Source organism: Micromonospora sp. NPDC049171 (assembly GCF_040648275.1).
GTDB lineage: Bacteria > Actinomycetota > Actinomycetes > Mycobacteriales > Micromonosporaceae > Micromonospora.
The window spans coordinates 1-57,671 of the sequence record NZ_JBEZDJ010000038.1 but is presented as its reverse complement, the minus strand read 5'-3'; the positions used below and the strand labels follow the sequence as shown (position 1 = coordinate 57,671).

Annotated in this window: 43 protein-coding genes (1 of these 43 running past the window's edge); 17 read left to right on the top strand and 26 right to left on the bottom strand. The window is 69.4% G+C overall.

Annotated features, from left to right (window positions below; all coding sequences use genetic code 11):
- Positions 1-104 carry the 5' portion of an arginine--tRNA ligase gene (gene argS, locus AB0B14_RS33580; RefSeq protein ID WP_357526058.1) on the bottom strand. It extends 1,615 nt beyond the left edge of the window, so only the first 104 of its 1,719 coding nucleotides appear in the window; its start codon is at positions 102-104; the stop codon falls past the left edge of the window.
- A 381-nt stretch (positions 105-485) separates the two neighbouring features.
- On the opposite strand from argS, the gene AB0B14_RS33575 reads away from it, so the two are divergent.
- Together AB0B14_RS33575 and AB0B14_RS33570 are read left to right on the top strand one after the other, a co-directional pair.
- A complete protein-coding gene (locus tag AB0B14_RS33575; RefSeq protein WP_357526056.1) occupies positions 486-1,217 on the top strand; it encodes a hypothetical protein in 732 nt (243 codons plus the stop codon).
- A gap of 41 nt (positions 1,218-1,258) precedes the next feature.
- Complete coding sequence (locus AB0B14_RS33570; RefSeq protein ID WP_357526054.1) at positions 1,259-1,939, top strand: methyltransferase domain-containing protein; 681 nt, start codon at positions 1,259-1,261, stop codon at positions 1,937-1,939.
- Between the two features lie 45 nt (positions 1,940-1,984).
- Here AB0B14_RS33570 and AB0B14_RS33565 read toward each other — a convergent pair whose 3' ends face one another.
- Complete coding sequence (locus AB0B14_RS33565) at positions 1,985-2,476, bottom strand: MarR family transcriptional regulator (protein WP_357526052.1); 492 nt, start codon at positions 2,474-2,476, stop codon at positions 1,985-1,987.
- A gap of 109 nt (positions 2,477-2,585) precedes the next feature.
- Here AB0B14_RS33565 and AB0B14_RS33560 point away from each other — a divergent pair, with 109 nt between their 5' ends.
- The 7 genes from AB0B14_RS33560 to AB0B14_RS33530 all read left to right on the top strand — a co-directional run bounded on the left by AB0B14_RS33560 (position 2,586) and on the right by AB0B14_RS33530 (position 10,119).
- Positions 2,586-3,635 (top strand): LLM class flavin-dependent oxidoreductase, encoded by a 1,050-nt coding sequence (locus AB0B14_RS33560; protein ID WP_357526050.1) that lies wholly within the window; start codon positions 2,586-2,588, stop codon positions 3,633-3,635.
- Positions 3,628-4,656, top strand: coding sequence for an LLM class flavin-dependent oxidoreductase (locus AB0B14_RS33555; protein WP_357065242.1), 1,029 nt, complete (start codon positions 3,628-3,630; stop codon positions 4,654-4,656). Before AB0B14_RS33560 ends, AB0B14_RS33555 begins: the two co-directional genes overlap by 8 nt.
- A 27-nt stretch (positions 4,657-4,683) precedes the next feature.
- Entirely contained in the window at positions 4,684-5,379 is a 696-nt protein-coding gene (locus tag AB0B14_RS33550; RefSeq protein WP_357526049.1) for an NAD(P)-binding domain-containing protein, read from the top strand.
- Positions 5,380-5,569: 190 nt separating this feature from the next.
- Positions 5,570-6,019 (top strand): hypothetical protein, encoded by a 450-nt coding sequence (locus AB0B14_RS33545; protein WP_357526047.1) that lies wholly within the window; start codon positions 5,570-5,572, stop codon positions 6,017-6,019.
- Between the two features lie 166 nt (positions 6,020-6,185).
- The gene (locus tag AB0B14_RS33540; protein ID WP_357526045.1) at positions 6,186-8,492 is read left to right on the top strand and encodes a hypothetical protein; all 2,307 of its coding nucleotides are present in this window, start codon (positions 6,186-6,188) and stop codon (positions 8,490-8,492) included.
- A gap of 57 nt (positions 8,493-8,549) precedes the next feature.
- Positions 8,550-9,344, top strand: coding sequence for an inositol monophosphatase family protein (locus AB0B14_RS33535; RefSeq protein ID WP_357526043.1), 795 nt, complete (start codon positions 8,550-8,552; stop codon positions 9,342-9,344).
- 97 nt (positions 9,345-9,441) lie between these two features.
- Positions 9,442-10,119 carry an HAD-IA family hydrolase gene (locus AB0B14_RS33530; protein ID WP_357065233.1) on the top strand — a complete coding sequence of 226 codons (678 nt, stop codon included), beginning with the start codon at positions 9,442-9,444 and terminating at the stop codon, positions 10,117-10,119.
- A 305-nt stretch (positions 10,120-10,424) separates the two neighbouring features.
- On the opposite strand, the gene AB0B14_RS33525 is transcribed toward AB0B14_RS33530, so the two are convergent.
- The 11 genes from AB0B14_RS33525 to AB0B14_RS33475 form a co-directional block, all read right to left on the bottom strand.
- Complete coding sequence (locus AB0B14_RS33525; RefSeq protein ID WP_357526041.1) at positions 10,425-11,981, bottom strand: polysaccharide lyase family 1 protein; 1,557 nt, start codon at positions 11,979-11,981, stop codon at positions 10,425-10,427.
- A 341-nt stretch (positions 11,982-12,322) separates the two neighbouring features.
- Entirely contained in the window at positions 12,323-13,402 is a 1,080-nt protein-coding gene (locus tag AB0B14_RS33520; protein WP_357526039.1) for a hypothetical protein, read from the bottom strand.
- Positions 13,403-13,461: 59 nt separating this feature from the next.
- Complete coding sequence (locus AB0B14_RS33515) at positions 13,462-14,094, bottom strand: hypothetical protein (RefSeq protein WP_357065229.1); 633 nt, start codon at positions 14,092-14,094, stop codon at positions 13,462-13,464.
- Positions 14,095-14,122: 28 nt separating this feature from the next.
- The gene (locus AB0B14_RS33510) at positions 14,123-16,543 is read right to left on the bottom strand and encodes a family 43 glycosylhydrolase (protein WP_357526037.1); all 2,421 of its coding nucleotides are present in this window, start codon (positions 16,541-16,543) and stop codon (positions 14,123-14,125) included.
- A gap of 189 nt (positions 16,544-16,732) precedes the next feature.
- Positions 16,733-19,066, bottom strand: a complete 2,334-nt coding sequence (locus tag AB0B14_RS33505) for a glycoside hydrolase 43 family protein (protein ID WP_357526035.1) — start codon at positions 19,064-19,066, stop codon at positions 16,733-16,735.
- Positions 19,067-19,329: 263 nt separating this feature from the next.
- Entirely contained in the window at positions 19,330-21,726 is a 2,397-nt protein-coding gene (locus AB0B14_RS33500) for an RICIN domain-containing protein (RefSeq protein ID WP_357065223.1), read from the bottom strand.
- A 49-nt stretch (positions 21,727-21,775) separates the two neighbouring features.
- Positions 21,776-22,627, bottom strand: a complete 852-nt coding sequence (locus AB0B14_RS33495; protein ID WP_357526033.1) for a sugar phosphate isomerase/epimerase family protein — start codon at positions 22,625-22,627, stop codon at positions 21,776-21,778.
- Positions 22,628-22,634: 7 nt separating this feature from the next.
- Positions 22,635-23,807, bottom strand: a complete 1,173-nt coding sequence (locus AB0B14_RS33490) for a substrate-binding domain-containing protein (RefSeq protein ID WP_357065584.1) — start codon at positions 23,805-23,807, stop codon at positions 22,635-22,637.
- A gap of 25 nt (positions 23,808-23,832) precedes the next feature.
- A complete protein-coding gene (locus AB0B14_RS33485; protein ID WP_357065221.1) occupies positions 23,833-24,816 on the bottom strand; it encodes an ABC transporter permease in 984 nt (327 codons plus the stop codon).
- Between the two features lie 2 nt (positions 24,817-24,818).
- Complete coding sequence (locus tag AB0B14_RS33480) at positions 24,819-25,793, bottom strand: ABC transporter permease (protein ID WP_357065219.1); 975 nt, start codon at positions 25,791-25,793, stop codon at positions 24,819-24,821.
- 55 nt (positions 25,794-25,848) lie between these two features.
- A complete protein-coding gene (locus AB0B14_RS33475) occupies positions 25,849-27,360 on the bottom strand; it encodes a sugar ABC transporter ATP-binding protein (RefSeq protein WP_357526031.1) in 1,512 nt (503 codons plus the stop codon).
- Between the two features lie 523 nt (positions 27,361-27,883).
- Between AB0B14_RS33475 and AB0B14_RS33470 the strand changes: the two genes are divergently transcribed.
- On the top strand, positions 27,884-31,432 hold the full coding sequence (locus tag AB0B14_RS33470; RefSeq protein WP_357065216.1) for a ThuA domain-containing protein: 3,549 nt from the start codon (positions 27,884-27,886) through the stop codon (positions 31,430-31,432).
- Between the two features lie 89 nt (positions 31,433-31,521).
- Here the strand turns inward: AB0B14_RS33470 and AB0B14_RS33465 are convergent, their stop codons facing one another.
- The 7 genes from AB0B14_RS33465 to AB0B14_RS33435 form a co-directional block, all read right to left on the bottom strand.
- Complete coding sequence (locus tag AB0B14_RS33465) at positions 31,522-32,523, bottom strand: aldo/keto reductase (RefSeq protein ID WP_357065214.1); 1,002 nt, start codon at positions 32,521-32,523, stop codon at positions 31,522-31,524.
- Between the two features lie 82 nt (positions 32,524-32,605).
- Complete coding sequence (kduD, locus tag AB0B14_RS33460; RefSeq protein WP_357065212.1) at positions 32,606-33,367, bottom strand: 2-dehydro-3-deoxy-D-gluconate 5-dehydrogenase KduD; 762 nt, start codon at positions 33,365-33,367, stop codon at positions 32,606-32,608.
- Positions 33,364-34,389 (bottom strand): alcohol dehydrogenase catalytic domain-containing protein, encoded by a 1,026-nt coding sequence (locus AB0B14_RS33455; RefSeq protein ID WP_357065210.1) that lies wholly within the window; start codon positions 34,387-34,389, stop codon positions 33,364-33,366. Before AB0B14_RS33455 ends, kduD begins: the two co-directional genes overlap by 4 nt.
- 109 nt (positions 34,390-34,498) lie before the next feature.
- Positions 34,499-35,722 (bottom strand): mandelate racemase/muconate lactonizing enzyme family protein, encoded by a 1,224-nt coding sequence (locus tag AB0B14_RS33450; RefSeq protein ID WP_357065208.1) that lies wholly within the window; start codon positions 35,720-35,722, stop codon positions 34,499-34,501.
- 1 nt (position 35,723) lies between these two features.
- Complete coding sequence (locus tag AB0B14_RS33445; RefSeq protein ID WP_357526029.1) at positions 35,724-36,551, bottom strand: carbohydrate ABC transporter permease; 828 nt, start codon at positions 36,549-36,551, stop codon at positions 35,724-35,726.
- Complete coding sequence (locus tag AB0B14_RS33440) at positions 36,551-37,531, bottom strand: sugar ABC transporter permease (protein WP_357526027.1); 981 nt, start codon at positions 37,529-37,531, stop codon at positions 36,551-36,553. The genes AB0B14_RS33445 and AB0B14_RS33440 overlap by 1 nt, the downstream gene beginning before the upstream one ends.
- A 5-nt stretch (positions 37,532-37,536) precedes the next feature.
- Positions 37,537-38,688: an extracellular solute-binding protein gene (locus tag AB0B14_RS33435; RefSeq protein ID WP_357065202.1), complete on the bottom strand. Its 1,152-nt coding sequence runs from the start codon at positions 38,686-38,688 to the stop codon at positions 37,537-37,539.
- 257 nt (positions 38,689-38,945) lie between these two features.
- Between AB0B14_RS33435 and AB0B14_RS33430 the strand changes: the two genes are divergently transcribed.
- Positions 38,946-39,716, top strand: coding sequence for a FadR/GntR family transcriptional regulator (locus AB0B14_RS33430; protein ID WP_357526025.1), 771 nt, complete (start codon positions 38,946-38,948; stop codon positions 39,714-39,716).
- A gap of 73 nt (positions 39,717-39,789) precedes the next feature.
- Here AB0B14_RS33430 and AB0B14_RS33425 read toward each other — a convergent pair whose 3' ends face one another.
- From AB0B14_RS33425 to AB0B14_RS33415, 3 genes are all read right to left on the bottom strand, one after another.
- On the bottom strand, positions 39,790-41,175 hold the full coding sequence (locus tag AB0B14_RS33425) for an RICIN domain-containing protein (RefSeq protein ID WP_357065199.1): 1,386 nt from the start codon (positions 41,173-41,175) through the stop codon (positions 39,790-39,792).
- A 393-nt stretch (positions 41,176-41,568) separates the two neighbouring features.
- Entirely contained in the window at positions 41,569-43,038 is a 1,470-nt protein-coding gene (locus AB0B14_RS33420) for an endo-1,4-beta-xylanase (protein ID WP_357526023.1), read from the bottom strand.
- Positions 43,039-43,519: 481 nt separating this feature from the next.
- Entirely contained in the window at positions 43,520-44,518 is a 999-nt protein-coding gene (locus AB0B14_RS33415; protein WP_357526021.1) for a PaaX family transcriptional regulator C-terminal domain-containing protein, read from the bottom strand.
- Between the two features lie 267 nt (positions 44,519-44,785).
- On the opposite strand from AB0B14_RS33415, the gene AB0B14_RS33410 reads away from it, so the two are divergent.
- Positions 44,786-46,153, top strand: coding sequence for a PHB depolymerase family esterase (locus tag AB0B14_RS33410; RefSeq protein WP_357065194.1), 1,368 nt, complete (start codon positions 44,786-44,788; stop codon positions 46,151-46,153).
- Positions 46,154-46,222: 69 nt separating this feature from the next.
- Here AB0B14_RS33410 and AB0B14_RS33405 read toward each other — a convergent pair whose 3' ends face one another.
- Positions 46,223-47,827 carry an arabinofuranosidase catalytic domain-containing protein gene (locus AB0B14_RS33405; RefSeq protein WP_357065193.1) on the bottom strand — a complete coding sequence of 535 codons (1,605 nt, stop codon included), beginning with the start codon at positions 47,825-47,827 and terminating at the stop codon, positions 46,223-46,225.
- 187 nt (positions 47,828-48,014) lie between these two features.
- Positions 48,015-49,850, bottom strand: a complete 1,836-nt coding sequence (locus tag AB0B14_RS33400; protein ID WP_357065191.1) for an RICIN domain-containing protein — start codon at positions 49,848-49,850, stop codon at positions 48,015-48,017.
- 296 nt (positions 49,851-50,146) lie between these two features.
- Between AB0B14_RS33400 and AB0B14_RS33395 the strand changes: the two genes are divergently transcribed.
- Genes AB0B14_RS33395 through AB0B14_RS33380 form a run of 4 tightly spaced genes read left to right on the top strand, consistent with a single transcriptional unit; the run spans position 50,147 to position 54,941 of the window.
- Positions 50,147-51,385 carry an extracellular solute-binding protein gene (locus tag AB0B14_RS33395; RefSeq protein ID WP_357065189.1) on the top strand — a complete coding sequence of 413 codons (1,239 nt, stop codon included), beginning with the start codon at positions 50,147-50,149 and terminating at the stop codon, positions 51,383-51,385.
- Positions 51,386-51,403: 18 nt separating this feature from the next.
- Positions 51,404-52,375 carry a sugar ABC transporter permease gene (locus tag AB0B14_RS33390; protein WP_357065187.1) on the top strand — a complete coding sequence of 324 codons (972 nt, stop codon included), beginning with the start codon at positions 51,404-51,406 and terminating at the stop codon, positions 52,373-52,375.
- A complete protein-coding gene (locus AB0B14_RS33385; RefSeq protein WP_357065186.1) occupies positions 52,372-53,196 on the top strand; it encodes a carbohydrate ABC transporter permease in 825 nt (274 codons plus the stop codon). The genes AB0B14_RS33390 and AB0B14_RS33385 overlap by 4 nt, the downstream gene beginning before the upstream one ends.
- 32 nt (positions 53,197-53,228) lie before the next feature.
- Positions 53,229-54,941: a trehalase family glycosidase gene (locus AB0B14_RS33380; RefSeq protein WP_357526019.1), complete on the top strand. Its 1,713-nt coding sequence runs from the start codon at positions 53,229-53,231 to the stop codon at positions 54,939-54,941.
- Here AB0B14_RS33380 and AB0B14_RS33375 read toward each other — a convergent pair.
- Positions 54,928-55,965, bottom strand: coding sequence for a LacI family DNA-binding transcriptional regulator (locus AB0B14_RS33375; protein WP_357526017.1), 1,038 nt, complete (start codon positions 55,963-55,965; stop codon positions 54,928-54,930). The two genes, AB0B14_RS33380 and AB0B14_RS33375, sit on opposite strands and share 14 nt — an antisense overlap.
- Before the next feature lie 213 nt (positions 55,966-56,178).
- Here AB0B14_RS33375 and AB0B14_RS33370 point away from each other — a divergent pair, with 213 nt between their 5' ends.
- On the top strand, positions 56,179-57,651 hold the full coding sequence (locus AB0B14_RS33370; RefSeq protein WP_357526015.1) for an arabinofuranosidase catalytic domain-containing protein: 1,473 nt from the start codon (positions 56,179-56,181) through the stop codon (positions 57,649-57,651).
- The last annotated feature ends 20 nt before the right edge of the window (positions 57,652-57,671 follow it).

Genomic DNA, 57,671 nt, shown 5'->3' with positions numbered 1-57,671 from the left:
AAGTCCGCCCGCGGCGAGCGCCGCACGAGCGGGTCGACCGGGCCGCCGGCCACCGCCGCGAACGCCGGCGCCAGCCGGTCGGACAACAATCTTTCAAGATCCATGAGTACGCCGATCTCACTCGGACCCGCGCTGTCACGCGAGCCGTTGACGACAGGAGATGCGGGGCGGACCGAGGACGACAGGCGCACGACCGGCGGCTCGATCCGCCGGTCGCGGGAACAGGTCAGCGCGGGCGGGCGACGGATCGCCGGCGTCGCCGCGCACCGACCTGGACGTCAGAAGACGCTCCGGTGCACTTGGCGATCACGCTGGTCATGTGGGCAGCCTAGCCGGCCACGGATGTGTCGACATCCCGATTACCACCGCTCGGGTGAGCGTCCGACGGCCGCGAACCGTCGTTTGGGACGGTGCCCCATCGGGAACTGCCCCCACATCGACGAAAGGTGATCATGAGCCGACACACACCGCCATCGCCCGCCCGTATGCGACGCGTGCTTGCGCTGATCCCGCTACTGGGCACCATCACCGTTGCCGCCGCCTGCACCAGCACCGAGGACAAGCCCGGGTCGACCCCGTCCACCGCGGCGCCGACGTCCGCGTCGGCCGCAGTGGATCCGACCGGCCAGCCCTCGCCGAGCGCGAGCGGCCCGACGACCATCCCGACGTCGGCCTTCTTCGAGCTGCCCGCCGAGCTGCGAAAGTCTCCCCGTCGGACGCTGTCCGTCGAGGACGCCCTGCCGAAGTTGTGTGCCAACGAGTTCGGCACCGGAGGCCGGCAGGTGACGGCGAGCGCCGCGATGACCGTCATGTACCAGTCGGCGGGCGCCACCGCCGCCGATGTGGCGCAGGGGACGATCCACCAGACCATCTTCACCTTCGAGGGTGACGGCGCCACGGCGTACATGACACGTCTGCGTACCGCCCTGGACGCATGCCCCACCTACCAGCAGTTCGGAAACCGGGCCACCGTCAAGAGCAAGGCCGTGCCCGGTGTCGGCGACGAGGCGCTGCTGCTGACCCGCACGTGGCCCGAGACGAGCCTGAACGGCGAACACACCGGCCGCGAGGCGACCAGCCAGATCGCGGTGGCACGCGTCGACACCGTGGTGACCGTGTTCGACGACCAGGGTTGGGAGGGCACCAGCGGCAACCCCGCCGTCGTGGACCGGGCCCTGCGTGAGGGTGTCCGGACCATCGACGCCTGGCAGGGGTAGTCCCCGACCGGCGGTGGTTCCCCGGTGCGATGATGCGGCCCGTGACTTCCCCGGCCTCCGATCCGCTCGACCTGCGCGGCGTACGACGTGCCTACGACACCGTCGCCGAGGACTACGCCACTCTCCTGCCGGACACCCGCGCCGAGGCACCAGTCGACCTCGCCATGGTCGACGCGTTCGCCGAGGCGGTGACGTCCGGCGGTGACGCCCGGGTCCTCGACGCCGGGTGCGGCCCGGGCCGGATGAGCAGGTACCTCACCGACCGTGGGTGTCTGGTGCACGGCGTCGACCTGTCGCCGGGCATGATCGCCCGCGCCCGGCGTGACCACCGCGACCTGATGTTCACCGTGGGCTCACTGAGCGCCCTGCCCTACCCGGACGCCCGGTTCGCCGGCGTGCTGCTGTGGTACTCCACCATCCACACACCTCCCGCCGGGCAGGCGCGCGTCTTCGCGGAGGCGGCCCGGGTGCTGCGCCCGGGTGGCCACCTGCTCGTCGGATTCCAGGCCGGTGACGGCACACGCGACCTGTCCGCGGCCTACCGTCGCCGGTTCGGGCACGAGATCCGGTTGGCGCGACACCGCTACCCGCCGGATCGGGTCGCCGCCGAGATCGAGGCCGCCGGCCTGCGCGAGGAGTGCCGCCTGGTGCGACGCGCTCGGGGCACGGAGCGGGACGACCAGGCGTTCCTGCTGGCCACGGCTCGTCGCGTCAACGGTTGAAGGCGAGGTAGAGCCCGAGGCCGAAGTTGACCACCAGTTGGGTGATCAATCCTCGCGCAGGGCGTCGAGGCGCGCTCGGAGCGCCGCCGCGATCTCGCCCGCCGCGACGATCTGGTCCGGTGTGAGGGCGTCGACGAAGAGTTCACGAATGGCGCGCAGGTGGGGAAATGTGGCTTTGCCGAACGCCTCGGCGCCGGCCGTGGTGAGCAGCACCTCCGCCCCTCGGGGGACTGTCGCGCACTCCTGGCGGCGGATGAGGCCGCGCCGCTCCATCCGCCCCAGATGGTGGGAGAGGCGGCTGCGCTCCCAGCCGATGTGCGACGCGAGTGCGGACGAGCGCATTGCCTGCTCCGGTGCCTCGCTGAGAGCGAGCAGGACGGCGTAGTCCCCCGTCGACAGGGAGGAGTCGCCCTGGAGACGGGATTCCAGCCGGGAACCCAGCGCCGCCGTCGTCTCGATGAAGTCCCGCCAGATCCGTAGCTCCTCCGCTGTCGGTAGCTGGCGCCCACCCCGCCGGACAGGTGTGGTCTCCGTCATGCCACTCTCCCGGGAATTGACGTGTCAATCGCCAAGTTAGCATCATTGACACGTCAACCGGTAGGTCCGCTTCCGCGGATCGCCGACGGGGAGTACCGAGGAGGGCACGATGACAGCCGCAGATTTCGAACTGGGGCTCAACTCGTTCGGGGAGGTGGCCACCGACGGCGACCGGGTCCTGAGCGACGCCGAGACCGTACGGCTGCTCGTCGAGGAGGCACAACTCGCCGAGTCGGTCGGACTCGACGTGTTCAGCCTCGGTGAGCACTACCGGGAGGGCCACAACGACTCGGCCACGCCCGTGTTGCTCGCGGCAGCCGCGACGGCGACCGAGCGGATTCGCCTCGGCACCTCGGTCACGGTGCTCAGCACGAACGACCCGGTACGCCTCTACCACGAGTTCGCCACCCTCGACGCCGTGTCCAACGGCCGCGCCCAGATGGTCCTCGGACGCGCGTCGGCGACCGAGTCGTTTCCACTGTTCGGCTACGACCTGGCCGACTACGAGCGGTTGTTCGAGGAGAAGTTGGACCTCTTCCTCCGGCTCCAACGCGACGAATCGGTCACCTGGTCCGGAACGGTGCGAACTCCCCTGACCGGCCAGCGCCTGCATCCACGGATGCGGCCCGGCGGCATCCCGACCTGGATCGGCGTCGGGGGCAGCCCGAACTCGGTGATCCGGGCCGCCCGGCACGGACTTCCGCTCCTGCTCGCGATCATCGGTGGACGCCCCCAGCGGTTCGCCGGCCACGTCGACCTGTACACCAAAGCGCTCGAACAGTTCGGGCATACCCCGCAGCCAATCGGGCAGCACTCCCTCGGCCTTGTCGCAGACACCGACGAGGAGGCGGTGGAGACGTGGTGGCGGTACTGGCAGCCGGTCGCGGCGGCGCTCGCCGCGGAACGCGGCTTCTACAAACCGGACCGCGCACGCTACGAGGCGGAAATCGACCATGGTGCGCTCTTCGTCGGGTCGCCCGAGACGGTGGCGCAGAAGATCGCCACGGTCGCCCGCGACCTGCGGCTGAGCCGCTTCGATCTGAAGTACGACATCATGCACCTGCCCCGCGAGGCACGCGCGCGCACGATCCAACTGCTCGGCAGTGCGGTCGCACCGCGGGTCCGGGAGCTGCTGGCGAAGGAGCCCACCCATGTCTGATCTGCTGTTCGGCCTGGACACGTTCGGCGACGTACCGGAGGACGACAACGGCAAGCTCGTCTCCCACGCGGCGGCGATCCGCCAGGTCGTCGACGAGGCCGTGCTCGCCGACGACCTCGGCGTCGACGTCATCGCGCTGGGCGAGCACCACCGGCCGGAGTACTCGGTCTCCACACCGGAGACGGTGCTGGCGGGCATCGCCACCCGTACCTCGCGGATCCGACTGGCCTCCGGCGTGACCGTGCTGAGTTCGGACGACCCGGTCCGGGTGTTCCAGCGTTTCGCCACGGTGGACGCGCTGTCGAACGGCCGAGCCGAGGTCATCCTCGGTCGCGGCTCGTTCACCGAGTCGTTCCCCCTCTTCGGCTACGACCTGCGCGACTACGACACGCTGTTCGAGGAGAAGATCGAACTGTTCGTCAAGTTGCTCGACGAAAAGCCGGTCACCTGGAGTGGCACCCTGCGTGCCCCGCTGGAGAACGCCGACGTCTTTCCCAAGACGGAGTCGGGTCACCTGGACACCTGGGTCGGCGTCGGTGGCTCACCACAGTCGGTCGTCCGCACCGCCCAGTACGGGCTGCCACTCATGCTCGCCATCATCGGCGGCGCCCCCGAACGCTTCGCGCCCTACATCGACCTGTACCGCCGGGCGGCCGACCAACTCGGGACGACCGCGCACCCGGTCGGCATGCACTCGCCGGGCTTCATCGCCGACACCGACGAGCAGGCCAAGGAGATCTACTGGCCGCACTACCGGATCATGCGAGACCGGATCGGCAAACTGCGGGGCTGGCCACCGATCCGCCGCCAGGAGTTCGACTCCGAGGTGGAGAACGGCTCGCTCTACATCGGCTCGCCGGAGACCGTGGCCCGCCGGATGGCCCGCGCGATCCGCAGCCTCGGCGTCGGCCGGTTCGACCTCATCTACTCGGCCGGCGCGCAACCGGTGAGTGCCCGGATGCGGGCCGTGGAACTGTACGGCTCCAGGGTGATCCCCATGGTCCGCGAACTGCTGGCCTGATCAGCACGTCAGAACCGAGAGGACGACATGTTCGACAACGATCGGCCCCAGACCCTTGGCGTGCTCGGGGCCGGCAAGGTGGGCACGGTGCTCGCCCGGCTCGCCGTCGCCGCCGGCTACCGGGTGCTGGTCGCCGGTTCCGGCGACCCGGCGAAGATCGCCCTCACCGTGGAGGTGCTCGCTCCGGGGGCGGCGGCCACCACGGCGGTCGACGCGGTGGCCGCCGCCGACATCGTGATCCTCGCCCTGCCGCTGGGAAAGTACCGCAGCGTTCCCGCCGAGGCGCTGCGCGGCAAGCTCGTCGTCGACGCGATGAACTACTGGTGGGAGATCGACGGCATCCGCGACGACCTCACCGACCCGCGTACCTCGTCGAGCGAGATCGTCCAGGCGTTCCTGTCCGGGTCCCGGATAGTCAAGGCGTTCAACCACATGGGCTACCACGATCTTGAGGACGAGGCGCGGCCGGCGGGATCGGCCGGCCGCAAGGCCATCGCGATCGCCGGCGACGACGCCACGGACCTCGCCACGGTCGCGGCGCTGGTGGACGCGCTGGGCTTCGATCCGGTCGTCGCCGGCCGCCTGGCCGAGGGCGTACGACTCGAACCCGGCAGCGAGTTGTTCGGTGCCAACGTGAGCGCCGACGAGGTGCGTGCGATGCTCGACCGCTTCCCGGAGTCCGAGCGTGGCCGGACCATTGCCGCCGCCCGAGCGGCGTCGTAGTCGCCGGGCTCCCCCCGCACGCCGTGGGCGTACCGAAAGGTGGCCGCCGCCTGAGCGCGGTCAGCGCTGGTGTGGTCCGGACGCGGCTGGTCGATCAGGAATCGAGAAGCCCGCCCGGTACCACCCGGTCTAGCCTTTTCCCAGGTCACCGGCAGCACGCCGAGACTGGACGACGAGAGGGAGCCCGCGAATGTCCGCGAAGACCGCCACGACCGAGTCCGACGGCTTCAGCCCCGAGGAGCGGGCCGCGATGAAGGAGCGCGCCGCCGAGCTGCGCGCCGAGGGCAAGAAGGGCGCCAAGAAGGCCGACGGGCTACAGGCGATCCTGGACCGGATCGCGCAGATGGAGCCGGACGACCGGGCGCTCGCCGAGCGCGTGCACGTGACGGTCACCGCCGCCGCCCCGGATCTGTCGCCCAAGACGTGGTACGGGATGCCCGCCTACGCGAACGCCGACGGCAAGATCGTGGTCTTCTTCCAGGACTCCGGCAAGTTCAACTACCGGTACTCGACCCTGGGCTTCCAGGACGCGGCCAACCTCGACGACGGCGACCTGTGGCCGGTGGCGTACGCCCTACAGAAGTGGAGCCCGGCGGTGGAGAAGAAGGTCGTCGAGCTGGTCCGGGCGGCGATCTCCTGACCGTCGTCCCCCGTGCCACGAGGTCCGGCGGGGCAGCGGAGCGATGTCGCAGTTATCGACATGTGAAAATGCCCCACCGCCTGGCGGAGACGGGTGGATTCCCGTCGGAAGGGCCAGCCATGATCCCGTGCGGGGTGACGACCCGTCACCCCAGACGGGGAGAACAATGCTTCACAGACCATCATTCGTCGGCACCCGCGCCGCACTGTCACGCCGGGTTGCCGGCGCGACCGCCGTGGTGACCCTGGCCGCCGCCGCCGCGGTCGGCGTGGCCGGGCCAGCCCTCGCCACGGCGGGGGCGGCCGCACCGACTGCCGCCGCGGACAGCGTGACCCGACTGCCGGACGTCACCGCCGTCTTCGACACCGCCGCCGCAGGAGGCCGGGTCTTCGTCTCCGCGACGGACCGGGTGATCGTCGCCGACTCGACAGGCGCCATCACCGACACGGTGCGTGGGCTCGCCGGCCCGCGCGGCCTCGCGATCACACCCGGCGGCGACCGCCTCTACGTGGCGCTGTACGACGGCGGTGCGGTGGCGGAGATCGACACCAGCACCGGGGAGGTCGTCCGCAGGATCGACATCGGGCAGCGCTGCCCCCAGCACCTCGCGCTCTCCGGCAGCCGGGTCTGGGTCGGCTACGGCTGCGAGCGCAGCGGGGCGGGCGGAGCACTGACCCTGGACCTCGCCGCGGCCTCCCCCACCGTCGTCAGCATCACCGACAACAAGTTCGGTGCTCCGGCCCTGGCCGTGGCCGGCGGCGTGTTGGCCCTCGGCGAGACCGAACTGCATCCGTCGACGGTCCACGTCTACGCCGTCGACGGCCAGCAGGCCACCGAGCGCGGCACGATCGAGGTGCCGGTGCTCGGCGACCTGACGCTCAACCCGGACGGCTCGCTTCTGGTCGCCGCCTGGGGTGGGAGGTCCGAGGCTCTCGCGTACGACACCGCCACCCTCGCCGAGGTGCACAGCTACGGCGGCTCCTCAGGATGGCCGACGGCTGTGGCGTTCAGCCCGGACGGTCGACACCTCGCGGCCGGCCACTACGTCGGCGAAGGCCCAGCGCTGATGATCTACGACACCGCCAGCGGCAGGGTGATCAACACGGCCAGCACCGAGTTCGGTCAGATGGTGCTCGGCACCGTGACCGTCCTCGGCAGGGACATCTTCACGGTCATCGAGCGCGAAGGCGCGTTCCGGCTCTGGCACGTGGTCGACGCGACGCTTCCGACGTCGGCCATCACCCTGACCGCGCCCGACTCGGGCATCGCGCTCGACCCACTGCGCGTCACCGGCCGGCTCACCCTCGCCGACGGCACCGACCCGGGGGTGCAGGAGCTTCAGGTCAGCCGCACCATTCCGGACGGCACCTGGGTCACCCTCTCGGCCACCACCGCGGCCGACGGCACCTTCACCCTCACCGACGTCCCCCCGCTGAGCGGGCAGATCCGCTACGACGTCTACTGGAATCCGACAGGTGACTACCACGGCAGCACGGCCTCGGCGACGGTTCCGGTGGCCGGGCGCGCCGCGACGCTCACCCTCGGCGGGCCGGGCAACGGCAGGGACGGCAGGCAACTGTCGCTCTCCGGCGTCCTGGGCCTCGACGGCAGGGCTCCCACGCAACCGCAGACCCTGGCGGTGACCCGGACGATCTGGAACAACCGCCTCGACGGTGCCATCGAACAACTGCCGAACGTCACCACCGACAGCCGCGGCGCCTTCACCGTCCTCGATACGCCCAGCCAGGGCGGCCGGTACGTCTACACCGTCACCTGGCACGGCGACTCGGTGTACGCGTCGCCGTCCGCCAGCCACGAGGTGACGGTGTCGTCCACGGACTCGCACGTCGCCGGTCAGGTGGCGGATCCCGCGTACATCGGGTTGCCGTTCCGGGTCTCCGGCGCCGTGACCTACGACGTCGGCGCGTGCCAGGGCCCGACCGTGGTGCACGTGAGCCGGCGGGTCAACGGCGGCGCGGCGAGCCGGCTGCCGGACGTCACCACCGACGCCTCCTGCGGTTTCGGTTTCGACGACACCGTGAGCAGGACCGGGCCGGTGGCCTACACCGTGACCTGGGACGGCGACGCCACCCACCGCAGGACCACCGGCACCATCTCCGGCACCGTGCAGAAGCAGCCGACCTACATCGAGGCCACCTCTCCCGACCGCACCCTCCTCAACGGGCAGCAGGCGGTCATCGAGGGCAGGGTCACCGATCTCAACGGCGAGTCGATCAGCGGGCGGTGGAAGTTGACCGTGCGGCGGATCGGCCCGGACGGCTCCGAGGTCACCCTCCCGGGCGTGACCACCGCCGCCGACGGCACCTTCTCCTACCGCGACTCGCTGCCGACCATGGACGCCAGCACCTACCCGCAGTTCCAGTACGAGTTCTCCTGGTCCGGCACCGCCACGTACCGGGCAACCACCGGCAGTGTCTTCTTCTACGTCGTGCCACCGGACTGCGACTGCTGATGCGGTGGTGATGCCGCCCGCCCGTCGTCCGGGCGGGCGGGCGGCATCATGTCGGACATGTCAATCACCGATCATGCGCTGGCCGTCGAGGCGGCGGAAGCCGGAGCCGCGGTCGTCCGCTCGCAGTACGGATCGTCGCTGGCCCGTTTCATGAAGACCGCTGACGACTTCGCCACCACCGCCGACGTCGAGGCCGAGAGGGCCATCCTCGACGTCCTGCGCGCCGGCCGGCCGGACGACACCGTGCTGGCGGAGGAGAGCGGGCACACCGGCACCGGCGCGAACGGACGTACATGGCTTGTCGACCCGCTGTGCGGAACGCTGAACTACGCCGTGCGGACCATGCTGACCTCGGTGAACGTCGCCCTGCGTGCAGGGGCCCGCGTCTCCGTGGCCGCCTCGGCGGACCCGTTCACCGACGAGGTGTTCTGGACCGACGGCAGCACCGCGTACGCCCGGCGTGGCGGCATCGACGAGCGGCTCACCCCGTCGGCCGAGTCACGTCTCGTCGACGTCAATCTCGACCCGCCGTTTCCCAACCGACACGTCTTCCTGGCCGCCCGGATGCTCGCGGACGACGGGTTCATCGAACAGTTCCGCCCGCGCGTCGTCTCCACCACGCTGGCCGTGGCCTGGGTGGCCGCCGGTCGCCGCGCCGGCTACGTCACCGATGGCGAGCACCTGTGCGACAGCGTCCACTTCGCGGCCGGAATCGCCCTCGGTCAGGCGGCCGGTTGTGTGGTCACCGGAATCGACGGTGGGCCGGTTCACCCCGACGGGAAAGGACTCGTCGTCGCCGCCGACGAGCGGACGCACGCCGCCCTCCTGGCTCTCGTCCACAACCAGCGGTGACCGTCGGCCCGACGCACGGCACGAGGGCCCGGGCTCGACCGCGACCATCCGGGGCTGGGGACGTGCGCGGCGACCAGCACCGGAATACTTGGCCACCGTGACGATCAAAGCGCTGATCCTCGACTTCGACGGTCTGCTGATGGACACGGAGACCACGCTGCTGGAGAGCTGGCGGTGGGAGTGGCGACGGCACGGCCTGCGGCTCGACCCGACGGGCTTCTTCGCCGACCACGGTGGCGACGCGAACGACGCCCGGTATGTGGCGCTCGCAGCGGCGGTCGGGCCGGCGTACGACCGCACGTCCAGCCACACGTTGCGGATGGCGTACCGGGCAGAGCTGAATGCGGCGCTGACGCCCGCGCCCGGCATCCTGGGGTGGTTGGACCGGGCCGCGGAGTTGGGGCTGCGGCTCGCCGTGGCGAGCAGTTCCCCGATCACGCATGTGGGCGCGCTGCTGGACCAGGCGGGGCTGCGGGCGCGGTTCGAGGTGCTGGCGACCGGCGAGGAGGTGCCGGCCCACAAACCGGATCCGGCGGTCTATCTGCTGGCGCTGGATCGGCTCGGGCTGCCCGCGGATCAGGCTGTCGCGTTCGAGGACACCGCGCACGGCGTGGCGGCGGCACGGGCCGCTGGGCTCCGGTGCGTTGCCGTGCCGAACCGCCACGCGGACCACGCCCGCTTCACGGCCGCGGACCTGGTGTTGCCCAGCGCGGCGGACCTGCCCCTGGACGCGCTCCTGGCCCGGCTGGCACTGGGGGCGGGCAGTCTCCGGTGAGTGCGCGCCGGAGACCGAGCAGAGCTCTCGCCCGGCCACGCCCGCCCGCCGCACCCGGCCCGGCCGGCCAGCCAGCCAGCCAGCCAATGCTTGTCGGGCGATGCCGCGGAGACCTTGATGTCGCTGAGTCATCAAGATGACTCACCGGCATCACGCTCAGCAGAACGACATGCCCCGGCCGCGTCGAGGTCAGGCTCGGTGCTCAGCGCAGACCGTTCAGCTCGGAGCAACCGCCGAGGTGTTCGAGTGACGGGTGCTCGCGCGAGGGCGGGAGCGACGGGTTCCGCCGCTCCCGCCCGCGCAAGCTAGCTGGCGTACGTCTCGAACTCGCCGACCCGCGGCGTACCGCCGGAGCTGTTGATCTTGAAGTTGATCTTGCTTAGCGAGGTCGAGGAGAAGGTGATGGAGCCCGCCCCGCTGCCGGAGGCCAGGACGGCCCCGTTGTCGTTGTTGATGAGCTGCCAGGCCCCGATGGAGCCCTGGGTCCCGGACGGCTCACGGATGACCACCCGGGACACCCGGGTCGGGGAGCCCCACTTGATCGAGATGGTGCCGGTCGCTCCGGCCGGCGACCAGTAGGTGCCGAGGTCGCCGTCCCGCACGTTGCCGTAGCTGGTCCCGCTGGCCTTGCTGGACCCGTCGGCACCGGCACCGAGGCTGAGGTTGGTCCCGCCGCCCGGAGGCGGGGTGGTCGGCGGCGGAGTCGTGGTCGGCGGGGCGCTCGTCGGCGGCGGCGTGGTCGGCGACGGGCTCTGCGGTGAGCAACTGCCGTTCGACACCCGCAGACCCGTGTTGGGGCCCGCCGTCTGCCGGACGACGTCCGGCACGCAACTCGCCCCGTCGAGGCTGTACGCGTACGGGATGGTGACGGTGGTGTTGGACGTCGGGTTGGGACCGGCGGGGTAGTTGTCGCTGCCGGGGCCAGACCAGGTGACGTTGTCGAAGATGTTGCCGCTCACCTGCCAGTAGCCGCGCTGGTCGGTGTAGAAGGTGCCCAACACGTCCTTGGAGTTCCGGAAGTAGTTGTTCTCCACCTTCGCCTTCGCACCGGCCCGGGAGTTGATGCCCGACTCGTGCAGGCCCACGTAGTGGTTGTTGTAGATGTGGGCCGTGCCGCCGCGCAGCAGCGGTGTCCGGGAGTCGATGTTCTCGTACAGGTTGTGGTGGTAGGTGATGAAGCTGTTCGAGAGGTCAGTCTCGCTCGACCCGACGAGGCCGCCGCGCCCGGAGTTGCGCAGGATGCTGTAGGACAGGGTGACGTACTGGGTGTTGTCCTTCATGTCGAAGAGGCCGTCGTACCCCTGCGACTCCCCGCCCGACGCCTCCAGCGTGACGTGGTCGACCCAGACGTTGCGGACCGTGCTCTCCATGCCGATGGCGTCCCCGCCGTTGGAGATGGGCGAGCCGGACTTCTTGACGTTCCGGACCGTCACGTTCTGGATGATGATGTTGCTGGAGTCGCGGATGTGGATGCCGAGCTGGTCGAAGACCGCTCCACTGCCGACGCCGATAATGGTGACGTTGCTGATCTGCTTGAGCTCGATCACGCCGGCGGTGGTGTTGCAGCTCGATCCCGACACCTTGGCGGTGTTGCCGTGGTTGATGGTCCCGGTGACCTCGATGGTGATCGGGGTGCTGCTGCTGGGGCGGCCGCAGAGCGCCGCGTGGATCGCGGTGCCCGTGGTGGCGCGTACGGTCTGCCCACCCGCACCGCCGGTGGTCCCGCCGTTCTGGGTGGCGTAGCCGGTGGCGTTGCCGGCCGCCGCCGACGCCTGCGGGGTCGGCAGGGCCACCGCGACCGCGATCCCGACGGCCGCCGTGGCCAGCGCTGCCTGAAGTCGCAGAGCGACATGTCTCTTCATCTCGCCTCACCTTCACATTCGAGAGGTCCATCGCCGGGTGGCGGCCCGTCAGACCGCACGCTTGCTCGGTGGAGACCCTGCCGACCGCTCGACAGCACCCAAGGTCTGTCGGCATCCGCCTCGCCCTGGTAGGCGCAGGGAACCGGCCGCGCAAGCGGTGCACCCGAGGTGGCGTTGATCGATGTGTGATCGCCCGGCTCACAGATAGAACATCGATGTACAGCAATGGTAGGAAAGCGTTTTCCCCGAAGGCAAGGGTTAGCGTTTGCAGGTTTGTTGCAGCCACACCGGCCTGCGCGCGCCGCCCACGATCCGACGACGCGAGTGCGGCGCGCGGCGGACTACCGGCGGGCGTCGCCCGGGTCGGGCTCAGCGCCGGAGGGCCCTCCTCCGACCAGCACCGACTCCTGCCCCTCCTGCCGACCCTCCTGGCGGGCACGGGCGAGCAGCCCGGCCAGCCGACGACGGCGGCGCCGGACCACGGCCCGCAGACCGACGAGGAGTACGCCGAGCAGAACCAGCAGCGCGAGCTGTGTCCACGGCACGACCCAGGTGGTGACGGTGGCGGAGACCGGCCGAAGATCGGCACCGACCTTTGCGTCGCCGAGCAGGGCCGGTGACGTGGTGACGGTCGTCCGGAGGCGCACCAGCGCCCAGACGCCGTCGGCGCGGGTCTGCACCTGCCGACTGCCGGCCGGGAGCAACTCCTCGATCGCACCTGTGGCGTCGTGGTTGGTCCGTCCGAAGAGGTCGGACACCACCACCCGGCTCGTTCCGCCGACCCAGACGTTGCCGGCGTTCTCGACCGTGTAGCGGACCCGCAGCGTGCCACCGGCGAAGGGATTCCACGACGGCGTGTACCTCGCGGTGAGGCCCTGAACGGGCAGGGTCGCCTGGGCGGACCCGTTGACCCGGACCATGACCCGGAAACCCACCCGGCTCTCGACGTTGACCGTGCCACCGGTGCTGGTGACGGTCGCGGCGATGCCGGCCGGGTGGTCCCCCGGTGTGGCGTTCCTGGGCACCGTGATCGTGAACGGCACCACCCTCGTCTCGTTCGGGCCGACGGTGACCTTCTCCTGCACGTCGATCCAGGTGCCGCCGTCGACCGAGGGGCGGTCGGACGAGAGCATGTTGAACCGACCCCTGTCGGTGAGATAGCCGTCGGCGGCCTTCAGGGAGAAGGCGACAGCGGTACGGCTGAAGTTCCGGACCGCCAGGTGCTCGGTCACGACCGCCCCCGGGTCGAGGCTGGCGTTGATCCACCGGCGCTGGTCGGGCCCGCTCGGGGTGGCCGGCTGGACCGTCCAGGTCAGGGCCTTCGGGTCCGGCTCCGCCGCCGCCACGGCCGGCGCGGCCCCAACCGTGAGGGCCACGACGGCGAGGACGGTGAGCACCCGGCGCGGCGGGGAGACGGTCATGCGGATGGCCCTTCGGCGGGGGGTGTGGCGGGGGCCCGGTCCGGGCCCCCGCCACACCACTACTCGAACAGTGAGAGCGTGAGCGTCGAGCTGTACGCACCGGCGGCGACCTCCGCCGGGGTACGCAGGTACAGATCGGCGTTGACGGAGTACGAGTCGCTGGCGACCGCCTCGGAGTCGAAGGCCGAGACCAACAGCTCCTGGTCGACGAGGCCGACGTTGTTACCCGGCAGGGTCGCCTCGTCCAGCGCGGTCACGACCTCCTCGCCCTCGGTGACCAGGCCGCTGTCCCCGCCGTCGAGCAGGCGGGGCTTCCACCCGAGGTGGTCGGCGGTGATCGGCGTCTGGCCGGAGGTGCCCGCGAAGTCGGTAGCGCTGCCGAGCACCGCCCAGCCGGCACCGTCGGGAACCTCGTCGGCGACGCGCGTGTCGGTGACCGTCACCGTCGGCAGCGTACCGACGAACTGGCGGACCAGCAGGGTCGAGCCATCCTCGGACAGCGCGACGGCGTCGCCGGCGATGGACAGGGCCAGGACGCCCGGTTCCCTGACCTCGTCGATGTCGACGGTCACCCGCACGCTGGCGTCGTCGTCGGGCTCGGCCAGGGCGGGCGACGGCAGCACCGCGGCGCCGACCAGAACCGCGCCGACGGCACCGGCCGCGAGCATCCGCCGCCGTTTGTCTGTGTTCATGTGATCTCCGTTCGCGTCGAAAAAGGGGTTATCCGCCACAGGTGCCGGCGGGGTGTTGCACGGTGCGGACGGTCGTCACGTCCTGTCCACCGATCGCCCCGGTCACCCGGACCGTCGCCGAACCCGCCGGCACCGAGACGGCGCGCGTGTTGAACGACTGGTAGGCGTTCGCGCCCGGCGCGACGGCCGCGAACGAGCGCTCGCCGTACGCGGTCTCCAGCGCGATCCCCACCGGCGCGCCATGGTCGTTGCGCGCCTGCACCGCCACGTAGACCTTGCCGCCCACGCACCGCGCCGACGCGGTGACCGTGACGGGCAGCTCCAGGGTGGCCGCCTGGAAGGCCCAGGTGTCGATCTCGAAGAGGTCGACACCGGCCGGACCGGTGTAGGTGAAGTAGACGTCGTGCACGCCGCTGACGCCGGCAAGCTCGGCGGTCACCTCGGCCCACTGGCCGACGGGCGTGTCGACGGCGGCCGTGCCGACGACCGGACCGGTGGCGGAGTCCAGCCGTACCTGGATCTGCCCGCCAGCGGCGAGCGCCCGCACCCTCGCCGTCACGCTCCGCGCGCCGTTGTCGCCGAAGTTCACCGACGACAACGCCGTCCAATCGCCGTTGTCGATGTCGCGGACCACCAGGTTCGGTGCCGCGCCGCCGAACTGGGCGGAGCCGCCGTCGATCTTCGTGGTCGCGACGCCCTTGCTCCAGCCGAAGGTCTCGGCCTCGAAGACGCGGTACGGGTCGAAGTCGCGGACCTGGTTCACGCCGGCGTAGGTGCCGACGACCTGCTGGATCGTGCCGTCCGGGTTGAAGGCAAGTTCCTGGATGTGCGGGCTGCGGTACCCCTGGGTGGTGTTGCCGTTGATGCGCTTGTTCAACGTCGGCGCGTGGTAGGTGAAGTAGTGCTTGCCCTCGAACTCGAAGACCGACTGGTGGTTGTTGCCGCCGGTGCCGGCCCCAAAGAACTGCGACTGGTTCGGGAAGAGCACGCCGGCGTAGGTCTCCTTCGGCCACGACATCGGGTTGTCGGAGATCAGGTAGCCGATCTGGCCACCACCGGGGTAGCCGGGGAGCGGCTGCTGGCTGCCACCGAAGTCGTTCCCGCCGAAGTGCGACGAGTACGAGAAGTAGTACTTTCCCTGCCGCTTGAAGACGTGACCCGCCTCGAAGGCCACCGGGGCGTCGACCACCGCGGCCGTGCCCTGGGTCGCGACCATGGTGTCGTCGAGTTCGATGGCCCGGATGTTCTTCGGGTTGTTGAAGCGCTCGGCCGGCGGCATGCTCGTCGACGCGGGGCCACCACCGAAGTAGAGGTACGGCTGGCCGTCGTCGTCCACGAACGGGGCCGGGTCGAACTTCCACGCGACGTTCTCAGCACCGGGGGTACGACCGTCGATGAGCGTGCTCGTACGCTCGCTGGTCCACGGGCCGAGCGGCGACGCGCCCGTGATCACGTTGCTGGAGCCACCGCCGTTGGCGTAGTAGAGGAAGAACTTCTCCACCCCGTTCACCACCTTCTTGGCGATGCCCGGAGCCCACGAGTTGGCGGTGAACGGGGCCACCCCGTTCGGGCCGGCGACCTGGATCTCACCGTGGTCGGTCCAGTTCACCAGGTCCGCCGAGGAGATCACCGTGATCTGGTTGATGTCGCCGTAGTTGATCCCGGGCGAGACGCCCGTGGCCGGGTTCGGGGCGTAGCCCTGGGTGTCGTTCGTCATGTACATGTACACCCGGCCGTCGTGCACGAGGCCGAAGCCGTCGGCGCCGAACTTGTGCCCGATCAACGGGTTGTGCTCCCCGGGCAGCTTGCCGACGACCTCGATGGTCTTCGACACCGGTGCGGGCGGCGCGGCGCCGACCACCGACACGTCGTCGAGCTTGAAGTCCATGAGGTGCAGGTCCGGGTCGGTGGTCGGGGTGGCCGTCCAGGGGGTCTCGAAGAACAGGCGCGCCGTCGACACGGTCTGCGTCGCCGGGATCGTGAACGTGCCGTTGAACTGCGCCCACTGACCCTTCGTCGCCGTCACGCTGACGAGGTTGGTGTAGGTGCCGCCGCCGTAGTGCATGGTGGCGAAGAACTGCTTGGTGGCCGGTCCGTTCGCGTTCTCGTACTTGATGCGGGCCGTCAGGGTGTACGCCTGGCCGGCCTGCACCTTGCCGCTGAGGTCCTGCATCGGCCCGGACCCGGTCGTCGTCCGGCTGGTCACGAGGGCGGCGTTCGCCCCGGCGTAGGCATCCGAGGTGGCCGACAACTGGGCGCCGTCGCTGGCGTTTCCGTTGTTGACGAACCAGTTGGCCAGGCCGTCCTCGAACCCGCCGTTGACAACGAGATTCGTGTCGGCGGCCTGGACCGGCGCGGCCCCGGCGCCGAACCCGGCGGCCAGCAGCAGGCCGACTGTCGCGAGCGCCGCGACCCGTCCTCGGGTCGGCCGTCGCATTCGTTGTTCCACGAAACGTCCTCCTTCATCTCTGACGTGCGGTCATCGGTGTACGGGGGATCGGTGGGTGGTCCGGACATCAGGGTCGACCGCCACCACCGGCTCGACCGCGGCCGGCGGAGCGGAACAGGTTTGCTGTTCCGCGCCGCACGGCCGGTCGCCGGTGGTGCTGGTCGCTGAGCCGAGGGGCTCGTGGTGGGGTTATCCGCCGCAGGTGGCGCCGGGGTGCGGCGCGGAGTGCGCGGTGGTCACGTCCCGGCCGGCGACAGTGCCGGTGACCCGGACCGTCGCCGAGCCGGCCGCCACCGACGCCGCACGCGTGGGGAACGACTGGTAGACGTTCGCCCCCGCCGCCACGGTCGCGAACGACCGGTTCCCGTACGGGGTCTCCAGGGTGATCCCGACCGGCCCGTCCGAGTCGTTGCGCGCCCGCACCGCCAGGTATGCCCGGCCAGCCAGGCACCGCACCTCGGCGCTGGCCGTGACCGGCAGTGCCGCGAGCACGCCGAGTCGGGCCAGTTGGTAGCTGAGTGCGCGCTCCGGGGCGTCGATCTGGTTCTGGGTGCCCAACTGGCCGGCCCGTGCCGCCGTCGCCGCCGCGAGTGCGGACCGCGTCGCAGCCCAGGCGTCGGGCGGGTAGTGGCGCGCGTCGAGCGTGTGCGCGTGGGCAATGGCCGCGTCGAGGGCGACGGTGTCCAGCGGCCGGGCCTGCGCGGTCAGCACGTCGCTGAGCAGGTAGTTGTCGAAGTCGACGTGCCCGCCGGTGTCCTGGGTCGCGTAGTTGAACAGGCCCACCCGGTGACCCATGAAGTGCGCGAGGCTGCCGTCCAGCGTCTGCGGGCCGACGCGGTTGCCGAGCCGGGTCCAGGTCAACCCGTCCAGGCTGTAGTAGAACGTCGTCCACAACTGGCCGACCGGCGAGGCGAAGTCGAGGTCCGCCTTCACGTGCACCTCGGTCGCGTCACCCAACGCCACGGTCGTGCCCGCCACGAAACTCTCCAGTGTCGACTGGTCGAGGCCGACCGCGAACGGCTGCGACCGGTTGACGACGCCGAGGGTGTTGACACCGTCGACGCGCTTGACCGCCACGTACGAGAAGCCGCGGTTGTAGGCCGCCAGGCCCGCGACGTCGCCGTTGTTCATTCCGGCGATGTCCATCCGGGTCTGCACCGACTGCCGTGGCCCGAACGTCCGCTGCGAGAGCGTGTTGCGGGCCTCCTCGAACCAGGCCAACTCGGCCCGGTTGGACAGCTTCGTGTAGACGTACTGGCCGGTGACCACCTTGCCGGCCGTCAACCGCAGCCAGCCGTCCCGGTCGGTGAGCGACCAGTACCGGTTGTCCGGTGCGTGGTTCCACTCCCACGCCAGGTCCAGCCGCGACCCGTTGGGGGCGATCTCCGCCGGGTCCAGCGGCGCCGGCACCGTCCACTGCTCGTCCTGGTACGCCCTGTGTGGCGCGTCGTTGGCGAAGTCGTCCGAGGCGACGATGCTCTTCTGCCGCTCGAAGACCTCCTCGGCCGGACTGAGCTGGATCGGCTTGGCGAACACGCCGTTGACCGGCACGACCCCGTTGGTGCCGAAGGTCGGCCACCCGTCCTGCCAGGTGGCGGGGATGAGCGCCGGGATCCGCCCGATCGGGAACGTGTCGCGGAAGAACATGCCGTGCCAGTCGGTGCCGCCACCGGCCCGGCTGATCGGCACCAGGCTGCCCTGGGCGAAGCCGTTGGAGTTGAGCACGCCACGCGCCTCGTAGGTGTTCACCCCGCCGGCCGAGGTGTAGCGGCCGAGCAGGTCCTTCGACCGGAACATCACGACCTGGCGGCCCTGCCCGGACGGCCAGGTAATGATGACGGCGTAGTACCAGCCGTCGATGTGGTAGACCTGCGCGCCCTCGAACAGCCCGCCGATGAACGGCTGCCCGGCGTAGTTGCTCGCGGTGAAGATGTTCGGATAGTCCTGTGCGATGGCCGTCAGGTCGGCGTTGAGGCGTACGGCGCTGGTGCCGCCGGAGCCGTAGAAGATGTACGGCGTGCCGTCGACGTCGAAGAAGAGCGACGGGTCGTGCAGGCCACGGCCGAGGGCGGTGCGCTGCCACGTGCCGTTCTCGATGTCGTCGGTGCGGTAGAGGTACGCCCCGTTGAGGTTGTTGGTGTTGAAGACGGCGTAGAACGTGCCGTCGTGGTAGCGCAGCGACGACGCCCACTGACCCTGACCGTACGAGTTCTGACCGTTGCGCAACGAGAACGAGTCGCCGATGCTCGCCCGGTCGAAGACGTAGTTGACGATCTCCCAGTTGACCAGGTCGTACGACTTCATGATCGGCGCACCCGGGCTCAGGTGCATCGTCGTGCTGATCATGTAGTAGGTGTCGCGGCCCTCGTCGTTCTCGGCGGCGGGCACCCGCTCGACGCTGATGTCCGGCACGTCGGCGTTGAGCAGCGGCACCGAGTAGGTGCCGGCGCCGGTGTCGGTCGAGGTGTACGACGAGCGGGGCGACCAGCCCTCGGCGGCGTGGGCGGCGGAGGGTGTGCTCACCAGGCTCGCACCCAGGAGAACGGCGACCGATGCGAGCGTGCGGAAGCGGCGGGAAACTCGCGGGCGGATCGACACGACCAAGGTGGACTCCAGACGCGAGAGCGGCGTGCAGCCATCGTGTTATCGCTAACAATGCCTGTCAAGAGCATCAATGAAACCTGCCCGAAGTGTCCGCGTAACCTCAGGCCGGTCAGGACGCACCACGCGGACCCGGGCCGGGGCGAGAACACCCCAGCCCGGATCCGTTGCTGTCCCTCGTTACGTCAGCTGCGTACCTGCCAGCGCTGGTTCGCGCCGCCGCTGCAGGCCCACAGGATCAACTTGGTGCCGTTCGCCGTCGCGGCACCGTTCGCGTCGAGGCAGAGACCCGACTGCACGCCGGTGATGGTGCCGTTGGAGTTGATGTTCCACTGCTGGTTGACACCACCGTTGCAGTCCCAGATCACCACCTTCGTGCCGTTGACGGTGCCCTGGCCGGAGGCGTCCAGGCACTTGGTGCCGTAGATCATGAGCTGCCGGCTCGCGGTGTGGGTCCACCGCTGGTTGGTGGCGTTGCTGATGCAGTCCCAGATCTGGGCCTGCGTGCCGTTGGTCGTGCTGGAGTTGCCGATCTCGGCGCAGCGATTCGACTGGACGCCCACGAGCTGCACGTTCGTCGGGTTGGTGCTGCCACCGCTCTGCACGCCGGCCGTGTTGATCACCGTTTGCGCACCGGACGGCCAGTTGCCGTTGCTGACCGTGACGTTGCCGTTGACGACGTTGCCGCGGTCACCGTTCGTCACGTTCGTGCCGCTGCTGGTCGACCAGTTGTTGGTGACCGTGAAGTTGCCCATGTTCTCGGCGTAGTAGTAGTTGGCGGTTGCCCAGGTGCCGGTGGAGGAGAACACGTTGTTGCGGGCGGTGTAGTAGCGCGAGCCCTCGTCGAAGTAGAGCCCGAACCAGCCGTTGGTCCGCAGGCAGTAGTTCTCGGCGATCAATCCGCCGGGGTTCGCCGACAGCGAGTAGATGCACCCGCCGTCGGTCATCTGCTGCATGACGTCGTGCACGTAGTTGCCGATGACCTGGTTGTTGGCCGCGGTGGTCGCCGTGGTGTACCGCGGCTGGTAGTTGTACAGGCCACGGTTGGCGTAGTGCTGGCTGCCGCCGGCGTCGTTGGCGCCCCAGCCGTAGCCGATCGACATGCCGGTGTACGGCATATTGTAGACCTCGTTGTGCGAGACCAGCGAGGTGTTCACGTAGGTCGTCAGGATGGAGACCACGCCCCGGTACTCCAGGCCGAGATCGTGCACCTTGTTGTTGCTGATGGTGACGTTGCGGTTGACCATCCGCTGGTCACTGGGGTGGTGGGCGTCGGCCCGCACGCCGCCGACCACGACGCCACCGGCGGAGTTGCGGGCGATCTCGGAGCGGGTGACGGTGATGTTGTTGACGCCCAGACCGACACCGCTGGCGTGGGCGTTGGCGTCGTTGCCGATGCCGATCGCGGTCTGCCCCAGGTTGACGAACTGGGAGTCGCTGAAGCTGATGGTGTTCGCGGCGGAGACCTGCACCGCGGCCGGCATCTGCGCCCAGCTCGGGCGGGTGGCCTCGAACAGTGAGCAGCCCTCCTGGCAGGAGGTCAGCGCGTCGGACGGACGGGCCCAGGTGCCGACGATGTGCGCGCCGGTCTGCTGGTCGGCGAAGCCGTTGCTGCTGCTCGGGCCGAGCCAGCTGGTGCCGGTGAAGGTGATCCCGCTGAACGAGATGTGGTGCGCCGGCGCGTCGTAGGTGCCGCCGACGTTCACCAGGGACTGCAACTGCGGCAGCTCCACGCTGACCGAGCTCATGTTCTGTCCGGCGAGCGGGATGTAGTTGAGCTGGCCGCTGCTGGGGTTGAGATACCACTCCCCCGCCGAGTCCAGGAACTCGTACGCGTTGGCCAGGTAGAACGGGCCGGCGCGGTGCGGACGGGACAGCGTGTCGAAGCCGAAGGTGTTGTTGTTCCACGCCGGCTGCTGCATCGTCAGGAAGTTGCCGCTGATGCTCTGCACCGGCGAGTACCGGTCGGTGAACGAGCCGACGCTCTCCACCTCGACCCGGTTCTGGTTGCCGAGGTTGTTGAGGTAGTTGAGCGCGCTGTTGGTGAACCGCATGCCGGACGTGGTGAAGGTGAAGTCGGCGCGGTTCACGGCGGTACGTGCCCGCGTGGCGACTGCCCCGTTGACGTAGAGCTGACGGGAGTCGAGCCCGGCGGGAACGCTGGCCCGCCAGATGTTCTTCCCGGCGTCAACCTGCGTCCAGCCGGTGACCGCCCGGGCACCGGTGATCGTCGGACGGGCGCCGGTGGCCGCCCGCCAGATCACCTGGTAGCCGTTGTTGCCGGAGTCGGCCGCGGTCAGCCGCAGCGGCGACGACAGCCGGTACGCGCCGTCGGCCAACTCCACGACGATGTCACCGGACATCGTGGTGTTGGCTGCCCGCACCGCGGTCTGTGCGGCGGACAGCGAGCAGGGTTCGCTGGCCGAGCAACTGGTGCCGGTGCCGGAGGGCGACGCGTAGAGGGTGGTGGTGGCCGCGAGCGCGGGGGACGCCGCGGCAGCCACCGCGACCACAGCGGTCAACGCTGACGCGGCGACGCCGGCCAACATTCGCCGCAGCGGCGGAATGGGGGAGACAGACACGGGACGGTGCTCCTGACATGAGAGGGGCGGGGGGCTTGGTGCGTGGTGGTCAGCTGAGAATCTTCCGGAGATAGCGCAGGCCGTCCGTGGCGAGACGGTCCTGTGAGGGTGCCAACGGGCGCCAGATCGCCGCGGCGACCGCGATGGCCTCGTTCTCCCCCGTGAACGACTCGATGCAGATCGCACCCTGGTAACCGGTGTCCCGCAGGACGGTGAAGAAGCGGGGCCAGTCGAAGTGGTCCGCACCGGGTGCGCCCCGGTTGCTGCCGCTGACCTGCACGTGCTTGATGTGCGGGGCAGCGGCAGCGAGAGCCGCGTAGGGGTCGGCCTCCTCGATGTTCATGTGGTACGTGTCGATCATGATGCCGACGTTCGGCGGGAGCCCGTCGATCAACTCGACCGTCTGCTCGATCGTGTTGACGACGCTCGTCTCGTAGCGGTTCAACGCCTCGACACCAATGCTCACGCCCAACTCGCCGGCCTGCTCGGCAACCGGCGCCAGGGCCCGCCGGAAATCCGCGTAGCAGGCCGCGCGAGCCGCCGGTGACATCCGCCAGGTGCGGCCGACCGAGGCGTACACCGGGCCGCCGACGCATCCAGCGCCGACGGCCGCGGCGCTCGCCACGCAGCCCTTGAGGTACGCCACCGTCGACTCGACCACCGCTGGCGCGGCGTCGACCAGCTCCCGCCCCGGCGAGAAGGCCGCGCAGACGCCGGCGGCGACGAGGCCGTGCTCGGCCAGCAGGTCCCGGGTGCGGACCGGGTCCCAGTCGCCCGGCTGCTCGATCGGCAACTCGACCGCGTCGAACCCGAACGAGGCGATCCGCGGGATCAGCTCGGCCAGGGCCTCGTCGTCGACCGGCGAGGCCCACACCCAGGGGTTGACGCCGATGGCGTACATCAGGGCCCTACTTCCAGCGCTGCGGGTAGCCGGGCAGGTCGGTGCAGCCGCACATCGCGTAGTGCAGCGGCGGCATGCCCGCGTCGAGATACGTGTCCAGGTTGTCCTGGGTGACGGTCGGCTGCGGCAGCTTCCACGGGTTCGACACCTGCTCGCCGTCGAGGATCCGCAGTGCGGCGATGATCGGCGTACGCCACTGGTAGGTCGGGTACGTCGGCGCGATCGCGGTGAGCTTCTTGTCCTTCCAGATCTTCAGGAAGTCGAGCTGGTCCTCGCCGTTCATCGGCGGAACGGGCTTGCCCGCGTCCTGGAACGCCTCGACCGCCGCGACGGCCACCGCTCCGGCGTCCATCCAGACGCCGTCGATCGTGCCGTACCGCTGGATGTAGTCGTCGACGATCTTCTTGGTCTTGGCCGGGTCACCGTCGGTGAACTCGACCCCCACGACGTCGACCTTCGCCTTGTCGAACGCCACCTTCGCCGCCGACCAGCGGGTCTCCAGGACGTCGACACCGGGCAGGATCCGCAGGGCGAGGACCTTGCCGCCCGGCTTCATCTTCTGGCTGACGAACTCGGCGCCGACGTGGCCGAACCCGTAGCCGCCGATGGGGTTGATGAACGTCACCGGGCACTTCGTGTTGACGCCCCGGTCGAAGACGACCACCGGCAGACCCGCCTGGCAGGCCGCCTCGACGGCCGGGGTCAGCGTGGCGGTGGTGTTCGGCGAGACGATGAGCGCGGAGCAGCCCTTGCCGAGCAGGTCGTTGATGTCCGCGATCTGCTTCTGGTCCTTGCCCTCGGCGTCGACGTGCACGAACTCCTTGATGCGGCTCTTCTGCGCCTCCACCTCGGCCTGCATGGTCTTGAACCCGACCTGCCGCCACGGGTTGTTCAAGGCCGCGTTCGAGAAGCAGATCTTGTGTGGACCCTTCTTCTTGAACTTGGCGGTGTCCACCAGCTTCGGGTTGAGCACCTGCTCCCACGGCTTGTCGGCCGGGCCCGTCGCGGTCGCGCTGAGCAGTGCCAGCTCGGCGTCGTAGTCGGCCTGCACGAAGAACTTCGACTGCTCGCCGGTGCCCGACCCGGCGGCGGTGGAGGCACCGCCCGACGGGCCCGCGGAGGGCTCGTCGGTGGCACAGGCGGTGAGGGACAGCAAGGTGACAGCGGCCAAGGCCGCCATGGAACGTCGCACTATGGATTCCCCTTTATCTCGACGAAGAACGCGTTGCCGAGACCGCCACGGCGAGCAGGATGATCCCGCCCTGGACGGTCGACCTGAGGGCGCCGGAGACGCCGTAGAAATTCATGAGGGCGAACAGCAACTCGAGGGTCAGCGCACCGAGCATCGCGCCGACGACCGAGCCGCGACCCCCGCCCAGCGCGACGCCACCGAGCACGACCGCGGTGATCGCACCGAACTCCAGCCCCGCGCCGGCCTGGAACGACACGCCGCTGTAGCCGCCCAGCAGGATCGCCGCGACCGCCGCCGCCAGGCCGCTGAGGATGAAGGCGATCGTCCGGGTACGCCAGACGCTTACGCCGCTCAGCTCGGCGGTGCGCGGATTGTCGCCGACGGCGACGAGCGTGCGGCCGAAGTCGGAGCGCATCAGCAGCACGGCCACCACCGCCAGGGCCACTAGGACCAGCAGCGCGAACGGCACGCGACCGAGCACCGGCACGTCCTCGAAGGCCCGCCGACCGAACCGCCGGAACTCCTCGGACAGCCCACCCTTCGGAGCACCGTCGGACCACAGGTAGACCGCACCGACCAGGATCAGGAACATGCCGAGGGTGGTGATGAACGACGGCACCCGCAGCCGGGTCGTGATCACGCCGTTGACCAACCCGACGAGTGCCCCGAAGGCGAGCAGGAGCAGCACCACGGGCCAGGTACGCGTCGGGTCGCTGTCGATGAGCCGGGCGGCCACGACCACCTGCGCGGTGACCAGGGAGCCGACGGAGAGATCGAACTCGCCGGAGACGATCACGAAGTACTGGCCGGCGGCGAGCAGGATGATCGGCGCCGAACGCCCGAGGAACGACATCAGCGACGGCGGGGCGAGGAAGTCGGGCTGTCGGATGCCGACGAGCACCACCAGCACCGCGAGGATCGCGAGGATCGGCAGGAGGCCACCCGGGCGGACCCGCGGGAGACGCAGCGGCAGCGTACGACGCTGAACGGTCTGCATGGCTAGGCAGCCGCCTTTCGCATGGCCCTGCGGGCGTAGACGGCGACCGCGGCGATGATGATGGCGCCCCGGATCACCTGCTTGAAGAACGCGTCGACCTCGAGCTGGTTGAAGATCGCGTCGATGCTGGCCAGCAGCAGCACTCCCCCGACCGTGCCGATGACGCCGCCGCGCCCACCGGCGAGGGCGGTGCCACCGATCACCACGGCGGCGATCGACTCCAGGTCGTAGAGGCCCTCGGTGCCCACCCGGGGCGCGCCCGAGCCGAGCCGACTCGCGAGGTAGATGCCGGCGAGCCCGGCACACATCGAGCACAGCACGTGGGCGGTGACGAGGACCCGGTCGTTGCGGACGCCGGAGAGCCGGGCGACCTCCGGGTCGCCGCCGACGGCCACCAGGTGGTGACCGAAGCGGGTCTTCGAGAGCGCGAACCAGGCCGCCGCGGTCACGGCGACCAGCAGCAGGAACGACACCGGCACCGGGCCGATGCGCTGGTAGCCGAGCGCTTGCACGAGCGACGGCGCGGTGGTGCCGGCCGGTCCGTCGTAGCCGTTGTCGAGGTAGCCCTTGAGCAACAGCCCGACGCCGAGGGTCGCGATGAACGCGTTGACCCGGAGTTTGGTGACGAGGAGCCCGTTGAGCAGCCCGACGCCGGCGCTGACGACGAGCACCAGGCCGATCGCCGGCAGCACCGCACCGTCGCTGCCGTTCATCGTCTCGGCGGCGACGAGGGTGCTGAGGCTGATCACGTACGCCACCGAGAGGTCCAGCGACCCACCCAGGATGACAAGTGTCTGGCCGACGGCCACGAGCCCGAGGCCGGCCGCCACGTGCAGCAGACTCACCGTCGTGGACTGGTTGAAGAGCTGGCCACCGTCGACGAGGACGACCAGCCAGCCGATCGCGAGGGTGAGGGTCAGGGCCACGAAGACGCCCGGTACGGCGCGGCGGGCCGGCAGGAGCGACAGCGCGGTCACTGGGCCATCTCCATTCGCGACTGCGGGGCTCGCAAACCCGGCTCACTCCTCGCGCTCATCGGACGGCCTCCGGCACGGCGCCGACCGCCAGGGTGACGACCTCTTCCTCGCTCGCGCCGGCGGGCAGCTCGCCCGCGACACGGCCGTCCCGCATGACGATGATGCGGTCACTCATGCCCAGCAGCTCCGGGAGATCAGACGAGATCATCAGCACGGCCGCGCCGTCGCGGGCGAGGCGGCGGACGAGGTCGTGGATGGCCGACTTCGCACCCACGTCGATACCGCGGGTCGGCTCGTCGAAGAGCAGGATCCGCGGGTTGAGCGCGAGCCAGCGGGCCAGCACGACCTTCTGCTGGTTGCCGCCGGACAGGAAGCGGATCTCCTGGTCGTCGCCCGCACCACGGACCTCCACGGCGTTGAGCAGCTCGCGCACCCGAACGGTCCGGGCCGCACGGCCGGACCGGGCCGCGAAGACGGCCCGGCTGGCGAGCAGCGCGTTGTCGAGCACCGACTGTCGGGGGACGATCCCCTCGCCCTTGCGGTCCTCGGTGACGTAGGCGATGCCGGCCCGCATCGCGGTGCGGGGTGAGCGCAGTCGGACCGGCCGGTCGTCGAGCGTGACGTCACCGGTCGTGAACGGCGACACCCCGAAGATCGCACGGGCCAGCGCGGACCGCCCGGAGCCCTGGAGGCCGCCGATGCCGAGCACCTCGCCGGCGCGCAACTGGAGGTTGATGTCACTCAGCTTCCCGTTTCCCACGTCGCGAAGGTTGAGCCGCACCGGACCCCGGTCCTCGGGGGCGGCCCGGTCCGGGTAGTAGCTGGACAGCTCCCGGCCGACCATGTGCCGCACCAACTCGTCGCCGGTGGTGCTCGCGGTGTCCACAGTGGTGACCCGGCGGCCGTCCTTGAGCACGGTGATCCGACTCGACAGGTCGAACACCTCGGCGAGCCGGTGCGAGACGTACAGCAGGCCGATGCCGCGTTCCTGGAGTCGGCGCACCAACCCGTAGAGCAGCTCGACCTCGTGGTCGGCCAGCGCCGCGGTCGGCTCGTCCATGATGAGCAGCCGGGCGTCCAGGGCGAGCGCCTTGGCGATCTCGACGACCTGCTGCTGCGCGACGCCGAGCTGCCCCACCCGGGCGTCGGCCGGCAACGTGGTCTCCCCGATCGAGGCGAGCAACCGCGTGGTGTTGTCGAGCATCGCCCGCCGGTCGACCAGACCACGCCGGACCGGCTCGTGCCCCAGGTAGACGTTTTCCGCGACGGTGCGCTCCGGCAGCAGGTTGAACTCCTGGTGGATGATGCCGACGCCAACCCGCTGGGCGTCGCGCGGTCCACGGAACGTGCGCGGCTCACCGGCGAACTCGACGGTGCCCTCGTCCGGGGCGTACCCGCCCGAGACGATCTTCATGAGAGTGGACTTCCCGGCGCCGTTCTCCCCGACGACGGCGTGCACCTCGCCCGGCGCGACATCGAGGTCGACACCGTCGAGGACGCGCACCCCGAGGAAGGACTTACCGATGCCCCGGAGGGTGAGCAACGGCGCCGGTGGTGGGTCTGACATCCCGAAAGCCCTCACAGATAGTAGTCATCGACAAGGTCAGCAGGTCGGACCCGACCCGTTGGTGGCACGGAAAACGGACTTTCGCCGCCGGCCGCGGGGACTTACGTTTTTATGTTGCGAACATTCCCTTGACATCGACGAAACATCACACGTATGAAGATAGATGTTTGGATGCGGGTCCGCAATCCTCGTCCGGGGCCGATTGCCAGGGCCGCCACGCCATCGGCAGCGTCGCCGTGCGCGAGGAATTCGAACATGGCCGTCGTCACCAGGGCAAGACGCCGGACGCCGCCCCATTCATTGACACGGATCTATCACTAGCTCATCCTGACCTCGTGGACCACGGGACGAGCACCACAGCCACCATCACGCTGCGTGATGTCCTGCGGGTCTGACTGCCGTTTCGGCGAACGGCACGAGGAAAGACCAGCGCACTCGTGCCACCCACGCGTCCAGGCACAACCTGACGCCTGGTGGGTGCGTGGGCGCAACCGGAAGTTGCCCGCCCAACCTAGGAGACGGCATGCGTCGCAATACAATGATCATCGCGGTGATCGCCGGCCTGTTACTGGCTCTCGGACTCGCCCCACCGGCGTCGGCCGCCCCGGCCTTCCGCGCCCTGGTGTTCAGCAAGACCACCGGTTACCGGCACGACTCGATCCCCGCCGGGATCTCCATGATCCAGCAGCAGGCGGCCGCGAACAACTTCGAAGTGGTGGCGACCGAGGACTCGAGCGTCTTCACCGCCAGTAACCTGGCGACCTTCGACGTCATCGTGATGCTCCAGACCTCCGGCATGGTCTGGACCTCGGCCGCCCAACGCCAGGCGGTGGAGGGCTACCTCGCCAGCGGCAAGGGCATCGTGGCCATCCACAACGCCACCGACATGGGCATCGACACCGAATACCCGTGGTGGGACAACACCATCAACGGCGGCGCCCACATGCCGGAGCACTCCCCCGGCGTGCTGCCCGGCACCGCCATCGTCGCCGACAAGCAGCACCCGTCGACGGCCGGCCTGCCGGATCGGTGGAACCGCAGCGAGGAGTGGTACAACTTCGACTCCAACCCGCGTGGCAAGGTCCACGTGCTGGTGACCGCCGACGAGCGCACCTACAACCCGGGCTCCCGGGCGATGGGCCCGGACCACCCGATCTCCTGGTGTCGCAACACCGCCGGCGGACGGGTGTGGGCCACCGCGATGGGTCACGCGATCGCCTCCTACAGCGAGACGTACTTCCGCGACCACGTCCTCGGTGGCATCAAGTGGGCCGCCGGCAACGCTCCCGGCGACTGCGGCGGCACCGTGTGGGGCAACTTCGAGAAGCGCACCCTGGACGACAACACCGTCGACCCGATGGCGATGGCGGTGGCCCCCGACGGACGGGTGTTCTACGCCCAGCGCGGCGGGCAGCTGAAGATCTTCAAGCCGTCCACCAACAGCACCGTGACCGCCGGGACGCTGAGCGTCTACACCGGCGGCGAGGACGGCCTCACCGGCATGGCGCTGGACCCCAACTTCGCCACCAACGGGTACGTGTACCTGTACCACTCGCCGGCGAGCAGCTCGACCGACGTCAACCGCGTCTCCCGCTACACGCTCAGCGGTGACACGCTGAACATGTCCAGCGGCGTGACGATCATCGACATCCCGGCGTACCGGGACCGGACGTTCCCGGAGCCCGGCCACACCGGCGGTTACATCGAGTTCGGTCCGGACGGCAACCTCTTCATCGGCACCGGTGACGACACGCCCCCGAACCTCGACCCCAACTGGCAGGGCTACGCCCCGCTGGACTGGCGCTCGGGCAAGTCCAACCTGGACGCCGCCCGCAGCGCGGGCAACACCAACGACCTGCGCGGCAAGCTGCTGCGCATCCGCCCCGGAGCCAGCGGCGGCTACACCGTCCCGACCGGCAACCTCTACCCCCAGGGCACCGCGCAGACCAAGCCGGAAATCTACGCGATGGGCTTCCGCAACCCGTTCCGCTTCTCGATCGACCCCGCGAACGGCTGGGTCTACCTGGCGGACTACGGCCCGGACCGCAACCCGCCGACCACCAACCGCGGCCCGGAGGGCCTGGTCGAGCTGAACGTGATCAAGACGCCCGGCAACTACGGCTGGCCGTTCTGCCACGGCAACAACCAGCCCTACGCTCCGTACAACCCGGACACCGGCGTGGTCGGCGCGAAGTTCAACTGCTCGGCGCCTGTCAACAACTCGCCGAACAACACCGGTCTGGTCAACCTGAAGCCGGTCGTCATGCCCAACATCTGGTATGGCTACCCCGCCTCGACGACCTTCCCGGAGCTCGGCTCGGGCGGCTCGGCCCCGATGGGCGGCCCGGTCTACCGCTACGACGCGGCGAACCCGTCCCAGACGAAGTTCCCGCCCTACTACGACGGCGTGCACTTCTTCTACGAGTGGGCCCGCAACTACGTCAAGGAGGTGCACTTCGACTCCTCCTCGGCGGTGACCCGCACCAACCCGTTCCTGCCCGGCGGTAACTTCAACAAGCCGATGGACATGGAGTTCGGCAAGGACGGCTCGCTCTACCTGCTGGAGTGGGGCACCAACTTCGGCGGCGGCAACAGCGACTCCGGGCTCTACCGGATCGACTACATCCAGGGCGGCCGGTCCCCGATCGTCAAGGCCACCGGCACCCCCACCAGCGGCTCCTCGCCGCTGACCGTCCAGTTCAGCAGCGCGGGCACGACCGACCCGGACGGCAACACGCTGAGCTACCTGTGGACGTTCGGCGACGGCACCACCTCCACGGCGGCCAACCCGTCGAAGACGTACACCGCCAACGGCAACTACACGGCCCAGTTGAAGGTCACCGACAGCACCGGTAAGACCGGCTTCGCCAACGTCCCGATCACCGTCGGCAACAGTGCCCCGGTGGTCACCATCACCACACCGGGCAACGGCGGCATGCTGACCTTCGGTGACAAGGTGTCGTACCAGATCACGGTCACCGATCCGGACGGCGGCACCGTCGACTGCTCGAAGGTGTTCCTCAACCCGGCGCTGGGTCACGACGACCACGCCCACGAGACCACCGAGTACCCGGGCTGCTCGGGCACCATCTCCACCGACCTGCTCGGTGGGCACCCCGATGGCGCCAACCTGTTCTACGTGCTGAACGCGCGGTACACCGACAACGGCGGCTCGGGGGGCGGGTCCCCGCTCACCGGCACCGCACAGGCGATCCTGCAACCGAAGCACAAGCAGTCCGAGTACTTCAGCAGCCAGTCGGGGATCCGGGTCGTCGACCAGGCCGCGGCGGAGAGCACCAAGCGCGTCGGTGACATCTCCACCAACGACTGGATCGCGTTCAGCCCGATGAACCTGTCGGGCATCTCGACGGTCAGTTACCGGGTGTCGTCGCCCTCCGGCGGCGGTTCGATCGAGCTGCGCGCCGGCTCGCCGACCGGCACCCTGTTGGCCACCACCACGGTGCCCAATACGGGCGGCTGGGACAACTACCAGTCCACGACTCCGGTGAGCGTCGCCGCCTCCAGCGGGACACAGACGCTCTACATGGTGTTCAAGAACAGCAGCAACTCGTTCGATCTGGACTCGCACACCTTCGGCGGGAACGGCGTCGGGACACCCGGCACCGGCACCGGCGGTGGCCTGGCGGGCAAGACCTACACGGTCACGGCGCAGCACAGCAACAAGCTGATGGACGTCAGCGGTGTCTCCACCGCCGACGGCGCCCAGATCACCCAGTGGTCGTCCACCGGTGCCAACAACCAGAGGTGGCAGGCCGTCGACGCCGGTAACGGCGCGCTCTACCTCAAGGCGGTGCACAGCGGCAAGTGCGTCGAGGTGGTCGGCAGTTCGACCGCGGCGGGTGCCTTCCTCCAGCAGGCCACCTGCAACAACGGCAACCAGCAGAAGTTCACCGCCACCGCGACGGGCACCTCCGGCGTGTACACGGTGAAGAGTGTGCTGAGCGGCCTCTGCGTCGACGTCAACGGCGCGGCCACCACCGACGGCGCCCGACTGTTGCAGTGGACCTGCCACAGCGCGGCCAACCAGCAGTGGCGGTTCACCGCGGTCTGACCTGCGGCTGAAGCGGTAACAAATGACGTCCCGGTCGGGACCGGTGTCCGAGAGTCGGAGCCGGTCCCGGCCGGGACGTCGTTGTCAGCTCAGCTGGACCGGGAGTCCGGGCCGGGCAGCGCGGCGAGCAGCCCGGCCGCGGCCAGGGCGTCCCACAGATCCTCCGGTACGACGGCCTCGGACCGTCGTACCGTCTCGACCATCTGTGCCTCGGTGCGGACGCCGACCACCGTCGACACCACGGCGGGATGCCGACGGACGAAGGCGAGTGCCGCCTGCGGCAGGGTCACCCCGTACGTCTCGCAGACCGCCGCGATCCGCCGCGCCCGCTCGATCAGCTCCGGCGGGGCCTGCTGGTAGTTGTAGACGGCATCGGCCGGCGGCTGGTCCCGCGACAGCAGCCCCGAGTTGTAGACGCCCGCGATGACGATGCCCACCCCGCGGTTGTCGGCGGCGGGCAGCAGGTCGTCGGCCGCGCCCTGCTCCAGCAGGGTGTACCGCCCGGCGCACATCATGACGTCGACGTCGGTCTCCCGCACGAACCGCGTCAGCATCGCCGACTGGTTCATGCCGGCACCGATGGCACCCACGACGCCCTGGTCGCGCAGGTCGACCAGGGCGGGCACGGCCTCGTGTGCGGCCTGCTCCCAGTGGTCGTCCGGGTCGTGCAGGTAGACGATGTCGATCCGGTCCAGTCCGCTGCGGTCGAGGCTGGCCTCGATCGAGCGGAGGACGCCGTCGCGGCTGAAGTCCCACACCCGCCGATGGCTGGCGGGGACGTCGAACCCGTCGGAGTCGCGCAGGTGTGCGTTCTCGGGTGACGGCACCAGGATCCGCCCGACCTTCGTCGACACCACGTACTCGTCGCGTGGCCGTTGACGCAGCGCGGCGCCGAGGCGTCGCTCGGACAGCCCGAGGCCGTAGTGCGGCGCGGTGTCGTAGTACCGGACGCCCGCCTCCCACGCCGCGTCGACAGCCGAGGCGAACTCCTCGTCCGACGTCCCCCGGTACAGGTTGCCGCCCTGGGCCGCGCCGAAGCCCAGCTCGGTGAGACGCACGTCCGGGCGACGCGGGAGCGCTCGGGCCGTCATGACGCCTCCAGCCCGGGTACGCGGCGGACGAGCCTGCCCGGACGGCCGCCGACGACGCCCACCGGGGGCACCGGCCGCCCCGTCATCGGCCCATCCAGCCGCCGTCGACGGGCAGCACGACCCCGTTGACGTAGTCCGATGCCGACGACGCCAGGAACACCGTGGCGCCGCCGAGGTCGTCGGCACGACCCCAGCGGCCAGCCGGAATTCGGGCGAGGATCGCCTCGTTGCGATCGGGGTCGTCGCGCAGCGCCTGGGTGTTGTCGGTGGCGATGTAGCCGGGGGCGATGGCGTTGACGTTCACCCCGCGGGCCGCCCACTCGTTCGCCAGAGCCTTGGTGAGCCCGGCGACGCCCGACTTCGACGCGGCGTAGCCGGGGACGGTGATGCCGCCCTGGAAGCTCAACAGCGAGGCAGTGAAAATGATCTTCCCTCGGCCACGCTCGACCATCGTCCGGCCGATCTCCCGGCTCAGGATGAACTGACTGCTCAGATTCACCTCGATCACGTGGTCCCACATCTCGTCCGGGTGCTCGGCGGCCGGTGTGCGGGCGATCGTGCCGCCGTTGTTCACCAGGATGTCGATCGGCCCGAGAGCGGTGAGATCCCGGGCCAGTTGGTGGACGGCCGCCCGGTCGCCGAGATCGGCACGCAGCCCGGTGAACTGCCGGCCGGCGGCCCGTACCCGGCGTTCCACCTCGCTGCCATCCGATTCGAGATGGGCGGAGACGCCCACGATGTCGGCGCCGGCCAGCGCCAGGGCCTCGGCCATGGCGAGGCCGATACCACGCCGGGCGCCGGTCACCACGGCGACGCGTCCGGACAGGTCGAACAGGGCCGTCACTTGTTACCCTCCCGCAGATCGAGCAGCACCTTCATCACGCCGCCACCCTCGAGTGCGGTGAAGGCGGCCGAGGCCGCCTCGACCGGCTCCACCCGGGAGATGAGCTGTTGCGCCGGAATGGCGCCCGAGGCGACCAACCGGATCGCCTCCACCATGTCGTCACGCTGGTACAACCGGGCGCCGAGGAGTTCCAGCTCACGCCAGAAGAACCGGTGCAGGTTGACCTCCCGGGGCCGGGGGTGGATCGCCACCATCACCAGTCGGCCTCGGGTGGTGAGAACGTCGACCGCCGTGGTGACGCCGCCGGCGGAGCCGGACACCTCGAAGGCGATGTCGGCGCCCGCGCCGTTGGTGCGTTCGTTGACGAGTGCCACGACGTCTGTCGCGCCCGGGTCGACGGCCTCGATCCCGATCCCCTCCGCCACCTCGCGTCGGAACGGGTCCGGTTCGACGAGGAGCACCCGCGCGCCGCAGCCCCGCGCGACGACGGCGATCAGCGTCCCCACCGGGCCACCGCCGACCACGACCACCTGGTCGTCGGCGGTCACGTTCGCCCGGCGGACGTCGTGCACGGCGACCGCGACCGGCTCGACGAGCGCCGCGTGGTCGAGCGGCAGGTCCTCGGGGAGCGGCAGGACCAGGTCCGCCGGTACGGTCCAGTAGGACTGCATGGCACCCGGCGAGTCGATGCCGAGGAAGTTCATGGCGTGGCAGACGTGGGAGTGCCCACGCTGGCAGGCAGGGCACTTTCCGCAGGGCCGGGTCGGCAGCACGGTGACGGGCTGGCCGACGCTCCAGCCGGTGGTGTCCGGCCCGACGGCTGCGATCCGGCCGGACATCTCGTGCCCGATGATCGCGGAGTCACCGACCCGCGCGTCCATGTCTCCGTGGTAGATGTGCAGGTCGGTGCCGCAGATCCCGGTGTACGCCACCTCGATCCGCACCTGGCCCGGACCCGGCGGCACCGGGTCGCGATCCTCGATTCCGAGGTCTCGCGCCCCCCGGTAGACGACTGCCTTCATCGATCCTCCATCTCGCCGGTCGGCACGTCGGGCGTGGCGACCGGACATGGTCGTGGGTGCACCGCGGTGGCGGTGCACCCACGTTCTCTCTCTGTTTCTGGCGGTCAGCTCAGTGCCGTGCGGTGGGCGACACCTCAGTACGGGAGTTCAGTGGCACGACCGGCACCTGGCGGGCGGGGACCACCCCGTCGATTCCGCCCAGCAGCCGTCGGCCGGCCCGCTCCGGCCGAACGTTGGGGCTCTCGGCGGTCTGCACCTGCGGGCGGTGGTTGGCCGCTCGGATCTGCTCCTCGTCGACCCGGACACCCAGCCCGGGTGCGTCGCCGAGGATGAACGCGCCGTCCTCGACGTGCAGGTCGACGGAGACGCCGACCGGTGGATGCAGGTCCTGCAGCTCGCTGGTCAGGTGGTTCGGCACCGAGGTCGCGGCGTGCAACAGGCCGATCGGGCTGTTGCCGATCGGGCTGACCGGCAGGTCGTACGCGTGCGCCAGGGCGGACGCCCGCAGGAAGTGGGTGACCCCCCAGACGGCGGCCATCTGGACGACGTCGACCGCGCCGGCGGCGAGCAGCGGACGGTACTGTTCGAGCCCGGTGAGGTTCTCGCCGGTGGCGACCGACGCGCTGACGCCCCGGCTGACGACGGCGAGGCCCTCGGCGTCCCAGCGTCGGACGGGCTCCTCGATCCAGATGAGGTCGAGGGTGCGTTCGAGGTCGCCGACGTGCCGCACGGCCTGCTTGCGGGTCCAGGCCTCGTTGACGTCGAGCATCAGACCCGGTCGCCGACCGTGCCCGGCCTCGGTCAGGACGTCCCTGACCAGGGTCAGGCGGTGCCGGTCGCGATCGATGTCGAGACCGCCCTTGAGCTTGGCGGCGCGCAGGCCGTGGCTGGCGTAGACCTCGTACTCCGCGACGAGTTCGTCGTCGGTGAGCCCGATGTCCAGGCCGGAGGCGTAGGCGTTGACCCGCCGGTCCCGTCCGCCCAGCAGCCGCCACAGCGGCTCGCCGGCCGCCTGCGCCTTGATGTCCCAGAGTGCGGTGTCCAGTGCGCCGATGGTGCCGAACACCGGGCCCGCGTGACCGGCCTTGAAGGTGTGCCGCAGCATGCGGTCGTACAGCGTTGTCACGGCACGGGGGTCTTCGCCCTCGATGGCTGCAAAGATCCGCTCGATCTCGACGTGCGGCCCGAGGCCGACTCCCGAGATGCCCTCGTCGGTGTCGACGATGACGATCGAGACCGGAACCACCCCGTCGGCGAACACCCCGTTGGCGTCGCCGACGGGCCGCCCCCATTCCTGGACCGTGGAGAGCGTCCGATATCCCGTGATCCGCATGTCAACCCTTCGTGGAACCGGCGGCTACACCGTCGGCAATTTGGCGCTGGAGGAACAGGTAAACCAACAGGACGGGAATGGCGGCGATCAGCACCCCGGAGGCGAAGGTGGGGATGTTGTCGGAGTACTGACCCCGCAACGAGGTGACACCGATCATCAGCGTGCGGTGATCCGCCGAGGGCATCATCACCAGCGCCATGAGGACGTCGTTCCAGCAGAACAGGGCGTTGAGGATGCCGACCGACAGCAGTGCCGGGGTGCCCAGCGGCAACATGATCCGGCGGTACACGCCGTACACGGTGTTGCCGTCGATCCGGGCGGCGTCGACGATCTCCGACGGGATGCCCCGGTAGTAGCTCGTCATCAGGAAGACGGTGAAGGGCAGGAACTGCGCCACGTAGACGAGGATCAGACCGGGGTACGTGTCGATGAGCGCCGTGTCGGCCATGATCCGCGACAACGGCACCATGATCACCTGGAACGGGATGAAGAGCCCCGCGAGGCAACCCAGGAACAACGCCGACGAGCCACGGAACCGCAGTTGACTCAGCGCGAAGCCGGCCATCGACCCGAGCAGCAGCAGCACGATCACCGACACCGACACCACGAGCAGCGAGTTGACGAAGTATCGGCCCATGCCGACGCTGTTCCACGCCGTGCTGATGTTCTCCCAGCGCAGGGCGTCGGTGAGGGAGAACCGGTCGAGGATGTAGTCACGGCGGGTCTTCATCGCGACGTTGGCGGTGAAGAGCAGTGGGTAGATCGTCGCCAGCGCGAGCAGTGACATGGGGAGGGCGATAAACCACCATCCCAGACGGACCCGAGACATCAATCCTCCTTTCCGGATCGTTCGAGCAGCTTGATCTGCAACAGCCCCACCACGAGCATGATGATGAAGAGGATCGTCGAGGCGGCCGATGCGAGCGCGGGTCGGTTCATCTGGCCCTGCTGGATCCAGATGTAGTACTCCGGCAGGTAGGTCGAACCCTCCGGCCCGCCGCTGGTCATCACGAAGAGCAGCCCGAACATCGAGGTCAGCATCCCGATCATCGTCGTCACGAAGACGAACTGGATGGTGCGCGAGAGGCTTGGGATGATCACGTGCCAGACCACCTGGCGGAGCGAGGCGCCGTCCACCCGGGCGGCGTCCAGGAGCGCGGGGTCCAGGGTGGCGAAGCCGGCGAGGAACACCACGAGCGCCATCCCGAAGGTGGCCCAGATGTGCACGCCCACCACCATGAACATCGCCAGGTCCGGGTCACCGAGCCAGTCCACCGGGCTGATGCCGACCGACCCGAGGATGGCGTTGAGGGGGCCGTCGAAGGCGAGCAGCAGGTTGAAGATCGCGCCGACGATGACCGGCGAGAGCACCGCGGGAAAGAAGTAGACGCTGCGGTAGAAGCGGTGGCCAGGCACCCGCAGGTAGATGAACGTCGCGAGCAGGCCGGGGATGGCCACCGCCACCGGGAGCAACAGCACCAGCAGCCCGACGTTGCTCAGCGCCGTCCGGAACAGTGGATCGTGGAACAGCTCGCGGTAGTTGCCGAATCCGACAGCCGTCCCGTTCTGCGCACCGTCGCCGGTGAAGGAGAAGTTGACGCCGAGGAGCAGCGGATAGAGCCGCAGCACCACGATGATCAGGACGGCCGGAGCGACCAGGATGTAGGGGGCGAGGCGCTCGGCCCGCAGCCCGCCACGGGAGCGACGAGGCTGTGCCCCATGCCGATGCCCGGCGGAGTTGGGCGCCGCCCCGCCGGCCCGTCCGGCCTGAGCCAGACGGACCGACGGTTCTGTGTTTCCAATCGACACGGAGGTCAGCCCGCCTGGTCGGAAGCGGCCAACTGCTTCACCACCTCGTCGACGGTGATCGACCCGCTGAGCAGCTGCTGGGACAGCCGACCCATCAGGTCAATCGTCTTCGAGGAGAGCGCCACGTGCAGAGCCGGCTTGCCGGTCTTCAGGTCGCTGACGATCGTGGAGACGGCGGGGCCGCTCTGGGACACGTCGACCGTGGTGTCGGCGACGATCGCGCCGGCATCGGCGTAGAAGGCCTTCAACGCGTCCGCCGAGCTCAGGGAGCGCACCAGGTCGGCGGCCACCTTCGGGTCCTTCGTCCACTTGGCGACGCCGTAGCCGATACCACCGTCGTACGGCAGGCTCGGGGTGGTGCCGGCGGTGACGACCGGAGGCTTCATGACGCCGAGCTTCTCCGGGGTGAGGAACTCGTTGAAGTCCTTCCAGTGCCCCACGTCCGACATCAGACCCATGACGTGCGCGGCCTTACCGGACTGGAAGTACGCGAACGAGTCGTTGAACATCGCGGTCGAGTTGGCCCCGTCGCTGTTCATCTTCTTGTCGCCGGTCTCCTTCCAGAGCTGGAAGATCCGCTTGACGTTCGGCGAGGTCCAGTCGCGCTTGCCGGTGATCCAGGCGTCGTACTCCGCGGCGGTCAGGGTGACCGACCCCATGCTGGAGAGCCAGAACTGGATGCCGACGCCCTCCTTGTTTCCGAGGGCGAAGCACTTGGCGCCGGCCTTGGCGATGGCGGCGCAGTCGGCGACGAACTTGTCCCAGGTGGCGGCCGGGGTCGCCGGGTCGAGGCCGGCCTTGCGGTAGATCTCCTTGTTGTAGTAGATGGGGTAGCCCTGCAGCGTCACCGGCTCGGCGTAGACCTTGCCGTCCTTGGTGAAGGCGTCCCACCCGGCCAGGCGCTGCTTGTCCTCGGCCACGTAGTCGGTGATCGGCACCAGCGCGTCCACCCGGTCGCGGATCTGGCCACCACCGTTGAACAGCATGACGTCCGGGCCCTTGCCGGACTGGATCGCCGCACCGAGCAGCGTGTAGTACTGGTCGAAGGGCTGTGCGACGAACTCGACCTCAACCTTTGGGTGCTTTTTCTTGAAGTCAGCCTTGGCCTTGTCCAGATAGGATTTGGCGAACGCCTCACCGGACTTCCAGTCCCACACCACCAACTTGCTGTCGGACCCGCTCGACGAACTCGAATCGCTAGCACTTCCGCAACCGGCCAGGGCTAGGCCCACAACGAGGACGGCCGACCATATCGCGCGCTGTCTCATCAGTTGTCACCTCAGAAAGTGGGGTGGCCGGCGGGCGTGCCGCCGTGCCAATGTTGCCCGGAACGTAACTCGTATGACGTGTGACGTCAATACTCAGCCGTACACTGAGCCAGACGTCGTGCCACGGCGAGCCTTTCGGAGGGGACATGACGCTATCGCAGGAAACAGCCCTGAGCAGCCCGGTGACACCGGCATGGGTGCGTCGGCCGACCAACCTCGCCAGGGCGGTCACCGCCGAGCTGGTGGAGCGCATCGTCCGTGGCGTCCATAAGTCCGGTACGTCCCTACCTCCCGAGCCGATCCTCTGCGAGACGTTCTCCGTGAGCCGGACCGTCGTCCGGGAAGCGGTCAAGATCCTGCAGGAGAAGGGGCTGGTGCAGGTTCGCCAGGGTGCCGGCACCATGGTCACCCCGGTGGCGCAGTGGGACATGCTCGACGAACTCGTCCTCGGGGCCACCATCGCCGAGGACGACAGCCTCGACATCCTCGACGATCTCGTGGTCACCCGGCGCGTGCTGGAGTCGGACATGGCGAACGTCGCCGCCCGCCTCGCCGACGCCGGGACCATCGAGCGGCTGCGCGCGATGGTGGACCGGATGGACGAGCTCGTCGACGACCACGTCACCTACCACGAGCACGACCGGGCCTTCCACGACGCGATCATGCAGACCTCCGGAAACCGCATCGCCCGCGGCGTGGTGCGGGCGCTGGAAAGCCAGGTCATCAACACCGCCCGCTACATGGGCCGGACCGAACGGTCCCTGTGCGTGGCGTCCAACCGGGGCCACCGGCGCATCTACGAGCGCATCGCCGCGCACGACTCCGACGGTGCGGCCGAGGCGATGTTCACCCACATCACCGAGGCCTGGCTGGTCCGCCGCAGCGGTTCGGGCAAGCCGGCCCGGCTGCAACGCTGACCGTCGCGGGCAACGAGACGGCGCCCGCCCCCGAGGTACGGGAGCAGGCGCCGCCAGCTGAGGCCGACCGGCCTCACGAGAACTGCGCGAAGAACCTCCAGATCTCACCCTTGGTCCAGGTCGTGATGCCACTCTCGGCGTAGGTGCCGTCCACCGGGCCCGGCATGTGACCGTTGTCGTACGCGGCCCACTGCACCGGGTAACCAGCCCGGCAACCGGAGTACGTGGTCGTGACGTGCGTGCGGCTGCCGGCTGCCGGCTCGCGCGGGCTCTGCGCGGTGCAGCCGTTGTTCCGGACGAACGTGTCGCGCAACGCCCGGCCGCCGGAGATGTTCAGGACGTTGTCCGAGATGCCGTGCAGCCCGAAGTACGCGATGGGCTGCGTGCCGCCGCTGCAACCGCTGATCTGCCCACCGGAGATGACCGCGACGGCGCGGAAAACGTTGGCCCGCGCGCAGGCGACGGCGTAGCTCATGCCGCCACCCCAGCTGAAGCCGAGGGCGAACCGCTGCCTCGGGTTGACGCAGAGGCTGCTCTCGATCCGGCTGATCATGTCGTCGACGAAGACGATGTCCTCACCGCCGGAGTTGCCCCAGCCGTTGCCGAACCCCTGGGGCGCGACCAGGATCGCGCTGTTGTTCGACTGCTCCTGCTGCCCGTAGTAGGACCACGCAGTGCCGCTGGTGCCACCCGAGGAGATCTCCTGCATGGTGCCGCCGCGCCAGTGGAACGCGAAGATCAGCCGGTAGGGGTTGCTGTTGTTGTAGTTGGTGGGCACCCGCAGGATGAAGGTGCGGCTCTTGCCGTTGCTCTGGATCGTGTGCGTGCCGCTGGCCAGCGTCGGTGCCTTGCCGCACCCACTGCCACCCGTCGGCGGCGGGTTGCTGCCGTCGGTGCGCACGAGCTGCCACTGCTGGTTGGAGCCGTTCCAGTCGGCGTACTGGACGACGTTGGCGCCGTCGGCGGTGGACGAGCCCTGCACCTCCACGGCCTTGCTGCTGTTGCGGTTGATCAGCCGGACGTAGCCGCCGTCCGAGTCGGCGAGCCGGAACTGCTGGTTGGTGCCGTTGTTGTCGGCCCACTGCACGATCGCCCCGCCGTCGGCGGTCGAGCGGCCGCTGACGTCGAGAACCTTGCCGGAGTGCCGGGACTTCACCCGGTAGAAGCCGTCACCGGAGTCGACGAACTGCCACTGCTGGTTCGCGCCGTTGTTGCGCGTCCACTGGCTGATCCGGGCGCCGTCGTTGGTGGCCGAGGAGACCAGATCCAACGCCTTGCCGCTGTTGCGGTTGACCAGGACGTACCAGGCGCTGGTGTCCACCGTCGCCGCCGCCGCGGGCGCCGCGTTGACCGCGACGAGCGTGCCGGCCGCCATGATCGCTGCCGCCGCCGCGGCCAAGCCGGACCGCCAGCGACGTCTCGGTGGAGAGGCGGGACGAACCTCACCGATGGCATTCATGGTCCACTCCTTTTATCGGGGTCACCCACGAGCGGAACGCACGCGCGTGGCCCTGGGGGTGCGTGCCAGCGTCTGGTGGTGGCGTCGGCACGTCGGGGGGTGCGGGCGGGATGCGGCCACCGGTGCACCTGCCCGGCGTGCCGGCAGTCGACCTTGCGGCCGCGCCGCCCGCGTGGGGAAAATTAGCGCCCACAACGTCATACGTCAAACGACCGACGTCTATCGGAATCGGCTGCCCGGCACCGGCACCAGGCCACCAACACGGGCCCAGACCAGCGGACGTCGTCGGCGGCGAAAACCAGCCCTGAGCTGCACAGTCAGCTGATGCCGTGGCGGCCCGCCCCGCTGGACGGGACGGGCCACCACGCTTACCGAGCTGCCTCGCGGCGGCTGTTATCCGATGCGGACCAGCTGCCACTGTTGGTTGTTTCCGCCCCAGTCGGCGTACTGCACGATGTTGCCGCCGTCCGCGGTGGACGAGCCCTGCACCTCGACGGCCTTGTTGCTGTTGCGGTTGATCAGGCGCACGTAGCCGCCGCTCGACTCGGCGAGCCGGAACTGCTGGTTCGTGCCGTTGTTGTCGGACCACTGCACGATCGCACCGCCGTCGGCGGTCGAGCGGCCGCTGACGTCGAGGACCTTGCCGGAGAGCCGGGACTTCACCCGGTAGAAGCCACCGCCGGAGTCGGTGAACTGCCACTGCTGGTTGGTGCCGTTGTTCCGTGACCACTGGCTGATCCGGGCGCCGTCGTTGGTGGCCGAGGCGTACACGTCCAGCGCCTTGCCGCTGTTGCGGTTGAGCAACACGTACCAGGCGCTGGTGTCCACGCCGGTGCCCGGCGGGGGCGTGGTGGGCGGGGTCGAGCCGCCGTTGAGGGTGTCCAGGACGGAGTTGTACGCGGCCTTCTTGTTGCCCGACCGGTCGAAGAGCAGGGCGTTGTCGTCGCCGCGCCAGGAGTCGCTGTCGCGCACGCCCCAGGTGGTGATGCCGGTGCAGCGCGCAACGGCCAGGCAGGCCCGGGTGACCCCGGCGTAGATGTTGGCCTGGTTGCCGCCGGTCATCACGTCCAGCTCGGTGATCTGCACGTCCACGCCGAGATCGGCGAAACGCTGCAGATTGGCCTGGTAGTCACTGGACAACGACGTGCCCAGGTGCGACTGGAAGCCCACACAGTCGATCGGCACGTCACGGGACTTGAAGTCCCGCACCATGTTGTAGATCCCGGTCGACTTCGCGTTGATCCCGTCGGTGTTGTAGTCGTTGTAACACAACTTCGCAGCCGGATCCGCCGCCCGCGCCGCCCGGAACGCCGCCTCGATCCAGTCGTTGCCGGTACGCTGCAGGTTCGAGTCACGCCGCCCACCGCTATTGCCGTCGGCGAACGCCTCGTTCACCACGTCCCACGCGTAGATCTTGCCCTTGAAGTGGGTCGCGACCTGCGTGACGTGGTTCATCATCGCGCTGCGCAACGCGCTGCCGGACATGTCCCGCGCCCAAACCGGCTGCTGCTGATACCACAACAGCGCGTGGCCCCGCACACTCTGGCCGTTGGCCTGCGCGTGCGCGACCAGCCGGTCACCACCGGTGTAGACGAATCGACCCTGCTGCGGCTCGGTCGCGTCCCACTTCATGTCGTTCTCGGCCACGACACTGTTGAACTCGCGGTTCAGGATCGTCACGTACTGGTTGTCGGAGAGCTTTTGCCCCGCGACGGCCGCGCCGAAGTAGCGGCCCTTCTCGGCCGCCGCCGCCTTCAGGGTCGTTCCGGCGCCGCTGGCCGTGGGGGCGAGCACCGCCGTCATGCCCGCGGTCAGTGCGACGGCGAGGGACGCCGCCGCCAGCAGAGTTCTCTTGGGTTTCATGTGGTTCCTTCTCAGTGGTGGTCGCAACGGTGGTGGTGACGTGCCACTTTCTTGCCAGAGTCGGTCCGGGCCATGATCACGACGCGCGCAGAGCGGTTGGCGGCGGTGCTGTCGGTGTCGACCGCGTCGACGGGCGCGCTGACACCTGTCGTCCGGCGGGCTGACGCCGCTGCCGAGGGTGCTCGATCGACGTCCGCATGCCCTGGGGGACGTCGTGATCGTGAGGTGCGACAGCGGCCCGCCCGGTGAGCCATCGCTGGCGTCCTCAATATCGAGGGTGAGCGATAACATGCCGTTCGTCAAGACGTAACATACGCCCGGATCGATGCAGTGGGGGTCGGGTTCCGCCGCCGCCTGCCTCGTCATCGCCATCCTGAGCGCAGCCCTGGCCAGGGGCTGATCGGCGTCACCGGCACCTCGCGGACGCGCGTTTCCCGGTGAAACTGTTATCGCTCACAGAACAGCGCGGCGTGACCCAGCGTCAACAGACGGCTCCGCCGTGCGCCGGACCCGCCGGGCCCTCGTCGAGACGTACTCCGGCGAGGATGTCGGCGGTGGTGTGGGCCTCGATGCCCGGTTGCTCGCCGTCGGTGAACCGCGTGACGACGGCCCGGACGTGCCGCTCGGCGGGTGCCGCGAGGCCGTCGTAGACGGCCCCGAACAACTCCCGCGCCGGCCTCCTGAGCCACTTCTTCGGCAGGAGTTCCACCGGCAGCTGCGGATCGAGGACGGGAAAACGCCGGAAGGTGTCCATGACCTCGGTGCGGGCCCGCACCGCGGCCGCACCGTCGATCTCCCCGGCCGCCACCCGGGGCAACACCGGTGTCCAGCGCTGGAGGAACGCCCGATAACTGCGGGTGATCGCCTCGATGTCCCAGGCCTCGATCGGGGCACGGTGGATGGCCGACTCCAGTGCGGTCTGCCGGCCACGGAACACCGTGACGGCGCCGAGGGTGAGCTGGTCGAGCTGCGCCCGGGCCGCCGGGGTCAGGTCGTCCGGCGAGATCCACAGCCCGTCGTACAACGGCGCGTAGCCGAGCCACCGCAGCTGCGCACGCAGGGCCCGTCGCTGCGTGCTCAGCTGCTGCGGCAGCGAGAAGGCGACGACGGTCCAGCACCCGTCCCACGGCACCGTCGAGCTGGTCGAGGCGAGGATCCAGTGGCCGCCAGCGGAGAGGTTGGCGGCGGCCGCGCGGCTGAGCCGGTAGGAGCTACGCCGGCCCAGCCGGCTGCCCTCCAGGACACCGCGGCGGGCCAGCCGACTGATCGCGGTACGCGCGCCCGCCGTGGTCACCCCGGTCTCCGCCAGCAGCGCGACGATGGCGGCGGACGGGAGCGCGGCACGGGTTCGCAGGGTGTAGTCAGCCAGCAGGGTCACCGCGACGCCCTGCGGCGAGTTGCCGACCTGACGTCGGGGCAGCCGGAGCGGGTGGTCTCCGTCGTCGGGATAGATCTCGTCGATGTCGAAGGGGCTTGCCACAGACGCTCCGTGCTCTTCAGGGACGGTACGACGACTGTAGACGGACCGCTGTCGATCCGGCCGGTACGGCCAATCCTCGATAGAAGTACGTCGATTGACACTTGTTGGTCCGAGGGGAACACTAATCGTCACGCGATGCGGTCCTCCAGTCGGGCACGGCGAGCCACCGGTAGCGGGCATCGCGCGGTCACCGCGGGCATCGGGCACACCCGCGACCGGATCGCGCGGCCGACCACAGCCTGCACAGGCAATCGAAGGAGTCGTCCGTTGAGAATCAGAAGGAAACTGCTGCTCACCCTGGCCATGTCACTGGTGGCGGCCGGCCTGGCCATCCCCGCGATCCAACCCGCGTACGCGGCATCGCTGACCGAGGTGACGAGCTTCGGTGACAACCCCGGCCGGATGCGCATGCACGTCTACGTGCCGGACAACCGCCCGGCCCGGCCGGCGACGATCGTGGCCATGCACGGCTGCGGCGGGTCCGGCCCCGGCTTCTACTCCGGCAGCGAGTTCGCCAGCCTGGCCGACCGGTACGGGTTCATCGTCATCTACCCGTCCGCGACCCAGCAGGCCGGGTTCGGCAACTGCTTCGACGTCTGGTCGGACGCGGCCAAGCGGCGTGGCGGCGGCAGCGACCCGGTGTCGATCATCTCGATGGTCCGGCACGTGCAACAGCAGTACGCCGCCGACCCGGACCGGGTCTACGCCACCGGCAGCTCCTCCGGCGGCATGATGACCAACCACATGCTGGCTCTCTACCCCGACGTGTTCAAGGCCGGCGCCGCGTTCATGGGGGTGCCGTACAACTGCTTCGCCAACGCGGCCGACTTCCCACCCACCAGCAGCCAGTGCACCGGCGGAAACATGAACCGCACGCCGCAACAGTGGGGCGACGCGGTCCGCCAGGCGTACCCCGGCTACTCCGGGCCCCGCCCGCGCGTCCAGTTGTGGCACGGCACCAACGACACCCTCGTGCCGTACTCGCTGCTGCAGGAGACGATCGAGCAGTGGACGAACGTGTTCGGGCTGAGCCAGACACCCACCTCCACCGACACGCCGCAGCCGAACTGGAACCGGCGCAGGTACGCCGACAGCAGCGGCACGGTTCAGGTCGAGGCGTACAGCATCCAGGGCGCCGGGCACAGCCTGCCCGCCAGCGGCATGGCCGCGTCCGCCATCGGGTTCTTCGGCCTGACCAGCCCGCCCAACCCGACGACGCCACCCCCGAACCCGACCACGCCACCCCCGAACCCGACCACGCCACCGCCCAACCCGACCACGCCACCGCCCAACCCGACCACGCCGCCGCCGGACTCCGGTGCCTGCCGGGTGACAGTCGCCGTCAACGCCTGGAACAACGGGCTGACCGAGAACATCACCGTCACCAACACCGGCACCAGCGCCGTCAACGGCTGGTCCCTGGTGTTCACCCTGCCCGGCGGGCAGACCATCACGTCGGGCTGGAACGCCTCCTACTCCCCGAACTCCGGACAGGTGACGGCCAGGAACGTCGCATACAACGGCGGCATCCCCAGCAACGGATCAGTGACCGTGGGCTTCCAGGCCACGCACACCGGTAACACCGCCAAACCGACCTCGTTCACCCTCAACGGCGCCTCCTGCTCGGTGGCCTGACACCGGGCGGCATCGACGAGCACGTGCGCCGGTCACCAGCTCGTGGTGACCGGCGCACGTGTGGTCGGGCTACCGGTAGCCGGCGCTCACGATGCTGGCCTGCACCGCGGCCTCGGTCGCGTCGGACGGGTACCCGGCGACCATGGCCCCCTCGTAGAAGGTGCCGGCGCTCAGGTTCGCGCCGCCGTCGGGCTTGCAGCAGTCACCGCCACTGCCCAGGATGATCGCACCCTGCTTCTTCATCGGGCTGTAGCCCGGCGGGAGCGAGCCGTCGTACAGCGTGTAGAGGCTGCCGGACGTGGCGTCGCTGCCCTTGATGGCGAAGCGGGACGTGCCGTTGTTCTTCAGCGTTGCGGTGACGAACTTGCTGGTGAAGGCGCGCTGGTTCGGGTTCCAGCTCTGGCTGCCGCCGGGGAAGAGACCCCACTCGAGGTCTGCCTGCACCCACGGGCCGCTGCCCGAGCAGCCGCCGAACCAACACTGCTTGCTGAAGTTGATGGCGTCCATCGCACCGGCGGCGTCGGCCTTGCGCGTCGTCTCGCTGTTGCCGTAGTCGAAGCAGCAGCCGCTGTTGACGTGGGTGCCGCTGGTGACCATGTACATGCCCTCGGGCGCGGCGCCGGTCGGCACCCCGGTGAGGTGCCCGTCACGCCAGTAGCTGTTGCCGGGGTTGATGTAGAGCGAGTACGCCTTGGCGCCGCCCACGCTCAGCGACTCGGTCGTCGCGACCGCCGGCCTGCTCTGCGGGCTGCCCGGAACCACGCTGGACCCCTGGTACCACAGGTCGTTGCCGCGCCCGGACTGGTCGTAGACCACGGTGATCACGCAGGTGGTGCCGGCGCAGAACGAGTCCTGCGTCGCCGCGTTGGCGGTGCCGCCCGTGCCGGTCAGCCCGACGTTGCGGGTCGTGTTGTCCGACGAGCGTCGCACCTGGTAGAGGTTGCCGGCGTACGACGCGAGGAGGGCCCGGGTCGTGCTGTGCGCCGCGATGCACGGCGTGCCGCCGGAGGCGTAGATGTCGCACGGGCGCGAGCCGCTCGGCGGCGGGCTGGTCGGCGGTGCGGAGGTCGGCGGTACGGAGGTCGGCGGCGTGTTCGGCGAGGCCCACTGCTGATTGGCGCCACCGTTGCAGGCCCAGAGGATGATCTTGGTGCCGTTCGCGGTGGCGGCGCCGTTGGCGTCGAGGCAGAGCCCGGACTGCACGCCGGTGATGGTGCCGTTGCTGTTGACGTTCCACTGCTGGTTGTTCTGGCCGTTGCAGTCCCAGATGATCGCCTGGGTGCCGTTGGTGGTGCCCCGGCCGGAGGCGTCCAGGCACTTGTTGCCGTACACCTGGAGTTGCTTGCTCGACGTCCAGGTCCAGGTCTGGCCGGCGGCGCCGTTGCAGTCCCAGAGCTGCGCCTGGGTGCCGTTGGTGGTGCTGGAGTTGGGCACTTCGAGACAGCGGCCGGACGGCGTGCCGACGACCGGGGTGCTCTGCCCCGGCTGGATGGTGGCCGCCGCGGCGGCCTCGGCGGCGAAGGGCGAACTGGTGGGGCTGGTGCCGACACCGACGCCGACGACGACGAGCACCCCGGCCAGGGCGCCGGCCAGGAGGGTCAAACGTCGGACGCGTTGGCGTCTCGGGATGAGGTCGTGGGCTGTTCCTGGCCCACTACGGGACGGGGTTCGCACGCGGTGGCTCCTCGGAGTCGTGGAAGCGCAGGGGGGTCGCGTCGACGCGCCACGGGCGGTGGTGGCGAGGGCGAATCGAATCAGCGAATCGTATGACCTTTGTTTTATTCATGTCAATGAATGTGGTGTTCGGTGACGCGCTGACTGCCGGGGCCGACAGCCAGCGCGTCACCTGCCCCCGGGACGACTACCGCCCCAGGAGCCGCCAGGTCTGGTTCAACGAGCCGTTCTGGTTGACCGCCTTGCAGGTCCACTGGATGACAGTTGCGCCAGCCGCCGTGGAAACGCCGTTGACATCCACACACTTGCCGCTGTGTCGGGCAACCAGCTGGTAGTCGTGCGAGTCGTTGCCCGAGTAGGTCACCCTGCGGAGGGTGAACTGCTGATTCGAGCTGTTCAGGCAGGTCCGCTGGCTCACGGCAGCACCGTCGGCGGTGGACGCCCCGTTGACCTCGAGGCACTTGCCGCTCTGCTGGTTGACCGCGGTGTAGGTGTTGGCCACCCCCGCGACCGGGCGGAAGTTCCAGAGCTGCTGGTCGCCGCCGTCGCAGTAGTTCTGCTGTTGGCCGTTGCCGTCGGCGGTGCTCAGGCCGGTGTTGTTGAGGCACTGCTGGGAGTGCTGGGCCACCGCCACCGACTGGAAGCCACCATCCGACGGGGGCAGCAGGGTGACGGCGTAGGTATCGGTCTGGTTGGTGTACGGCAGGGTCACTGTGGCGTTGTTGTTTGACACGCCGACCACGCTGTTCGAGACCGTGATCGGCCCCGGCACGGCACCACCGTTGTTGTGCGGGATGCGTTGGGTGAGCACCCGGACCTGGTTGTTCTGCACGATGCCGCTGGTGGTGTCCAGACCCTGCAGGTTGACGGTCAGGTTCCCGGTGGTCCGACCACCGCCGATCAGGATCTTGGCCACGCCGTCCGCCTTCGTGGCGTACGCGTCGTACGACTGGCTGGGGGTGACCCCGACGATCTGCCCGGTCTGGGAGGCGTAGAAGCGGTAGTTCCACCACTCACCCTTGGGCTGGTGCTGCCCGGCCGAGTTGCGGATCAACAGGTTGCCCAGGTCGTTGTGCAGGCTGCCGCCGCTGGCCCAGTTCGCCCGGAGGCCGTCGGCGCGGGCCCGCTCCAGACGGGCGATGTACCAGGCACCGTCGGCCGGGTTCTGCTCGTCGGGCGCGCCGTACTCGTTGATCTGGTAGGGCCGCGGGTGGGCGATGCCGCGCGGATCGAGGGTGGCGTTGGCGGCGGCGACGTTCGCGACCGGGTCACCCGGCAGTGAGTGCCAACTGATGATGTCCGGCACCGTGTTGGTCGAGCGGACGAAGTCCAGGTACTGGTTCCAGAAGGCGTGGTTCGTCGACGGGACGCAGGCACAGCTCGGCCCGACGATGAGCTGGCTGGGGAACTCCGTCCGGATGCGCTGGTAGGTGCGGCGCCACAGTTCGAGGTACTGGGAGATCGGGCGGTTCCAGAAGATGGTGATGTTGGGTTCGTTCCAGATGTCCCACTGCACGCTCAGTCCGGAGGCCCGGACGTCGCTGATGAGCCGGGTCAGGAAGTTGTCGTAGTCGGTCCAGTTGCCGTTGTCGCCGGGGAAGCGCGAGATCCCGGCGCCGTCGGCACCCCACAGGTCGTGCGGCAGGATGATGAACTTTCCGCCGAGGGCGGTGGTCCGACGCGCCTGGGCGAGTGTGGAGTTCCACCGGCGGTCGTACGTGCCGCCGACCCAGCCACTGCCGGGCAGCTGCGCGCCGCCGGCCCGCATGGCCTGGAACTTGACGTCTCGGTAGAAGTGGTCCGCCGGACCGCTGGCGTTCTCGGTCATGCCGTAGATCCAGCCGGACGCGCGGTAGGTCGGCGCGCCGTTGTCCGTGGCGAAGTTGACGCTTATCGACTCGTTGGCGGCCTGCGCCGGGGGCGCGGCGACGGTTACGGCGGCGGTGGCGGCGAGCAGGCCAACCACGAGTCGGGCGGCGAGCGCGCGGGCTCGGCCCGGCCTGCCGGGGGACGGGGTTTTCACGGGCGGCTCCTTGGTGGGGCGCGGGGGACGCTCTCCGGAGGGCAGCTTGCGAATCGATTCGCACGGATCGTAGGACCAGGAACTGAACGATGTCAATGAAGTGACGACCCGGTGAAGGTGGCGTTTCACAGCGCAACCTTCAGAACCTCCGCGCATCTCTTGACCAGGCGCCAGGGGCGGACCTATCTTCGTGCGAACCGATTTGTCGAATCGGTTCGCCTCATGGTCGGACGACGTCCGACCCGCGACGGTCAACCCGCACACCCCACCTGACATCGACTGAAGTGAGGCACCACATGACAGGATTCAGTCGTCGACGGCGCCTGGCCGCCGTCGCCGTGATAGCGCTCGCCGCAGTGACAGGCAGTGCCTGCTCGTCGTCCGACGGAGGGTCCGGCGACGGCGGCGGCGCGTACCTCGTCTGGGACCCGTACCCGCAGTTCGCCAACGACTCCGAGTGGGTCGCACTGCTCAAGAAGTGCGGCACCTCGGCGGGGGCGGCGACTGTCGAGCGGACCGGCTACGACACCACCGACCTGACCAACAAGGCGCTGCTCGCCGCCCAGCAGGGCAACTCGCCGGACGTGCTGATCGTGGACAACCCGGTCATCTCGACACTGGCCGAGGCCGGCGCGCTCACCACCACCGAGGACAACAAGCTCGACGTCTCGGCCATGGCCCCGAACCTGCTCGGCGCCGGTCAGAGCGCGGGCAAGACGTACGGGGTGCCGATCGGGGCGAACACCCTCGCCCTCTACTACAACAAGGACCTGCTGACCGCCGCCGGCGTCGATCCGGCCTCGATCAAGGACTGGGCGTCGCTGACCACGGCACTGACCAAGGTCAAGGCCAAGGGGAAGAAGGGCATCACCTTCTCCGCGATCGGCACCGAGGAGGGCAGCTTCCAGTTCCTGCCCTGGTTCTGGGGGTCGGGAGCCCAGCTGACCAGCCTGGACTCGCCGCAGTCGGTGTCCGCGTTGACGCTCTGGACCGACTGGCTCCGGCAGGGCCTCGCCCCCAACTCGGTCATCAACAACACCCAGACCACGAGTTGGCAGGAGTTCGCCACCGGCGACTTCGCGTTCGCCGAGAACGGCACCTGGCAGCTCGCCAACGCGGAGAAGCTCGGCTTCTCCTACGGCACCATCGCGATCCCGGCCAACGCGGGCGGCCCGGCACCGGCGCCCACCGGCGGTGAGTTCGTCTCCATCCCGGTGCAGAAGAAGACCAGCAGGTACGAGACGTCGCAGAAGATCGTCGCCTGCCTCACCAACGCCGACAACCTCCTCACCACCGACACCACGCTGTCCTACGTCGCGCCCGTCGCCGCCGTGCAGGATCGACAGGCGACCGCGGACCCCAAGCTCAAGGTCTGGGTGGAGGCGGTCCGGGCAGCCAAGGGTCGCACCGGTGACAACCTCGGTACGAAGTACCCGAAGATCTCGGAATCCCTGTGGACCGCGGTGCAGGCGGCCCTCAGCGGTGGGAAGTCACCGAAGGACGCGCTGACCGCCGCCCAGGCCGCGACCAGGTAGCCGCGCCGAACCGACACCATGCTCCCCACGACACCCAGCTCCACTGCCGCACCGGACCAGGGCGGGGCGGCCAAGGCCGCCCCGCCCGGGCCTCCCCCGTCCCGCACCCGCCGGCCCAGCCGATGGCTCGCGTGGGCCTTCCTGGCGCCCGTCACCCTCTACCTGTCGGCCTTCTACGCCTACCCGCTCTATCGCAACCTCGACCTGAGCCTGCGCGAGTACACGGTCCGTTCGTTCGTGCAGGGCGGTGCGCCCTTCGCTGGCTTCGACAACTACCGGACGGTCCTGACCGACCCGGCGTTCGGATCCACCCTGGCGCACACCCTGACCTTCACTGCCGCGTCGCTCGTCTTCCAGTTCAGCATCGGCATGGCGCTGGCGCTCTTCTTCCACCAGCACTTCCCGTTGTCCGCCACGTTGCGGGCGCTGTTCCTCGTACCGTGGCTGCTGCCGCTGATCGTCTCGGCCTCGACCTGGTCGTGGCTGCTCAACAGCGATTCGGGGCTGGTCAACGCGGCACTCGGCGTCGTGGGGATCGACCAGGTCAACTGGCTCACCTCGCCGGGCTGGTCGCTCACCTCGGTGATCATCGCCAACATCTGGATCGGCATCCCGTTCAACCTGGTGGTCCTGTACAGCGGGCTACAGGCGATCCCGGTCGAGATGTACGAGGCGTCCGCGCTGGACGGCGCGTCGAGCTGGCAACGGTTCTGGGGGATCACCTTCCCGCTGCTGCGCCCCGTCTCCGCGATCACGCTGCTGCTGGGGCTGGTCTACACGCTGAAGGTCTTCGACATCATCTGGATCATGACCAAGGGTGGGCCGAGCGACTCCTCCGCGACGCTCGCGACCTGGTCGTACCGACTCGGCTTCGGCAACCTGCTGCCCGAGTTCGGTCCGGGTGCGGCCGTCGGCAACCTGCTCATCGTGATGGCCCTGGTCGCCGGGCTCGTCTACATCAGGATCCAGCGGAGGCAGAACCTGTCATGACCACCTCCACTCCCCGGGTCTGGTGGAAGACCGCCGTCGGCCTGGTGCTGACCGGGCTGATGCTCTTCCCCGTCTACTGGATGATCAACGTGTCGTTCACCCGGGACCAGGACATGCGGGCCAGCCCGCCGCACCTGTTCCCGACCAACGGCACGCTGGACGGCTACCGGGCCGTCCTCGACCAACAGTTGCCGTACCTCGGCACCAGCTTCCTGGTCGGTCTCGGCACGGTGGTGCTCACCGTGGCGCTGGCCGCCCCCGCCGGCTACGCGCTGGCGAAGCTGCGGCCACCCGGCGGCACCGCACTGAGCTTCGTCCTGCTGATCGCGCAGATGATCCCGGGCATCATCATGGCGATGGGCTTCTACGCCATCTATCTCAGTCTCGGCATTCTCAACACGCTGCCCGGCCTGATCCTGGCCGACTCGACACTGGCGGTGCCGTTCGGCGTGCTGATCTTCACGGCCTTCATGTCCGGGATCCCCGACGAGCTGCTCCAGGCCGCCGTCGTCGACGGCGCCAGCCGGCTGCGGACCTTCTGGTCGGTCGTGCTCCCGATCAGCCGCAACTCGATCGTCACGGTGTCGCTGTTCGCGTTCCTGTGGTCGTGGTCGGACTTCATCTTCGCCTCGACACTCGCCGGTGGCGGCGACCGGCAGCCCATCACCCTCGGCATCTACCACTACATCGGCAACAACAACCAGCAGTGGAACGCCATCATGGCCACCGCTGTCGTCGCCTCCATCCCCGCCGCGGTGCTGCTCATCCTGGCCCAGCGCTACGTCTCGATGGGCGTGACCGCCGGCGCCGTCAAGGACTGACCACCCGCAGCACAGAAAGGCACCCGCCACCCATGACCGTCGTCCCGTCCGGTCCGGAGTTCCCCGTCCAGGACATCCCGTTCAGCTACCGAGGATCCTGGTTCAACATCTCCCCGGTGGTAGCCGAGAAGACGTACGCCGACGATCTGCACCTGGTCTCCCACCAGACCGGGCTCCACGCCGTGCTCCGGCTCTCCCCCGCGGTCGCCGGCACCACTGTCGTCGCCACACCCGCGCTGCTGACCTGGCGAAACGGCGCCGACCGGATCGAGGCGGTCTACGACGGGCCGGACACCCTGCGGATCCGGGGCCGACGGCTCGGCCTGCGGGTGGCCGCGGCCGCCGCCACCCTCACCCCGTTCAGCGGCACCTACCTATACCACGACCCGGTCGACGGCTCCCACGTGTTCACCTCGTACGAGACCGGGCGCCGTTACCGGATCACCGTGCTCTCCGGTGCGCTCCAGCGCACCGACGGTGTCGAGGCGCTCGGCACCGCGGACCGACACGTCGACCTCCCCGGCGACCAGCCCTGGGAGATCGCGATCGAGGAGTACGCCACCGCCCGCCGCCCGTACGTCGGATCCGCCACCTTCGACCAGCTGTGCCGCGACCGGGTCGCCGAGTTCACCGCGTTCGTCGACGCGGTCGCGCCGTGGCGTGGCGCGGAGACCCCGGCCGCCGAGCTGGCCGCCTACGTGCTGTGGTCGGCCACCGTCGGCCCGGCGGGCTTCGTCACCCGCCCCGCGGTCCTGATGTCCAAGCACTGGATGGACAAGGTGTGGAGCTGGGACCACTGTTTCAACGCGATCGCCCTGGCCGCCGGCGAGCCGGAGCTGGCCTGGCACCAGTTCCACCTGCCCTTCGACCACCAGGACGAGGCCGGCGCGCTCCCCGACTCGGTCACGCACTCCGAGGTCCTGCACAACTACGTCAAGCCTCCCATCCACGGCTGGGCCCTGCACCACCTGCGTCGACGCCTTCCCCAGCCACTGGACCGGGCGGCACTGGCGCAGACGTACGACCGGCTGGCCCGCTGGACCCGGTTCTGGCTCGACGCCCGTCGGGCCCCCGGCCAGGAGCTGCCCCACTACCAGCACGGCAACGACAGCGGTTGGGACAACGCGACCACCTTCGACGGCAGCCGGGTCCTCCAGACGGCCGACCTGGCCGCGTTCCTGGTGTTCCAGCTTCGCTGCCTCGCCGCCCTCGCCACCGAGCTGGGTGAGCCCGCCGACCAGTGGTCCCGGGAGGCCGACCGGGTCCATGGCGCCATGCTGCGGGACCTGTGGGACGGCGAACGCTTCGCCGCCCGCAACCCGCACACCGGCCAGCGGCGGACGAGTCGGAGCCTGCTCGACCTGATGCCCGTCGCGCTCGGTGCCGACCTACCCGCTCCGGTCGCCGTCGCACTGGCCCGGGGCGTCGAAACCCACCTGACCACGCACGGGTTGGCCACCGAGCCGGTCGACTCGGCGCACTATCTCGCCGACGGCTACTGGCGTGGCCCGATCTGGGCGCCCTCCACGGTGCTGGTCGAGGACGGCCTGCGGCGGGCCGGGCAGACCAGGGTCGCCGACGAGATCAGCCGACGCTTCCTCGCGCTGTGTGAGAAGTCCGGGTTCGCGGAGAACTTCGACGCCGAGACCGGGGCCGGGCTCCGGGACCGCGCGTACACCTGGACCGCCAGCAGCTATCTCATTCTCGCCGCCGGTCAGGAGGAACGGCGGGTCACGAGGAGGTAGCCGCGTCGGCTCCGCGGCCCCGGACCGGCCCGGTGCTCAGGCGCAGCGAGATGGGCGGGCTGTAGAGCCGGTGCCGTGGCACGGCGCCCGGGGCGGCGATGCTCTCCAGCAGCAGGGACACCGCCTCGGCGCCCATCTCGACCATCGGGACGTCCGCGGCGGTCAACGGCGGGCGGAAGTCCTCCGCCCAGTGCTGGGCGGCGACGCCGGTGACGGAGAAGTCGCGCGGCACGGACAGGCCGGCGCCGGTCAGCGCGCGCTGCATTCCGGGCAGCGCGGCCTCGTTGATGGTGGCGATGGCCGTGACGTCGGGATGTGTGACGAGCAGCTGTTCCACGCACGCCTCGCCGGAGGCCGTGTCGTCGCCGCAGCAGACCTCCACGCCGGTCAGCCCCCGGTCCGCCGCCGCCGCCCGGAAACCGGCGAGCGCTCGATGGCTGGGCCCGTAACCCGCTGCCACCAACTCGGCGGAGCGGTTGACCAGGGCCACGTGCCGGTGCCCCAGGTCGGCCAGGTGGTGCACACACCGGGCGATCAGCCCGGAATAGTCGATGTCGATCCAGCTCATGTCGTGCGGCTCGGCGATCCGCCCGATCGTGACGAACGGCAGACCAGTCTTGGTCAGGCGGGTCACCCGGTCGTCCTCCAGGCGGATCTCCATCAGGACCACCCCGTCCACCCGGCGCCCGGTGACGATCCGCTCGAACGACCGGTCGTGGTCACCCCCGGACGGGGACAGCAGCACGTCGAGGTCGTGGCGCGCGGCCGCCTCGACGACACTGGCGACGAAGCCCAACTGCATGTCGGTCAACCGCTGGCTGGCCGGGGGGATCACCAGCCCGAGGGTGCGGGTGCGACCCTCCTTGAGCGCGCGGGCGCTGGCGTTCGGTCGGTAGTCCAGCTCGTCGATGACCGCCTGGATCCGCTGCCGGGTCCCCTCCGAGACGGTCCGTTTCCCGCTCAGGACGTAGGAGACGGTGCTGCGGGACACCCCCGCCCGGCGGGCGATCTCCCCGATGTTCATGCCGCGCCCTCGAATCGATTCTTGCCCCGACACGGGCACGCACCATCTTTCCCCGACGAGCATATCCGTCCGGAGTCAGCACGTTCCGCGGCCAGCGGGGCGGACAACCGACGGTGGCGCGACGAATGGACGAGCATTAATGTAAACAGGTATGACGTGTGACGTCGGGACCCACCCCACCACCGCGCTCCACCACACCGCCGAGAGGATCCGATGAATGTGAAGAGACGACTGAGTCGTCTGCTCGCCGCGACGGGAACCCTGCTGGTTCTCGCTGTAGGCGCCAGCATCTACGTGGTCTCGGACGCGCCGGGTGTCGCCCGCGCCGCCGGCACGGGACCGTGCGACATCTACGCCTCGGGTGGCACCCCGTGCGTGGCCGCGCACAGCACCACCCGCGCGCTGTACGGCGCGTACAACGGCCCGCTTTACCAGGTTCGTCGCTCGTCGGACAACACCACCCGCGACGTCGGCGTGCTGAGCGAGGGCGGCTACGTCAACGCCGCCACCCAGGACACGTTCTGCGCCAACACCAACTGCGTCATCACGATCATCTACGACCAGTCCGGCCGCAACAACCGGCTCACCCAGGCCTTGGGTGGCGGCGTGCCGGGCCCCGGGCCTGGCGGGTCGGACAACCTTGCCGACGCGAAGGCGGCACCGGTCACGATCGGCGGCCAGAAGGCGTACGGCGTCTACATCCCTCCGGGCACCGGCTACCGCAACAACAACACCAACGGCATCGCGACCGGCGACCAGCCCGAGGGCATGTACGCCGTCCTCGACGGCACGCACTACAACAACGGGTGCTGCTTCGACTACGGCAACGCGCAGACGAACGCCATGGCCGACGACATCGGCATCATGGAGACCATCTACTTCGGCAACAACAAAGTGTGGGGCTACGGCGACGGCAACGGCCCCTGGATCATGATGGACATGGAATGGGGACTCTTCTCCGGAGTGAACCCGCGATACAACCCCATGGCGCCCATCAACCACCGCTTCGTGACCGCCATCGTCAAGGGCGAACCGAACCACTGGGCGATCCGGGGCGGCAACGCCCAGGCCGGTGGCCTGACGAACTACTTCGACGGGCGTCGCCCCAACGGCTACCACCCGATGAAGAAGGAAGGCGCCATCCTGCTCGGCATCGGCGGCGACAACAGCAACACTGCCCGCGGCACCTTCTACGAGGGCGTGATGACCTCCGGCTACCCGACCGCGGCGACCGAGGACGCGGTACAGGCCAACATCGCCGCCGCCGCGTACGCGCCGGCCGTTGGTAACCCGCAACAGGGCGTCCAGCTCGTCGGTGGCCAGTCCAACCGCTGCGTTGACGTGCCGAACGGCACCACCACCAACGGCACCCAGGTCCAACTCTGGGACTGCACCAGCAACACCGCCCAACGCTGGACTCACACCGCCGGCAAACAACTGCAGGTGTTGGGCAACAAGTGCCTCGACGCCAGCGGCCAGGGCACCACCAACGGCACCCAGGCCATCATCTGGGACTGCCACGGCGGCACCAACCAACAGTGGAACATCAACTCCAACGGCACCATCACCGGCGTCCAGTCCGGGCTCTGCCTCGACGCCAGCGGCGCCGGGACCGCCAACGGCACCAAGCTCCTCCTCTGGGCCTGCAACGGGCAACAGAACCAGCGCTGGTCCACCCGCAACTGACCCGTACCACCACCCGACCG

Excerpts from the sequence above, each read along its gene's own strand:
- AB0B14_RS33575 (WP_357526056.1), top strand. The coding sequence starts at position 486 with ATGCGACGCGTGCTTGCGCTGATCCCGCTACTGGGCACCATCACCGTT.
- AB0B14_RS33565 (WP_357526052.1), bottom strand. The coding sequence starts at position 2,476 with ATGACGGAGACCACACCTGTCCGGCGGGGTGGGCGCCAGCTACCGACA.
- AB0B14_RS33560 (WP_357526050.1), top strand. The coding sequence starts at position 2,586 with ATGACAGCCGCAGATTTCGAACTGGGGCTCAACTCGTTCGGGGAGGTG.
- AB0B14_RS33555 (WP_357065242.1), top strand. The coding sequence starts at position 3,628 with ATGTCTGATCTGCTGTTCGGCCTGGACACGTTCGGCGACGTACCGGAG.
- AB0B14_RS33550 (WP_357526049.1), top strand. The coding sequence starts at position 4,684 with ATGTTCGACAACGATCGGCCCCAGACCCTTGGCGTGCTCGGGGCCGGC.
- AB0B14_RS33545 (WP_357526047.1), top strand. The coding sequence starts at position 5,570 with ATGTCCGCGAAGACCGCCACGACCGAGTCCGACGGCTTCAGCCCCGAG.
- AB0B14_RS33540 (WP_357526045.1), top strand. The coding sequence starts at position 6,186 with ATGCTTCACAGACCATCATTCGTCGGCACCCGCGCCGCACTGTCACGC.
- AB0B14_RS33535 (WP_357526043.1), top strand. The coding sequence starts at position 8,550 with ATGTCAATCACCGATCATGCGCTGGCCGTCGAGGCGGCGGAAGCCGGA.
- AB0B14_RS33525 (WP_357526041.1), bottom strand. The coding sequence starts at position 11,981 with ATGAAGAGACATGTCGCTCTGCGACTTCAGGCAGCGCTGGCCACGGCG.
- AB0B14_RS33520 (WP_357526039.1), bottom strand. The coding sequence starts at position 13,402 with ATGACCGTCTCCCCGCCGCGCCGGGTGCTCACCGTCCTCGCCGTCGTG.
- AB0B14_RS33515 (WP_357065229.1), bottom strand. The coding sequence starts at position 14,094 with ATGAACACAGACAAACGGCGGCGGATGCTCGCGGCCGGTGCCGTCGGC.
- AB0B14_RS33495 (WP_357526033.1), bottom strand. The coding sequence starts at position 22,627 with ATGTACGCCATCGGCGTCAACCCCTGGGTGTGGGCCTCGCCGGTCGAC.
- AB0B14_RS33490 (WP_357065584.1), bottom strand. The coding sequence starts at position 23,807 with ATGGCGGCCTTGGCCGCTGTCACCTTGCTGTCCCTCACCGCCTGTGCC.
- AB0B14_RS33485 (WP_357065221.1), bottom strand. The coding sequence starts at position 24,816 with ATGCAGACCGTTCAGCGTCGTACGCTGCCGCTGCGTCTCCCGCGGGTC.
- AB0B14_RS33475 (WP_357526031.1), bottom strand. The coding sequence starts at position 27,360 with ATGTCAGACCCACCACCGGCGCCGTTGCTCACCCTCCGGGGCATCGGT.
- AB0B14_RS33470 (WP_357065216.1), top strand. The coding sequence starts at position 27,884 with ATGCGTCGCAATACAATGATCATCGCGGTGATCGCCGGCCTGTTACTG.
- AB0B14_RS33465 (WP_357065214.1), bottom strand. The coding sequence starts at position 32,523 with ATGACGGCCCGAGCGCTCCCGCGTCGCCCGGACGTGCGTCTCACCGAG.
- AB0B14_RS33455 (WP_357065210.1), bottom strand. The coding sequence starts at position 34,389 with ATGAAGGCAGTCGTCTACCGGGGGGCGCGAGACCTCGGAATCGAGGAT.
- AB0B14_RS33450 (WP_357065208.1), bottom strand. The coding sequence starts at position 35,722 with ATGCGGATCACGGGATATCGGACGCTCTCCACGGTCCAGGAATGGGGG.
- AB0B14_RS33445 (WP_357526029.1), bottom strand. The coding sequence starts at position 36,551 with ATGTCTCGGGTCCGTCTGGGATGGTGGTTTATCGCCCTCCCCATGTCA.
- AB0B14_RS33430 (WP_357526025.1), top strand. The coding sequence starts at position 38,946 with ATGACGCTATCGCAGGAAACAGCCCTGAGCAGCCCGGTGACACCGGCA.
- AB0B14_RS33425 (WP_357065199.1), bottom strand. The coding sequence starts at position 41,175 with ATGAATGCCATCGGTGAGGTTCGTCCCGCCTCTCCACCGAGACGTCGC.
- AB0B14_RS33420 (WP_357526023.1), bottom strand. The coding sequence starts at position 43,038 with ATGAAACCCAAGAGAACTCTGCTGGCGGCGGCGTCCCTCGCCGTCGCA.
- AB0B14_RS33395 (WP_357065189.1), top strand. The coding sequence starts at position 50,147 with ATGACAGGATTCAGTCGTCGACGGCGCCTGGCCGCCGTCGCCGTGATA.
- AB0B14_RS33390 (WP_357065187.1), top strand. The coding sequence starts at position 51,404 with ATGCTCCCCACGACACCCAGCTCCACTGCCGCACCGGACCAGGGCGGG.
- AB0B14_RS33385 (WP_357065186.1), top strand. The coding sequence starts at position 52,372 with ATGACCACCTCCACTCCCCGGGTCTGGTGGAAGACCGCCGTCGGCCTG.
- AB0B14_RS33380 (WP_357526019.1), top strand. The coding sequence starts at position 53,229 with ATGACCGTCGTCCCGTCCGGTCCGGAGTTCCCCGTCCAGGACATCCCG.
- AB0B14_RS33375 (WP_357526017.1), bottom strand. The coding sequence starts at position 55,965 with ATGAACATCGGGGAGATCGCCCGCCGGGCGGGGGTGTCCCGCAGCACC.
- AB0B14_RS33370 (WP_357526015.1), top strand. The coding sequence starts at position 56,179 with ATGAATGTGAAGAGACGACTGAGTCGTCTGCTCGCCGCGACGGGAACC.